The organism is Escherichia sp. E1V33 (assembly GCF_004211955.1).
Taxonomy (GTDB): domain Bacteria; phylum Pseudomonadota; class Gammaproteobacteria; order Enterobacterales; family Enterobacteriaceae; genus Escherichia.
In genome coordinates this window covers 115,344-173,014 of sequence record NZ_RHJI01000001.1, presented here as the reverse complement: position 1 = coordinate 173,014, position 57,671 = coordinate 115,344, and the positions used below count along the sequence as shown (strand labels likewise).

The following is a 57,671-nucleotide window of genomic DNA, read 5'->3' as shown; positions in this document are numbered from 1 at the left end:
TTCGCCCCAGCAGCTGGTGTTGCTGTGGTTTGTGCCGGCGATGCCGTCTGTGTCGGCTCCGTGCTGGCAGTCGCACTTGGCGCTGGCGTTGCCGCTGGCGTAGAAGTCGCAGCCGGTGCCTTCGAGCTCGCCACTGGCGCTGCTGGTTCGGTACGCTTCGGTTGCTGTGCTACCGGCTTCGGTTCAGTTTTCACAGTTGCTTGCGGTTTTTTCGGTTCAATCACTGCCTGCTGACGAACCGGACGCGTGGTGGTCGGACGTTCAGCGGTTTGCGTTTTTGCCGTATCGCGCGATGCATTGCCATTGCGTATTGGAGCAACCGTTGCTGGTTCGGTCGGCAATGTCGAGCTTACCGCCACATTGTTCAGCTGTTGCTGATTTTGCGGCTGGGTCAGCGCATTGTTCAGATCACCCTGCACTTCAACACGCTGTTGACCATCCGTTGCCGTCGGGGTTTGCCCCTGGGTCGGCGTAGAAGAGATTGGCGGCAGAGAAACATCCTGCTGAGTATTTTCCGCAGACGTGGTTCCCGGTGCTGGCTGCACGCCATTCGCCTGATCGGTCGCATTGCCAGCAAGATCAATACTCTTCTCGCCAGACGCAGTTTGATCGCTGGAAGAGGTCGAGGGGGCTTTTAACGCAGAACCGATACCGATGATCAGCAGCAACAGAACCAGAATACCGACGCCCATCATCATATACTGACGAGAAGCGGGTTTACTGGCTGCTTTTTTGCGCTTACGCGGACGACGCTCTACGCGCTCCTCATCCACGGTTTCATCTTCGGATTCGTCATATTCTTGTTCGATTTCCGGTTCCTCATCGCGCTCTTTTTGCGCGCGGGTCGGACGACGATCATCCGTATCATCAAGTTCAATATCATCAAAATTGATCTGCGGTTCGCCACGTTCAGTACGTTCAGAACGCTCAGAAGATTGACGAGAACGACCAGTACGACGATCGCTGGGATCGGGTTTCAGCTCGTCTTCTGGTTTGAATTCATCCATTTAACACCCCACTAAAAGGTTAATGCTTACCACGTTGCAATTAACCTGAAGCTAATAAACCGCTGGATAAGCGGCCTGACCTTTCTTGTTGTTACGCTAACTGACAATCAGCAATGGCGTTAAGAACGATATCGTGCGAAACACCGCCGCGAACTTCGCTCTTACCAATTGCCAGCGGAAGAATTAAGCGCATTTCTCCCGCAAGGACTTTCTTGTCACGCAGCATATGCGGTAAATATGCCTGCGCGGACATTTCGCGCGGCCCATTGACCGGTAACCCAGCCCGCGTGAGCAGGGTAATAATACGCTGCGTTTCAGCAGAACTGAACTGCCCGAGACGTTCCGATGTGCGCGCCGCCATCACCATACCCACAGCAACCGCTTCACCGTGTAGCCAATTACCATAGCCCATTTCAGCTTCAATAGCATGACCAAAGGTATGTCCAAGATTGAGTAAAGCACGTAAGCCAGCTTCACGCTCGTCGGCGGCGACAACTTCTGCTTTCAGCTCACAGCAGCGACGAATACAGTACGCCATTGCAGGGCCATCCAGACGAAGCAGCGCGTCGAGATTCTCTTCCAGCCAGTGGAAAAACTCGCCGTCAAGAATAATGCCGTATTTGATGACTTCCGCTAGCCCCGAAGCTAACTCACGCTGAGGAAGCGTTTTCAGACAATCGAGATCTACCACCACCGATGCAGGTTGGTAAAACGCGCCAATCATGTTTTTACCGAGGGGATGGTTTACCGCGGTTTTGCCGCCAACGGAGGAGTCAACCTGCGACAATAACGTCGTTGGGACTTGAATGAAGCGAACGCCGCGCTGATAGCTCGCCGCCGCGAAACCGGTAAGATCGCCCACTACGCCGCCGCCAAGTGCAACCAGCGTAGTATCGCGGCCATGCGGCTTTTGCAACAACGCTGTAAAGACGGTGTCGAGTACTGCCAGGCTTTTATACTGCTCGCCGTCAGGGAGGATAACGCTATCGACGTTAACACCCGCCTGTTCAAGTACGCCGCGGACCTTATCGAGATACAGAGGAGCCAGGGTTTCGTTGGTGACCAACATCACCTGCTCGCCCGATTTCAGCGGTAAGAATGAAGCTGGTTCGTTAAACAAACCAGATGCGATGGTAATTGGGTAACTACGTTCCCCGAGAGTGACGACTATCCTCTCCATAACGCGACATCCACCTTAATTACTGTACCCGCAGACGAGTGTATTTAAAGCCAGAATTAGTTGCTTTCCAGCATGTTAATAATCTGGTTTGCGACCACTTTAGCGCTTTGATCATCAGTACGAATGGTCACGTCGGCAATCTCTTCATACAGCGGATTGCGTTCATTGGCCAACGCTTCCAGAACTTCACGCGGCGGTGTTTCAACGTGCAGCAACGGGCGTTTTTTATCACGCTGCGTGCGTGCAAGTTGCTTTTCGATGGTCGTTTCAAGATAAACGACAACGCCACGAGCGGAAAGACGGTTACGCGTTTCGCGGGATTTCACAGAGCCGCCGCCAGTAGCCAGCACAATACCCTGCTTCTCGGTCAATTCATTGATGACCTTTTCTTCGCGATCGCGGAAGCCTTCTTCGCCTTCTAAATCGAAAACCCAGCCCACATCAGCTCCGGTTCGTTTCTCAATCTCTTGATCGGAATCGTAAAATTCCATATTGAGTTGTTGAGCTAACTGGCGCCCAATAGTGCTTTTTCCGGCACCCATAGGCCCAACCAGAAAGATATTGCGTTTCTCTGCCATTTTTTCGGTACTACTAAGACTATTCGTTAATGATAAACCCGCTTCGCTCAGAGAGCGCAGCAGGACATGAACTGAAACCTCATAAGATATTGCGAGAGTCAGACTGAAAATTATCTCAATACTCCAGCAGGTTTGGCAACTGAATAAATCGCCCATCCCTCTGCATATCTGGTCGCTGCAAGCATGCTGCCTTGCTATCACCGCTTTGGCGATAAATCACCGGGTAAGATTAGCGTAAAAAAGACAGCAAAATGCCGCCTGAATGATAAATCATCATCATGAAACGCAGGCAGCGAAGAGCACCAACTCTCAAATCGGTACTCCTTGTATGCTAAATACCTGCGCACGTCAAATAGATGAAACGTGTTCAGCATAAAAACATCGCCAGTTTTACGGCTGTTTTACTCACTGGAAACCAGCCGTGGCGTGATAAATACCACTAACTCACGTCGTTCATCTTCTTTTCCGTCATGACGAAATAATTGCCCGAACCAAGGAATGTCGCCCAGCAGCGGTACACTATCCTGACCTGATTTATTCTTACGGGTAAAAATGCCGCCCAGCGCCAGCGTTTCTCCGCTTTTGACCTCGACCTGCGTTTCGATCTCCTGCTTATCAATCGCCAGCACTTCGCCATCGGCCTGCTGTAGTACCTGCCCCGGCACATTCTGGCTAATATGTAATTTCAACCGAATGCGGCCTTTTTGAAGCACGGTGGGCGTGACCTCCATTCCCAGCACCGCCTCTTTAAACTCCACCGATGTTGCACCACTTTCACCACTGGAAACCTGATACGGAATTTCGCTCCCCTGTTTAATGCTGGCAGGCTGGAGATGCGAAGCCAGTAAACGTGGGCTGGCGATAATATCCAGTTGCTGTTTCTGTTCAAGTGCGGAAAGCTCCAGATCCAGCAAACGTCCGTTGATCCGCCCAATGTTAAAACCGATATGTGTCGTCGCCGTCGCTACGGAGAGATCGCTACCGAGCGTAGTCACTTGCCCAACGCTGCCAGCTTGTTGCGCATCGGCCAGCGTCCATTTCACGCCTAACTCGCGCAGACTTTTTTCATTAATGGTGACAATGTGCGCCGACAGTTCAACCTGCCCGACCGGAAGGTCCATTTGCGCTACCCACTGTTCCAGCGCGTTTAACGCCGCTTTGTTATCACGTAGCAAAAGGCGATTGGTGCGTTTATCAACGGTCATACTCCCTTTGGCACTCAGTAGTTTCTCCCCTGCTTTCGCCAGTTCTCCCGCGTCGGCGTATTGCAGGGTTATACTGCGGTTTTCCAGCGGCAGATTTGCCTGCGCCCGTACCTTCTCTGCCTCCTGACGGGCGATATTTTCATTTTGCCAGGCAACGGAATGCACTGAAAGAATGTTGCCTTCCTGACGCGTTATCAGCCCAGCGCTTTTCACTACGGTTTGTAGCGCCTGCTTCCAGGGAACGTCCGTTAAATGTAGCGATACCGTACCGCTGACGTCTGGCGACACCACCAGGTTTAGCTTCTCCTGTTCGGCCAGTGCCTGCAACACCTGAGCAACCGGAACGTCATCCACCATCAGCGTGACTTTTTGCGGCTTTGCCGCCTGCACGATGGGCATCATTATCAACAGTAATACGGCTATCCATTGCTTCATTTGTATCTCCTTGCCGTTGCCACAACCACTGTGGCGGTTCGCAGTTTGTCCCGGTTCCCAGCGTTAGTGTGTCTGGCGTCAGCTGTAAGATCGTCCAGCCGTTTTCCAGCACATCGTTTTGCTGCACCCGTCGCCATTTCTTTTGCCCATCTTTTATTACGCCAATAACGCGCTCGCCTCTTCCTACCATCCCCTGATAGCGCCACTGGGTAAGTTCGCTAATCCGGCATAGATCTTCCGGCGGTTTAAACGGGTCGCGCATACCGGTTAAAAGGCACAATGCAATACCTGCCAACAACCAGCGTTTAACCCTCATGCGGCGTCTCCAGTTGTAATGTGAACAAGAGTTCATCACCTTCCACGCTTAACGAAAAACGACTTACGCTGACGTTGCGCTCTGCCAGTCGTGTAAATGCCGACGGCACCGCTTCCCAGAGAGTTTTCAACGCTAACTCACCTCCCAGGGCGGACGGATGCCAGTAAACCAGTTGCGCGCCAGGCAACTGAAAATCCAGCGGCGAAAAGGGCAACGTCTTTTCTTCGCTGATGGTGGGCGCGTCTACCAGGCGATGCAGTGCCGCCCACTGCTGATGATTACTTGCCCGCAGTCGAGTTAATGCGTCGCTCTCTTTCTGATGGGTCAATGAAAGAACGATGATTGTGCATAACATAAGCAACCAGACTGCCCAGCCAAACTGGCGGATACGAGGAGATGTGGCAAACCACCAGTCAAAGAGCGAGTTCATCGCTAACCTTCCTTGTTAACTGATACTCAAATTGCCAGCGCCCTTGTGCATCCTGCTGCGTGGCCCCTCGCTGGTTGAGCTGAAAATAGACATCCTCACGGAGTGACTTCTCCAACACATTTAGTGCTGTGATGTTCGACGTAAACCCTTTGACTTCCAGCGTTCCCTGCTGCCAGCTCAGCGTAGTCAGCCAGGCTTTTTCTGGTAAAAGCGTCGCCAGCGTTTCCAGCGCGGGTTGCCAGTCGCGGGTAAATTGTCGCTGACGCTGGCGTCGCAAATGCTGTTCGTGTAACTGTTGGCGCTCCAGCAAACGTGGCTTAGTGACCTGTAAGCTACGGGCGAGTTGTTGTTCTGCCTCGAGCAAAATGGCGTCTACGCGTGCTTCGGCGTTATATGCCAGACGCTGCATTAGCGTTATCCCAACGGTCAGCAGCAGAGGGGCAACAAACATCTGCAACCAGAAGCGAAGAAAGGCTACACGGCGTTGCTGTCGCCAGGGCAAAAAATTGATTGGTGGATTCATTAGCGACTCCCCCCAAGCGCCAGCCCCAGCGCAATAGCGAAGTCTCCACCTGGTGGCGGTAGCGGCGGCTGACGAACAGAAACCGCCTCCCAGGGGTCAAATCCGCCTTCGCCACATACCGCGATACTTTCGGGATCCACGGATAACATCGCGGCAAGGTCGTTTGTGCTTGTCATCCCCACCGCCAGCTTGCGCCCCCAGCTATAGCGCGTCGCCCACAACCACTGTTCGTGATCACACCAGGTCAGACATTGTTTGTGAGGGGGTAAAAAAGGCAGAAACCGCTGTAAAGCGCAGGCATCCGGGGTAATCGCGCTAACGTGAACACGCAATCTTTCTGCCAGGGTAAGCAGCGTTGCCAGTTCTTTGCTTTGCGCGGCGGTCACGTTATAGGCGGGGCTTAGTGAATCTTCGCTATAATCGAAGCGCAGGGAGTCCGGTTCCATATCCAGCTCGCGTGCCATTGTTCCGGCCAGCCATGCCGTTTGCTCTCGCTCACCGAGAGACATCGCCGGGCGTGGAAATGCCCTCTGTAACGTTCGACCGGCAGGAAATGCCAGCATAATGTGATGTCGATGCGGCAGTTCACGACTCCACGGTAGCAACGTTTTTGCCAGCCGCTCTGCATCGAGAATGCGCCCATCTTTGATAATGTCTGTCGCCAGCGGCAAACGCCACCAACGTTGCAAAAAGCATTCTTTTGCACCACGCACGATAGCAACCGCCACCGCTTCTTGCTGTTGTAAATGCAACCCAATTTGCCAGTTCTTAAATGCCATTGTGATGATCTCCTTATCACCCGTCACTCTGACGGGTATATCAATGCGTCTGGCTTGCCTTTATACTACCGCGCGTTTGTTTATAAACTGCCCAAATGAAACTAAATGGGAAATTTCCAGTGAAGTTCGTAAAGTATTTTTTGATCCTTGCAGTCTGTTGCATTCTGCTGGGAGCAGGCTCGATTTATGGCCTATACCGCTACATCGAGCCACAACTGCCGGATGTGGCGACATTAAAAGATGTTCGCCTGCAAATTCCGATGCAGATTTACAGCGCCGATGGCGAGCTAATTGCGCAATATGGTGAAAAGCGTCGTATTCCGGTTACGTTGGATCAAATCCCGCCGGAAATGGTGAAAGCCTTTATCGCGACGGAGGACAGCCGCTTTTATGAGCATCACGGCGTTGACCCGGTGGGGATCTTCCGTGCGGCAAGTGTGGCGTTGTTCTCTGGTCACGCGTCACAAGGGGCGAGCACCATTACTCAGCAACTGGCGAGAAACTTCTTCCTGAGTCCGGAACGCACGATGATGCGTAAGATTAAGGAAGTGTTCCTCGCGATTCGTATTGAACAGTTGCTGACTAAAGACGAGATCCTCGAGCTTTATCTGAACAAGATTTACCTCGGTTACCGCGCCTATGGTGTCGGTGCTGCGGCACAAGTCTATTTCGGTAAAACGGTCGACCAACTGACGCTAAACGAAATGGCGGTGATTGCCGGGCTGCCAAAAGCCCCATCCACTTTCAACCCGCTCTACTCAATGGATCGCGCCGTCGCACGGCGTAACGTTGTGCTGTCGCGTATGTTGAGCGAAGGGTATATCACCCAGCAGCAATATGATCAGACGCGTAGTGAGCCGATTAACGCCAACTATCACGCGCCGGAAATTGCGTTCTCGGCACCGTATCTCACCGAAATGGTGCGTCAGGAGATGTATAACCGTTACGGCGAAAGCGCTTATGAAGACGGTTATCGCATTTACACTACCATTACCCGCAAAGTTCAGCAGGCCGCCCAGCAGGCAGTGCGTAACAACGTGCTGGACTACGACATGCGCCACGGCTATCGCGGCCCGGCTAATGTGCTGTGGAAGGTGGGTGAGACGGCGTGGGACACCAAAAAAATAACCAATACGCTAAAAGCGTTGCCGACATACGGTCCGCTGCTGCCTGCCGCAGTTACCAGCGCCAATCCGCAGGAAGCAACAGCGATGCTGGCTGACGGAACGTCCGTAGCGTTGCGTATGGAAGGTGTTCGCTGGGCGCGTCCTTACCGTTCAGACACTCAGCAGGGACCGACGCCGCGTAAAGTGACTGATGTGGTGCAAACGGGTCAGCAAATCTGGGTTCGTCAGGTTGGCGATGCCTGGTGGCTGGCGCAGGTGCCAGAGGTGAACTCTGCGCTGGTGTCGATCAATCCGCAAAACGGTGCCGTTATGGCGCTGGTTGGTGGCTTTGACTTCAACCAGAGCAAGTTTAACCGTGCTACTCAGGCGCTGCGTCAGGTGGGTTCGAATATCAAACCGTTCCTCTACACCGCAGCGATGGATAAAGGTCTGACGCTGGCAAGTATGCTGAACGATGTGCCGATTTCCCGTTGGGACGCCGGTGCTGGTTCTGACTGGCAGCCGAAAAACTCACCGCCGCAATATGCCGGTCCAATCCGTTTACGTCAGGGACTGGGTCAGTCGAAGAACGTGGTGATGGTGCGTGCAATGCGGGCTATGGGCGTCGACTACGCTGCAGAGTATCTGCAACGCTTCGGCTTCCCGGCGCAAAACATTGTTCATACCGAATCACTGGCGCTGGGTTCCGCGTCCTTCACGCCGCTGCAGGTGGCACGCGGCTACGCGGTAATGGCGAACGGTGGCTTCCTGGTGGATCCGTGGTTTATCAGCAAAATTGAAAACGACCAGGGCGGCGTGATTTTCGAAGCGAAACCGAAAGTAGCTTGCCCGGAATGCGATATTCCGGTGATTTACGGCGATACGCAAAAATCGAACGTGCTGGAAAATAACGACGTTGAAGACGTGGCTATCTCACGCGAGCAGCAAAATGTTTCGGTGCCAATGCCGCAACTGGAGCAAGCTAATCAGGCATTAGTTGCGAAGACTGGCGCGCAGGAGTATGCACCGCACGTTATCAGCACTCCGCTGGCATTTCTGATTAAGAGCGCACTGAACACCAATATCTTTGGTGAACCAGGCTGGCAGGGTACTGGCTGGCGCGCAGGTCGTGATTTGCAACGTCATGATATCGGTGGGAAAACCGGGACAACCAATAGCTCGAAAGATGCATGGTTCTCGGGTTACGGTCCAGGCGTAGTAACCTCGGTATGGATTGGCTTTGACGATCACCGTCGTAATCTCGGTCATACCACGGCTTCCGGGGCGATTAAAGATCAGATCTCTGGTTATGAAGGTGGTGCTAAAAGCGCGCAGCCTGCATGGGACGCTTATATGAAAGCCGTTCTGGAAGGTGTGCCGGAACAACCGCTGACGCCGCCGCCAGGTATTGTGACGGTGAATATCGATCGCAGCACTGGGCAACTGGCCAGCGGCGGCAACAGCCGCGAAGAGTACTTCATTGAAGGTACACAGCCTACACAGCAGGCGGTGCGCGAGGTGGGAACGACCATTATCGATAATGGTGAGGCGCAGGAATTGTTCTGATTAAAAAGGCGCTTCGGCGCCTTTTCAGTTCGCTGGCAAAGTGCACGTTGTTCATGCCGGATGCGGCGTGAACGCCTTATCCGGCATGCAATATATTGAAAAATAAATACATTGAAGAAAATGCGTAGGCCTGATAAGGCATAGCGCATCAGGCAAGCTCTACGTATTTACAACCGCCCCTGCCCCTTCAACCACTCACGTACCAGGAACAGTGCGCTGACATTGCGTGCTTCATTGAAGTCAGGATCTTCGAGCAAATCCATCATATGCGCCAGCGGCCAGCGAACTTGCGGCAGAGGTTCTGGCTCATCGCCTTCCAGCGATTCCGGGTAAAGATCCTGCGCCACCACAATATTCATTTTGCTGGAGAAGTAAGACGGGGCCATACTGAGTTTCTTCAAAAAAGTCAGATCGTTCGCACCAAATCCAACTTCTTCTTTAAGCTCGCGGTTCGCAGCTTCATAAACGCTTTCACCGGGATCAATCAGTCCTTTCGAAAAACCTAACTCGTAGGATTCAGTTCCCACCGCGTACTCACGAATCAGGATCAGATGGTCGTCCACAATAGGCACAATCATCACCGCTTCCCTGTTGGTTGGACGCATTCGTTCATAAACACGCCGCACGCCATTGCTGAACTCCAGATCCACGCTTTCGACGGTAAACAGTCGGGAACGGGCTACAGTTTCAACATTCAGAATGGTGGGTTTTTGTAATGATTTTCTCATTGTGGAATCTTTGCAGTGAAATCAGTATTTATTGTGCGATATCGGAGACCGTTTCGGCAATGTGAATTGCATGTTATTTACATTTATGCAACCTGATAAATAATCGTTCTCAAATCAAATTAAAAGTCAATAGGTTGAAATAACTCCAGGAATTTGCTGATATTCCGCCCTCAGAGGGTTTGCTATGATCAGCGGTTACTGGGATGCGCTTAATGATGCTCAAGTTCAACTCCACGCTTGCCGATAGCCAACCGCAGAATCCTATATTGTGTCCAGGGTGCGAATAATCACGCCTGACAAATTAAGTAAGATGGGGAAAGCATGAGCACCATTGTGATTTTTTTAGCTGCTTTGCTGGCCTGCTCACTACTTGCGGGATGGCTGATAAAAGCACGCACCAGGCGGCGACAATTGCCCTGGGCTAACGCCTTCGCTGATGCGCAAACGCGCAAACTCACTCCAGAAGAACGTAGCGCTGTTGAAAATTATCTCGAGAGCCTGACGCAGATTTTGCAGGTTCCCGGTCCGACGGGTGCCAGCACGGCGCCTGTCTCTCTGACGCTGAACGCCGAAAGCAATAACGTGATGATGTTGACGCACGCTATCACACGTTATGGCATCTCTACCGACGATCCCAATAAATGGCGCTACTATCTTGACTCGGTAGAAGTCCACCTGCCGCCTTTCTGGGAGCAGTACATCAACGACGAAAACACCGTTGAACTGATTTATACCGACTCGCTCCCATTAGTCATTTCACTCAACGGCCATACGCTGCAAGAGTATATGCAGGAGACTCGCGGTTACGCGTTACAACCTATTCCATCAACGCAGGCGTCGATTCGCGGTGAAGAGAGCGAACAAATTGAGTTGCTCAACATTCGCCAGGAAACGCACGAAGAGTATGCACTTAGCCGCCCACGAGGATTGCGGGAAGCGCTGCTAATTGTCGCCTCATTCCTGATGTTCTATTTCTGCCTGGTGACCCCAGATGTATTTGTCCCATGGTTGGTTGGCGGCGCGCTACTGCTGCTGGGTGCGGGTCTGTGGGGATTATATGCGCCACCTGCAAAATCTTCCCTACGGGAGATCCACTGCCTGCGCGGGACACCGCGTCGCTGGGGGCTATTTGGCGAAAACTCTCAGGAACAGATCAACAATATTTCGCTTGGTATTATCGACCTGGTCTATCCCGCACACTGGCAGCCATACATTGCTCAGGATCTCGGTCAACAAACCGATATCGATATCTACCTCGACCGCCACGTCGTGCGCCAGGGGCGCTATCTTTCGCTGCATGACGAAGTAAAAAACTTCCCGTTGCAGCACTGGCTACGCAGCACAGTTATCGCTGCCGGTTCGCTGTTAGTCTTGTTTATGCTGCTGTTCTGGATCCCACTGGATATGCCGTTGAAATTCACGCTCTCGTGGATGAAAGGCGCGCAGACTATTGAGGCCACCAGTGTCAAACAACTTGCGGACGCTGGCGTACGCGTGGGCGATACCTTACGTCTAAGCGGTACAGGCATGTGTAATATCCGCACTTCCGGCACCTGGAGCGCGAAAACCAATTCACCGTTTTTGCCGTTTGACTGCTCACAGATTATCTGGAATGACGCCCGTTCATTGCCATTACCGGAATCGGAACTGGTTAACAAAGCTACGGCGTTGACCGAAGCAGTAAACCGTCAACTGCACCCTAAACCGGAAGATGAATCACGTGTCAGTGCCTCATTACGTTCTGCGATTCAGAAATCCGGCATGGTTTTGCTTGATGACTTTGGCAACATCGTACTGAAGACCGCAGATCTCTGTGCTGCCAAAGATGATTGTGTGCGCTTAAAAAACGCACTGGTGAATCTCGGCAACAGTAAGGACTGGGACGCACTGGTGAAACGCGCCAACGCAGGAAAACTTGATGGTGTAAATGTATTACTTCGCCCGGTGAGCGCAGAATCGCTGGATAATCTGGTGGCGACTTCCACCGCACCGTTTATCACTCATGAAACGGCGCGAGCGGCGCAATCACTGAATAGCCCAGCGCCTGGCGGCTTCCTGATTGTCAGCGACGAAGGCAGCGATTTTGTCGATCAACCGTGGCCAGCAGCCTCGCTTTATGACTACCCGGCGCAAGAACAATGGAACGCTTTCCAGAAGCTGGCGCAAATGTTGATGCATACACCGTTTAACGCCGAAGGGATCGTCACCAATACCTTCACCGATGCCAACGGCACGCAGCATATCGGCTTGCACCCTATTCCAGACCGTTCTGGCCTGTGGCGCTATCTCGGCACCACATTACTGCTACTGACGATGTTCGGCTGTGCCATCTATAATGGCGTGCAGGCCTGGCGTCGTTACCAACGTCATCGCACCCGCATGATGGAGATTCAGGAATATTACGAAAGCTGCCTGAATCCGACGCTGCTCACGTCTTCAGAAAGCCTCATCGAATAACACGTTTGCGCGGCAGGTTATGCTACCCTGTCGCGCAAGTTGCTTCACTCTGGAGATTTCCCTCATGCATATCAACATTGCCTGGCAGGACGTAGATACCGTTCTGCTGGATATGGACGGCACGTTGCTCGACCTCGCCTTCGATAACTATTTCTGGCAAAAGCTAGTGCCTGAAACCTGGGGCGCGCAAAACGGTGTTACGCCACAGGAAGCAATGGAATATATGCGCCAGCAATATCACGACGTGCAGCATACGCTAAACTGGTACTGTCTTGATTACTGGAGCGAGCAACTGGGTCTGGATATCTGTGCGATGACCACCGAGATGGGGCCGCGTGCCGTGTTGCGCGAAGATACTATTCCGTTTCTCGAAGCCCTGAAAGCCAGCGGCAAGCGGCGAATTTTGCTCACTAACGCCCATCCACATAACCTGGCCGTTAAACTTGAGCATACGGGTCTGGACGCGCACCTTGATTTATTACTTTCCACCCACACATTTGGTTATCCGAAAGAGGATCAGCGGTTATGGCATGCGGTGGCCGAAGCTACGGGTCTGAAAGCTGAAAGAACGCTGTTTATTGATGACAGCGAAGCCATTCTCGATGCTGCCGCGCAATTTGGTATTCGTTACTGTCTCGGCGTCACCAACCCTGACTCTGGAATAGCCGAAAAACAGTATGAACGCCATCCGTCACTGAATGACTACCGCCGCCTGATCCCCTCGCTAATGTGAAGGAGACGCCATGAAAGAAAAACCGGCTGTTGAGGTTCGACTGGATAAATGGCTATGGGCCGCCCGTTTTTATAAAACCCGCGCGCTGGCCCGCGAAATGATTGAAGGCGGTAAGGTGCATTACAACGGGCAGCGCAGCAAGCCGAGCAAAATCGTCGAGCTGAATGCCACGCTCACACTGCGCCAGGGAAATGACGAACGAACGGTAATTGTAAAGGCGATTACTGAACAGCGTCGCCCCGCCAGCGAGGCGGTCTTGCTGTATGAAGAGACTGCGGAAAGTGTAGAGAAACGCGAAAAAATGGCGCTGGCACGTAAACTGAATGCCTTAACCATGCCGCACCCGGACCGGCGCCCGGACAAAAAAGAGCGCCGTGACCTGTTACGATTTAAACACGGCGACAGTGAATAACTGTCACCTGCAAGAGAGATGATTATGCCGCAACATGACCAATTACATCGCTATCTGTTTGAAAACTTTGCCGTGCGCGGCGAACTGGTAACCGTTTCGGAAACCCTGCAACAGATCCTTGAGAATCACGATTATCCGCAGCCGGTGAAAAACGTGCTGGCTGAACTGCTGGTCGCGACCAGCCTGTTGACCGCTACGCTGAAGTTTGATGGTGATATCACCGTACAGCTGCAAGGCGACGGCCCGATGAGTCTGGCGGTCATCAACGGAAACAACAAACAGCAGATGCGCGGTGTTGCGCGTGTGCAGGGTGAAATTCCGGAAAATGCCGATCTGAAAACGCTGGTCGGCAATGGTTACGTGGTGATCACAATTACCCCGAGCGAAGGCGAACGCTATCAGGGCGTAGTTGGCCTGGAAGGTGACACCCTGGCGGCTTGCCTGGAAGATTACTTTATGCGTTCTGAACAGCTGCCGACGCGCCTGTTTATTCGCACCGGCGACGTAGACGGCAAACCGGCTGCGGGCGGTATGTTGTTGCAGGTAATGCCTGCGCAAAATGCCCAGCAGGACGACTTCGACCATCTGGCGACGCTAACCGAAACCATCAAAACTGAAGAGCTACTGACGTTACCGGCAAACGAAGTGTTGTGGCGTTTGTATCACGAAGAAGAGGTGACGGTTTACGATCCGCAGGATGTTGAATTCAAATGCACCTGCTCGCGTGAACGTTGCGCCGACGCGCTGAAAACGCTGCCGGATGAAGAAGTTGATAGCATCCTCGCGGAAGAAGGCGAAATTGACATGCATTGTGATTACTGTGGTAACCACTATCTGTTCAATGCAATGGATATTGCCGAGATCCGCAACAATGCGTCTCCGGCAGACCCGCAAGTTCATTAATCACCATGTCCGGCAGAGATGAATCTGCCGGATATCATGACTACATTGCCTGATGCGCCGCATCCAATAAAAAATCAGATGCGCACTGTCATTCATTCAGATTCAAATCCAGCGTTTCACTATCCACCGTAAGAGAGCGCCACACTTTAGGCTTCGTCCCCAGTTTTCCATCTTTCGCCGCTGTGAGTAATTTCTCTTTCGTTATTACACGCGGGAGTGAACTCATCGTAATCTCTTTCCATTCTTTCCCGGCAGGATCAATACCATAGACAATGACTCTTTCATCATTAAAGGCAAACAGGATCCGCTCTGCCCTACCATCACTATTCAGATCTTGCTCTACCAGCACGCAGGCATCTTTTTCAATGCATATCATTGCGTTATAGCGATTTTTCATCACTGCCGACCAGAAGGCCGCATCCGGTTTGCCAGAACCCGGGGCAATAAATACATTATCAGCTAATGCTTTTTCCGATATCTTCTGCTGAAGACGTTGCACTCCATCAAAAGCCATCAGCAGGCCCCGTCTGCGTTTCGGGTCTTTCATATACTCGACATCGCTTTTCAGCGACTCAAGCGCCGCACGTCCATAACGACCGCTATGTTCGAGCATATAGATACTTACCTGGTCTGGCGTGTTCTTGCCGCTCTGATAACGCGCCATATGGCTGTTCACGCTAATGCGCATACTGTCCAGCACCGGCGAATTAAGAAGCACCAGTATTGCCAGTACCAGCAACGAAACTGTGAGGTTCACTTTACCCTGAAGAACAAGGGGATTTTGCCCTTTACGCCAGACAATACTGACGAAATACCCCAGCGACCAAACCAGTAACACCACCACCGCCAATGCGCCGTGCAAGCGTTCGGCAGTCCAGCCGTATTGAGCGACCCGCATCCATATAGCCCAGGCAGCGATCAGTACATAGAGCGGAGCCACCAGCAGAGACGTGTTTATCAGGCAACGCAACGGGCCAGTCCAGGGAAGCGATGTTTTTTGCGGATCGCGGACAATGGCCATTAAGAGCAATTGCAATAAGGCCAGAGTTAAAAGCAACCCAGCGGCGGAGATGTGGCGTGAAATCGCATTCAAACCAGCAAAGGGCAAAGTGATAATAAACAGCAGCGTCAGCAGTGAAACCAGAGGTAGTAAACCCGTAGCGATTAACGTGAAGAGCTTTTGTATAGAGGCGATTAACCGCGATTGTGTCCGCGCAAGAATGACTGCCAGCGCGGTAACCAGGCCCAGCGTAAGATAAATAAACCAGTCGGTTGAAAAAAAGAGGGTACTGAAAAACGTGATACCAACAAGTTTAAATAACTCGCTCCACAGTAAAAGCACCAGCCAGGTCAGACCATTAGTGATAAAAATCACCATCAATATTAGAACGTTATGCCACGCTGACTGGTAAAAAAAGCTATAGTTCGTTCGCTCTTTTCTGTCGTGTAAATTCAGTTGTATCCAGGGCAATAACAACATCGCCATTAACAGCAGATAACAACCAAATTCCCAGAGTTCCTGGTCTGCTCGCCAGGGACTCATGCCATCAATTTGCCACTTCAGCCAGCCGCTCATCGCCAGGGTGGCAATAAATACCAGCGCCAGCCACCCCCACAAACGCTTCTGTTTGAAGGATTCCACGGTGAATAACAAAACTGATGAAAGTGCCACGGTCGCAGGGATGCCGTAAACAATCCAGTTGTTATTGTCCACAGCCAGCCAGGTTATCAAAAAATAGCAAACCAGCCCCTGGATTAGCCCAGTGGCGACCATTCCCCACCGTGTTGCAGGTGAAAGTTCAACGTTATCCATGTTCGTGATCCGGAATCAAAAGGAAGGTTAATTATTGCATTCAGGCAGTACTAATATTTATTTTCAGAAAAATTTACAAAAAATTTTGCGGTGGTGAATCGATACTTTACTGATTTATTTTGCATAAATTTCAATCAGGAATGAGATTTAACTCACATTATAATGGTCAATTAAACTAACATTTAACCTTTTAGGAACATTTTCCACACCTGGAATGCTATTTCTGCGATAATAGCAACCGTTTCGTGACAGGAATCACGGAGTTTTTTGTCAAATATGAATTTCTCCAGATGCGTAAATCTATGAGCCTTGTCGCGGTTAACCCCCCCAAAAAGACTTTACTATTCAGGCAATACATATTGGCTAAGGAGCAGTGAAATGCGCGTTAACAATGGTTTGACCCCGCAAGAACTCGAGGCTTATGGTATCAGTGACGTTCATGATATCGTTTACAACCCAAGCTACGACCTGCTGTATCAGGAAGAGCTCGATCCGAGCCTGACAGGTTATGAGCGCGGGGTGTTAACTAATCTGGGTGCCGTTGCCGTGGATACCGGGATCTTCACCGGGCGTTCACCAAAAGATAAGTATATCGTGCGTGACGATACGACTCGCGATACCTTCTGGTGGGCTGACAAAGGCAAAGGTAAGAACGACAACAAACCGCTCACCCCGGAAACCTGGCAACATCTGAAAGGCCTGGTGACCAAACAGCTTTCCGGCAAACGCCTGTTCGTGGTTGATGCTTTCTGTGGCGCTAACCCGGATACTCGCCTTTCCGTACGTTTCATTACCGAAGTGGCCTGGCAGGCGCATTTCGTCAAGAACATGTTTATTCGCCCGAGTGATGAAGAGCTGGAAGGTTTCAAACCTGACTTTATCGTCATGAACGGCGCGAAGTGCACCAACCCGCAGTGGAAAGAGCAGGGTCTGAACTCTGAAAACTTCGTGGCGTTTAACCTGACCGAGCGCATGCAGCTGATTGGCGGCACCTGGTACGGCGGCGAAATGAAGAAAGGGATGTTCTCGATGATGAACTACCTGCTGCCGCTGAAGGGCATTGCCTCCATGCACTGTTCCGCCAACGTTGGCGAGAAAGGTGATGTTGCGGTGTTCTTCGGTCTTTCTGGCACCGGTAAAACCACCCTTTCCACCGACCCGAAACGTCGCCTGATTGGCGATGACGAGCACGGCTGGGATGATGACGGCGTGTTTAACTTCGAAGGCGGCTGCTACGCGAAAACCATTAAACTGTCGAAAGAAGCGGAACCGGAAATCTACAACGCTATCCGCCGCGATGCGCTGCTGGAAAACGTCACCGTACGTGAAGATGGCACTATCGATTTTGACGATGGTTCAAAAACTGAGAACACCCGCGTTTCTTACCCGATCTATCACATCGAAAACATCGTTAAGCCAGTTTCCAAAGCGGGCCACGCGACTAAGGTTATCTTCCTGACCGCAGATGCCTTTGGCGTACTGCCACCAGTTTCTCGCCTGACTGCCGATCAAACTCAGTACCACTTCCTCTCTGGCTTCACCGCCAAACTGGCGGGTACTGAGCGTGGCATCACCGAACCGACGCCAACCTTCTCCGCCTGCTTCGGCGCGGCATTCCTGTCGCTGCACCCAACTCAGTACGCAGAAGTGCTGGTGAAACGTATGCAAGCGGCAGGTGCTCAGGCATATCTGGTTAACACTGGCTGGAACGGCACCGGCAAACGTATCTCCATTAAAGATACCCGCGCCATTATCGACGCTATCCTCAACGGTTCGCTGGATAACGCAGAAACCTTCACTCTGCCGATGTTTAACCTGGCGATCCCGACCGAACTGCCGGGCGTAGACACGAAGATCCTCGATCCGCGTAACACCTACGCTTCTCCTGAACAGTGGCAGGAAAAAGCCGAAACCCTGGCGAAACTGTTTATCGACAACTTCGATAAATACACCGACACCCCTGCGGGTGCCGCGCTGGTAGCGGCTGGTCCGAAACTGTAATGATTTGAAGCTGGAGAATATCTATCCAGTATCTTATAGAAAGCAAAACGGGAGGCACCTTCGCCTCCCGTTTTTTTACCCTTCTTTTGTCGTGCCCTGCGTCCGCGTTACCGGCACAGGCAGCCAGGCGCGAATGGAAAGCCCGCCCCGCTCGCTGGTGCCAAGTTCCAGCATGCCGTTATGGTTATCCACGATACGCTGCACAATTGCCAGGCCTAGCCCCGTGCCGCTAATGGTGCGCGCACTGTCGCCGCGGACAAACGGCTGGAACAGGTGCTTACGCTGTTCCGGCGCAATACCCGGACCGTCATCTTCTACCTGGAACCAGGCACGATTCGGCTCCGTGCCGCTGCTGACTTTGATCCAGCCATTACCGTAACGGGCGGCGTTGACCACCATATTCGCCACCGCACGTTTGATTGACAGCGGATGCATTTTCACTTCTATGCAGCCAGGATAAAGCGCGGTATCAATTTCACGCTCATAGCCACTTTCGGCAGCAATAACCTCACCGAGTACTGCGTTGAGATCCGCCATTTCCATAGGCATCTCCTGCCCGGTGCGCAGGTAATCGATAAACTGCTCAATGATGGCGTTACACTCTTCGATATCTTTATTGATCGATTCTGCCAGGTAGCCATCCTGCTCGCTCATCATCTCAGTCGCCAGCCGAATACGCGTCAGCGGCGTGCGTAAGTCATGACTTACCCCCGCCATCAGCAACGTACGGTCATCCGCCAGCTGCTTGACGCCTGCCGCCATATGGTTGAAGGCGCGGGTAACGGAACGCACCTCCGAAGCGCCATATTCACGCAGCGGCGGCGGAATAATCCCTTTACCGACCTGCAAGGCCGCGTGTTCGAGATCGACTAACGGTCGGTTCTGGATACGAATAAACAGCCACGCCCCGCCTATCGCCATCAGCATAATCGCCAACGTATAGCGGAACAGCGGAGAGAAATCGCCCTGATGAATTTCGGTCAGTGGCACGCGCACCCAGATATTGGGCGACAGCCAGGTTTTCAGCCAGACAACAGGCGAGCTTTTGTTAACCTCGACGCGAACTTCCGTCGGGCCGCCAAGTTGCTGCGCCATCTGATGGCTTAAGAATTCATAGTGTTGCGCCCAACGCAGCCCGGCCTCTTCGGCAGCTTCGTTGGAATAAAGAGAGATCCCCAGCTCACGGTAGATCTCCCGACGAAAAGCGGGAGGCACAACCAGCTGCGTGCCGTCCTCCAGTTGCAGTTTATCGGTCATCAACATACGCACTTCGTACGCGAGGACTTTATTAAACTGCTGGAGGCTCGGCAAAATCGCGAAATTCAGCACCACCAGATAAGTCGTCACCAGGCTGACGAACAGCAAGGTGACGATGAGCAATAACGTGCGGGCAAATGAACTTCGTGGCGAGAAGCGCAATCGCCTCATGCTTTAGAACCGTCCGGCACGAAAACGTAGCCCAGACCCCAAACGGTCTGAATGTAACGCGGATGCGCCGGATCTTCTTCCACCATGCGGCGCAGGCGCGAAATCTGCACGTCGATGGAGCGTTCCATTGCGGAATATTCACGGCCACGGGCAAGGTTCATCAGCTTATCGCGGGAGAGCGGCTCACGCGGATGGCTGACCAATGCCTTCAGTACCGCAAACTCACCGCTGGTCAGCGGCATCGGCTCATCTTCGCGGAACATTTCGCGCGTACCGAGGTTAAGTTTGAACTTACCGAAAGCAATTACCGCCTCTTCCTGTGACGGCGCGCCCGGCAATTCGTTCGCCTGACGACGCAGCACCGCACGGATACGGGCCAGCAGTTCACGCGGGTTAAACGGTTTTGGAATGTAGTCGTCAGCGCCAATTTCCAGGCCCACGATACGATCCACTTCTTCCCCTTTCGCCGTTACCATAATGATCGGCATCGGGTTACTCTGGCTACGAAGACGTCGGCAAATCGACAAGCCATCTTCACCAGGTAACATCAAATCCAGTACCATAAGATGGAAAGATTCACGAGTCAGCAGGCGATCCATCTGTTCTGCATTAGCGACGCTTCGAACCTGGAAGCCTTGTTCGGTGAGATAACGCTCCAGCAGCGCACGCAGGCGCATGTCGTCATCGACCACCAGAATCTTGTAGTTCTCTTGCATTGTTTGTACTCCCAAAGGTCCGCAACAATTTGTAAGCGTGTATTCTTAAAAAAGCTCACGTTCGCCACCAGCTAAATCTGGTATGAATTTCAGCCTAAATTGTTACAAAGCATATTAAACAGCGGCTTAAGTATACAATTTATTCAGCGAAACATTATTGATTCTGTTGATATGATCACGTTATACCCAATGTGCGCATTATCAAACAGACAAAGGGAATCAACGAGATGAAAACGCCCCTGGTTACCCGGGAAGGGTATGAAAAACTCAAACAAGAGCTAAATTATCTCTGGCGTGAAGAGCGCCCGGAAGTCACAAAGAAGGTGACCTGGGCCGCGAGTCTGGGCGACCGCAGCGAAAATGCTGACTATCAGTATAATAAAAAGCGCCTGCGTGAAATCGACCGTCGTGTGCGCTATCTCACTAAATGTATGGAAAATCTCAAAATCGTCGATTACTCGCCCCAGCAGGAAGGCAAAGTTTTCTTTGGTGCGTGGGTAGAGATTGAAAACGACGATGGCGTGACTCACCGTTTCCGTATCGTCGGCTACGATGAAATCTTTGGCCGTAAAGATTACATCTCTATCGATTCCCCGATGGCTCGCGCATTGCTGAAAAAAGAAGTGGGCGATCTGGCGGTGGTGAATACCCCTGCCGGGGAAGCGAGCTGGTATGTTAACGCCATCGAATACGTGAAACCGTAAGGAAGAGTCTTAACCTCCTGCCAATGGCTGGCATTTTGGCCAGCCAATCCGTATAACTATCCCCTGATTTTTGATCCGAAAAGATGAACTCAAACCATGATGAATGATTCGTTCTGCCGCATTATTGCGGGTGAAATTCAGGCGCGCCCGGAACAGGTTGACGCTGCCGTTCGCCTGCTTGACGAAGGGAATACCGTGCCGTTTATCGCACGTTATCGTAAGGAAATCACCGGCGGTCTGGATGACACGCAGTTGCGTAATCTGGAAACGCGTCTGGGATACCTGCGCGAGCTGGAAGAGAGACGTCAGGCGATCCTCAAGTCCATTTCCGAGCAAGGCAAACTCACCGATGATCTGGCGAATGCCATCAACGCCACCCTAAGCAAAACCGAACTCGAAGACCTCTACCTGCCCTACAAACCTAAACGCCGCACCCGCGGGCAAATCGCCATTGAAGCAGGGCTTGAGCCGTTGGCTGACCTGCTGTGGAGCGATCCGTCACACACGCCAGAAGTCGCCGCTGCACAATATGTTGATGCCGATAAAGGCGTGGCAGATACCAAAGCCGCGCTGGACGGCGCGCGCTATATCCTGATGGAACGGTTTGCCGAAGATGCCGCGCTGCTGGCGAAAGTGCGTGATTATCTGTGGAAGAACGCGCATTTGGTTTCTACGGTAGTGAGCGGTAAAGAAGAGGAAGGGGCGAAATTCCGCGACTATTTCGATCATCACGAACCGCTGTCAACGGTGCCTTCTCACCGCGCGCTGGCGATGTTCCGTGGGCGTAACGAAGGCGTACTCCAGCTTTCGCTGAATGCCGATCCGCAGTTCGATGAGCCGCCAAAAGAGAGCTATTGCGAGCAAATCATCATGGATCATCTCGGCCTGCGCCTGAACAATGCCCCGGCAGATAGCTGGCGCAAAGGCGTGGTGAGCTGGACCTGGCGCATCAAGGTGCTGATGCACCTGGAAACCGAACTGATGGGCACCGTGCGCGAACGCGCGGAAGATGAAGCAATCAACGTCTTTGCCCGTAACCTGCACGATCTGCTGATGGCGGCCCCCGCCGGACTGCGTGCAACGATGGGCCTCGATCCGGGCCTGCGTACCGGGGTAAAAGTGGCGGTGGTCGATGCAACGGGCAAACTGGTGGCGACCGATACTATTTATCCGCATACCGGGCAGGCTGCAAAAGCGGCTATGACCGTTGCTGCCCTGTGTGAAAAGCATAACGTTGAACTGGTGGCGATCGGTAACGGTACGGCTTCCCGCGAAACCGAGCGTTTCTATCTCGACGTTCAGAAGCAGTTCCCGAAAGTGACTGCGCAGAAAGTGATCGTCAGCGAAGCTGGCGCGTCGGTTTACTCGGCTTCCGAGCTGGCAGCACAGGAGTTCCCGGATCTCGACGTTTCGCTGCGTGGCGCGGTGTCTATCGCCCGTCGTTTGCAGGATCCGCTGGCGGAGCTGGTGAAAATCGATCCGAAATCTATCGGTGTGGGTCAGTATCAGCATGACGTCAGCCAGACGCAGCTGGCCCGCAAACTGGATGCAGTAGTAGAAGACTGCGTAAATGCCGTTGGCGTTGATTTGAATACCGCTTCTGTTCCGCTGTTAACTCGCGTGGCGGGCCTGACGCGCATGATGGCGCAAAACATTGTTGCCTGGCGCGATGAGAACGGCCAATTCCAGAACCGCCAGCAACTGCTGAAAGTGAGCCGCCTGGGGCCAAAAGCCTTCGAACAGTGCGCGGGCTTCCTGCGTATTAACCACGGCGATAACCCGCTGGACGCCTCTACCGTTCACCCGGAAGCCTATCCGGTGGTGGAACGCATTCTGGCGGCAACGCAGCAGGCACTGAAAGATCTGATGGGTAACAGCAGCGAGCTGCGTAACCTGAAAGCATCTGACTTTACCGATGAAAAATTCGGTGTGCCGACGGTAACCGACATCATCAAAGAGCTGGAAAAACCGGGTCGCGACCCGCGTCCGGAATTTAAAACCGCTCAGTTTGCCGATGGCGTCGAGACAATGAACGACCTGCAACCGGGTATGATCCTCGAAGGCGCGGTGACCAACGTCACCAACTTTGGCGCGTTTGTCGATATCGGCGTGCATCAGGACGGCCTGGTTCACATCTCTTCATTGTCGAACAAGTTTGTGGAAGATCCGCATACCGTGGTGAAAGCGGGCGACATTGTGAAGGTAAAAGTGCTGGAAGTGGATCTTCAGCGTAAACGTATCGCCCTGACCATGCGTCTGGACGAGCAGCCTGGTGAAACCAATGCCCGTCGCAGCGGTGGTAACGATCGCCCGCAAAACAACCGCCCGGCAGCCAAACCGCGCGGTCGTGAAGCGCAGCCTGCCGGTAATAGCGCAATGATGGATGCGCTGGCAGCGGCAATGGGGAAAAAGCGTTAAATGCCCTGATTGGCCTACGGTTCGAATTTGCACGAAATCGTAGGTCAGATAAGGCGTTCACGCCGCATCTGGCAACGAACGCCTTGCCTGACATAAAAATGCCGGAAAATATCTCCGGCTCAGACTGATGACAAAGTCTAAAAATGTGCCCGGACAGTCCCCTCGCCCCTCCGGGGAGAGGGTTAGGGTTAGGGTGAGGGGAACAGACCAGCACTGGCACGGTTATTTACCCTCACCCCGGCCCTCTCCCTAAAAGGGCGAGGGGGAAAACCGTGCCCCTTTTGGACTTTTAAGCCAGTTTGTCAGCAATCTCTGCCGGAGAATATCTCCGGCATATTTATTCCACAGCCAAACTCACAATATATTCCGTTAATATTTATCACTTCATTAACAACTGAAACCTTAATTAAACATTAGCCTGTGCTGGTAATTCGCTATTCGAATTATATTTTCGCTGCGATATAACCTTGAGCCACATCAACATTGAGTCAGATTATTATCTAAACCAACATTCGCACACATTTTAAGTATTGCTGATAGAAACCATTCTCATTATCATTGTGCTGTTGATTATTTAATCTCTCCTTCGTTGGCAAATCATCTGGTCCCATGTCGCTGTCAAACGCCCCATGAGGTAGTTATCCAGTTAATGAGAAACAAGTAGGCACCTATGCAATACACTCCAGATACTGCGTGGAAAATCACTGGCTTTTCCCGTGAAATCAGCCCGGCATATCGTCAGAAGCTGCTTTCTCTTGGCATGTTACCTGGCTCCTCTTTTAATGTGGTGCGCGTCGCTCCACTCGGTGACCCCATTCATATCGAAACCCGTCGTGTGAGCCTGGTATTACGGAAAAAAGATCTGGCCTTATTAGAAGTGGAAGCGGTTTCCTGTTAATACGGTGAGAATAACAATGAAAAAATTAACCATTGGCTTAATTGGTAATCCAAATTCTGGCAAGACAACCTTATTTAACCAGCTCACCGGCGCGCGTCAGCGTGTAGGAAACTGGGCTGGCGTTACCGTCGAACGTAAAGAAGGGCAATTCTCCACCACCGATCATCAGGTCACGCTGGTGGACCTGCCCGGCACCTATTCTCTGACCACCATTTCATCTCAGACGTCGTTGGACGAGCAAATCGCCTGCCACTACATTTTGAGTGGTGATGCCGACCTGCTAATTAACGTGGTGGATGCGTCTAACCTTGAGCGTAACCTGTACCTGACGCTGCAACTGCTGGAACTCGGCATTCCCTGCATCGTGGCGCTGAACATGCTCGACATTGCCGAGAAGCAAAATATTCGCATTGAAATTGATGCGCTGTCGGCGCGTCTTGGCTGCCCGGTGATCCCGCTGGTTTCAACCCGTGGTCGCGGTATTGAAGCGCTCAAGCTGGCGATTGATCGCTATAAATCTAACGATAATGTGGAACTGGTGCATTACGCGCAGCCGCTGCTCAACGAAGCAGATTCACTGGCAAAAGTGATGCCTTCCGACATCCCGCTGAAACAACGTCGCTGGCTGGGCCTGCAAATGCTGGAAGGCGATATCTACAGCCGCGCCTACGCCGGTGAAGCGTCGCAGCATCTGGATGCCGCCCTCGCCCGTCTGCGTAATGAGATGGACGATCCGGCGCTGCATATTGCCGATGCGCGTTACCAGTGCATTGCTGCCATCTGTGATGTAGTAAGCAACACCCTGACGGCAGAACCCAGCCGTTTCACCACTGCGGTAGATAAAATCGTGCTCAACCGTTTCCTCGGTCTGCCGATTTTCCTCTTTGTGATGTACCTGATGTTCCTGCTGGCTATCAACATCGGCGGAGCGTTACAGCCGCTGTTTGACGTCGGTTCCGTGGCGCTGTTTGTGCATGGTATTCAGTGGATTGGCTACACGCTCCACTTCCCGGACTGGTTGACAATCTTCCTTGCCCAGGGCCTGGGCGGTGGTATTAACACCGTGCTGCCACTGGTGCCGCAGATCGGCATGATGTACCTGTTCCTCTCCTTCCTCGAGGACTCCGGGTATATGGCGCGTGCGGCGTTTGTGATGGACCGTCTGATGCAGGCGCTGGGCTTGCCGGGGAAATCCTTTGTACCGCTGATCGTCGGTTTCGGTTGTAACGTACCGTCGGTAATGGGTGCGCGTACGCTTGATGCGCCGCGTGAACGTCTGATGACCATCATGATGGCACCGTTTATGTCCTGCGGCGCGCGTCTGGCTATCTTCGCGGTCTTTGCGGCTGCCTTCTTCGGGCAGAACGGCGCGCTGGCGGTCTTCTCGCTGTATATGCTGGGTATTGTGATGGCGGTGCTGACTGGCCTGATGCTCAAGTACACCATCATGCGCGGTGAAGCGACGCCGTTTGTCATGGAGTTGCCGGTCTATCACGTGCCACACGTTAAAAGCCTGATTATCCAGACCTGGCAGCGTCTGAAAGGCTTCGTGATGCGCGCAGGTAAAGTGATCATCATCGTCAGCATTTTCCTGAGCGCATTCAACAGCTTCTCATTGAGCGGGAAAATCGTCGATAACATCAACGACTCGGCGCTGGCTTCCGTTAGCCGTGTGATCACCCCGGTCTTCAAACCGATTGGCGTGCATGAGGATAACTGGCAGGCAACGGTTGGCCTGTTCACGGGCGCCATGGCGAAAGAGGTGGTAGTGGGTACGCTCAACACTCTCTACACCGCAGAAAATATTCAGGACGAAGAGTTCAATCCGGCAGAATTTAATCTCGGTGAAGAGCTGTTCAGCGCGGTTGATGAAACCTGGCAGAGCCTGAAAGACACCTTCAGCCTTAGCGTACTGATGAACCCCATTGAAGCTAGTAAAGGCGACGGCGAAATGGGTACCGGGGCGATGGGCGTGATGGATCAGAAATTCGGCAGTGCGGCAGCCGCTTACAGCTATCTGATTTTCGTCCTGCTGTATGTACCGTGCATCTCGGTGATGGGTGCAATTGCTCGTGAATCAAGCCGTGGCTGGATGGGCTTCTCCATCCTGTGGGGGCTGAATATCGCTTACTCGCTGGCAACATTGTTCTATCAGGTCGCCAGCTACAGCCAGCACCCAACTTACAGCCTGGTGTGCATTCTGGCGGTTATCCTGTTTAACATCGTGGTTATCGGTTTGCTGCGCCGCGCGCGTAGCCGGGTGGATATCGAACTGCTGGCAACACGCAAATCGGTAAGCAGTTGCTGTGCAGCCAGCACCACTGGCGATTGCCACTAAGGGTGCAGCAATGGCTTCGCTCATTCAGGTGCGTGATTTGCTGGCGTTACGGGGCCGTATGGAAGCGGCTCAGATAAGCCAGACATTGAACACCCCGCAGCCAATGATTAACGCCATGCTGCAACAGCTGGAAAGTATGGGCAAAGCGGTGCGGATTCAGGAAGAACCTGACGGCTGCCTCTCCGGCAGTTGTAAAAGCTGCCCGGAAGGAAAAGCCTGTCTGCGCGAGTGGTGGGCGCTGCGTTAACCATACTCCATCGCCTGTTTTGAAAAGCCCGGTATGCGTTTGCATCCGGGCTTTTTTGCGTGCGGCTTTCCATAAAAATGCAATTCTTGCAGCGCGACGTAAGTTCCTCTGAAAGCGTCTCGCAGGGATGAAAACTCGCTAATGCACAGGTGTGGAGTGGCGCGTAGAGTCGCGGCATTCAAACACCAGGTGAAGAAGCGCCATGAGCAAAAAGCAGAGTTCCACCCCACACGATGCGCTGTTCAAACTCTTTTTACGCCAACCGGACACGGCACGCGATTTTCTTGCGTTTCATTTACCGGCACCCATTCACGCGCTCTGTGATATGAAAACCCTCAAGCTGGAGTCGAGCAGCTTTATTGATGACGATCTGCGTGAAAGCTATTCCGACGTGCTGTGGTCGGTGAAAACGGAACAAGGACCAGGATACATCTATTGTCTGATTGAACATCAAAGCACCTCAAACAAACTGATCGCATTCCGCATGATGCGTTACGCCATTGCCGCAATGCAAAACCACCTGGATGCCGGATACAAAACGTTGCCGATGGTGGTGCCATTGTTGTTTTATCACGGTATTGAAAGCCCCTATCCCTATTCGCTGTGTTGGCTGGATTGTTTCGCCGATCCCAACCTGGCAAGGCAGCTTTATGCCTCTGCATTTCCGCTGATTGATATCACCGTCATGCCTGATGATGAAATCATGCAGCACCGACGCATGGCGCTGCTGGAGTTAATTCAAAAACATATACGCCAACGTGACCTGATGGGGCTGGTAGAGCAAATGGCCTGCTTATTAAGTAGTGGATACGCTAATGACAGACAAATCAAAGGGCTGTTTAATTACATACTGCAAACCGGCGATGCGGTACGTTTTAACGATTTTATCGACGGTGTGGCCGAACGTTCACCAAAACACAAGGAGAGTTTAATGACTATTGCGGAAAGATTGCGGCAGGAGGGGGAACAATCCAAAGCCCTGCATATAGCCAAAATAATGCTTGAATCCGGAGTCCCTCTTGCAGACATCATGCGCTTTACCGGGCTGTCAGAAGAAGAGTTGGCTGCGGCGAGTCAGTAAAGTTCTGTCTCGCCATTTCAAAAGCTGTCTACACCCTCTGCTTCAACGCCACCAGCAGTTGACAAAACTCGTCCGGATGCGAAATAAACGGTGCATGGGCCGCTTTGGCGAAAATGTACGACTCGCTGTGCGGCCAGACTTCATCCAGCTTCGGCACCACTTTGCGCGGCACCAGACCGTCGAGATAACCATACAATCGCAAAAACGGCATGGGTACGTGTTGCAGAGGTTGGCGGAGATCGACCGTTTTCAGAATTTCCAGCCCACCATTGAGCACGTCAACCTCCGGCATCGGCAACGCCAGAACGGTTTTCTTCAGCGCTCGCGCATCCTGGCGTGCCGTTTCTGTACCCATGGTTTGTAACGCAAGGAACCGTTCCACAGTACGCTGAAAATCTTCACTGAGTTGCTGCTGGAAACCTGCCAGCACGTCCGGTTTTATCCCCGGCCAGCCGTCACGAGCACTGAAACACGGCGACGATGCCACGGTGACCAACGCCTGAACACGCTCGGGATGGGTTAACGCAATTTGGCTTGCCACCAGCCCGCCCAGACTCCAGCCCAGCCAAATAGCCTTATCCGGTGCCTGCTGTAGCACGACTTCCGCCATATCAGCAAGCGACATCGCACTAAATCCCTGGCTGCGCCCGAAGCCAGGTAGATCAACAAGATGCAACGTAAAATGCGAGCTAAGTTCCTCGTCAATGCAACGCCACACTTCGGCATTCAGTCCCCATCCGTGCAACAGCACAAGATGAACATTCCCCTGACCTTTGGTCTGCCACCAGATGTTATTCATCCGCTATTGTTCTCTTTTGACTCACAAGGATGAACATATGCTAACAGTACCAGGATTATGCTGGCTATGCCGAATGCCTTTGGCGTTAGGTCATTGGGGGATTTGTTCGGTCTGCTCTCACGCCGCCCGTACAGATAAAATGTTATGCCCGCAATGTGGATTACCGGCAACATACTCACATCTTCCCTGCGGTCGCTGCCTGCAAAAACCACCACCGTGGCAAAGACTGGTCACCGTTGCCGACTATGCGCCGCCTCTAAGTTCGCTTATCCACCAGCTTAAGTTTTCCCGTCGCAGCGAAATCGCCAGCTCCCTGTCACGTCTGTTACTATTGGAGGTCTTACGCGCCCACCGCACCACGGGGTTACAACTGCCGGATCGCATCGTCAGCGTACCGTTATGGCAGCGCCGTCACTGGCGTCGGGGTTTTAATCAGAGTGATTTGCTGTGTAAGCCATTATCACGCTGGTTGCACTGCCAATGGGATAGCGAAGCCGTCACGCGTACACGGGCCACCGCGACCCAGCATTTTCTCAGCGCCCGGCTGCGCAAGCACAACCTGAAAAATGCCTTTCGCCTTGAATTGCCTGTGCAAGGTCGCCATATGGTGATTGTGGATGATGTCGTCACCACCGGAAGTACCGTCGCAGAGATTGCGCAGTTGCTTTTACGCAATGGTGCGGCGACTGTCCAGGTCTGGTGCCTTTGTCGAACCTTGTAGAGCCTCGATGATGGGCGTATTATAACCAACTAAAATAGTCAACTATTAGGCCATTACTATGATCCGTATTTCCGATGCTGCACAAGCGCACTTTGCCAAACTGCTGGCAAACCAGGAAGAAGGGACACAAATCCGCGTATTTGTGATTAACCCTGGCACGCCTAACGCTGAATGTGGCGTTTCTTATTGTCCGCCGGACGCTGTGGAAGCCACCGATACCGCCCTGAAATTTGACCTGCTGACTGCGTATGTTGATGAGTTGAGCGCACCATACCTGGAAGATGCAGAGATCGACTTTGTAACCGACCAGCTGGGTTCTCAGCTGACGCTGAAAGCCCCGAACGCCAAAATGCGTAAAGTGGCTGACGATGCGCCTCTGATGGAGCGTGTGGAGTATATGCTGCAATCGCAGATCAACCCGCAACTTGCCGGTCACGGTGGTCGCGTTTCGCTGATGGAAATCACCGAAGACGGTTACGCCATTCTGCAATTTGGCGGCGGCTGTAACGGTTGTTCAATGGTCGATGTGACGCTGAAAGAAGGGATCGAAAAGCAGTTGCTGAACGAATTCCCGGAACTGAAAGGTGTCCGCGATCTCACCGAACACCAGCGCGGCGAACACTCTTACTACTGAGTTATCCTCTCTTTTGTAGATTGCCCGATGCGACGCTAAAGCGTCTTATCGGGCCGTCTGCCAGGCATTGGCGCTACATTGCCTCGGCAAATCCAATCCCTACTTTTCCCCGCGATAATATGACCAACCTCTCATAATTTAAATTTACCCCGCTCTGGTGATTCTCAAGCACACAATGTTACCCGTATCATTTGCATGGGCACCAAACACACTCATAACATCTGACTACACTAATTAGTTTTAGAAGTCGTCAGCCATGGTGCTGTTATATCTCTGTTCCCAGTTGGGACGATCAGAATTTATCGTCAGAAGCCTGACGTTACCCATAACAAATGAAAGGCCAGGTAAATCATGCCATTAGTCATTGTTGCTATCGGTGTAATCTTGTTATTACTCCTGATGATCCGCTTCAAAATGAACGGTTTCATCGCTCTCGTCCTGGTGGCGCTTGCTGTTGGATTAATGCAAGGTATGCCACTGGATAAAGTTATCGGCTCTATCAAAGCCGGTGTCGGCGGTACGCTCGGCAGCCTTGCCCTGATCATGGGTTTTGGCGCGATGCTGGGCAAAATGCTGGCAGACTGCGGTGGTGCACAACGTATCGCCACCACGCTGATTGCCAAATTCGGTAAAAAGCACATCCAGTGGGCTGTGGTACTGACCGGTTTCACCGTTGGTTTTGCCCTGTTCTATGAAGTGGGTTTCGTACTGATGCTGCCTCTGGTATTCACTATCGCTGCAGCGGCGAATATTCCACTGCTTTACGTTGGTGTACCGATGGCAGCTGCGCTGTCTGTTACTCACGGCTTCCTGCCGCCGCATCCGGGTCCAACCGCGATTGCCACCATCTTCCAGGCTGATATGGGTAAAACCCTGCTGTACGGCACCATTCTGGCAATCCCGACTGTTATTCTTGCTGGTCCGGTTTACGCTCGCGTGCTGAAAGGTATCGATAAGCCAATTCCGGAAGGTCTGTACAGCGCGAAAACCTTCAGTGAAGAAGAGATGCCGAGCTTTGGTGTCAGCGTCTGGACTTCTCTGGTGCCGGTTGTACTGATGGCGATGCGTGCGATTGCCGAAATGATCCTGCCGAAAGGTCACGCTTTCCTGCCTGTGGCGGAGTTCCTCGGCGACCCGGTAATGGCTACGCTGATTGCCGTACTGATCGCGATGTTCACCTTTGGTCTGAACCGTGGTCGTTCAATGGATCAGATTAACGACACGCTGGTTTCTTCAATCAAAATCATCGCGATGATGCTGTTGATCATCGGTGGTGGCGGTGCGTTCAAGCAGGTGCTGGTAGACAGCGGCGTGGACAAATACATTGCTTCCATGATGCACGAAACCAACATTTCTCCGCTGCTGATGGCCTGGTCGATTGCTGCCGTACTGCGTATCGCACTGGGTTCCGCAACCGTTGCGGCAATCACTGCGGGTGGTATCGCTGCACCGCTGATTGCAACGACGGGTGTTAGCCCGGAGCTGATGGTTATCGCAGTGGGTTCCGGTAGTGTGATTTTCTCTCACGTGAACGATCCGGGCTTCTGGCTGTTCAAAGAGTACTTTAACCTGACTATCGGCGAGACCATCAAGTCCTGGTCGATGCTGGAAACCATTATCTCAGTGTGCGGTCTGGTAGGCTGTCTGCTGCTGAATATGGTGATTTGATAACACTGACTGCCGGATGCATCGCATCCGGCATCAACCGCACTCTATTTCTTCTTCGCTGCCGCCCTGCGCCGCTTGTCCAGATCTTTAATCAACTTGTTCACCCCATCATCGGCAAACATCGTCTCAAGCGTTGCGGAAAGCTTGCGTCGCCAGTTTTTATACTGGTAACTGGTGCCAGGAATATTCACCGGTTCGGCCATATCCAGCCAGTCTTCCGGCTGTAGTCCTAATAGAGCACTGTTACTGTCGGCAATGTAGCGCTGCAAACCACGATTAAGCGTCGGCGTCATCGCCATCAGCGACGCTTTATGCCCGGCGCGTTTAGGCAGACAACCGTATTTATGCAGCGCATCCAGCAGCCCTTGCTTCGCCAGTTCGCGATCCTGATATAAACCACGCAGCACATCTTCATCCGGGTATAGCCCCAGCGTTTTGCCCAGCGTTAAATCTCCGCTTTCCCAGTAACCACGCAGCGTTGGCAGGTCGTGTGTCGCCGCAACCGCCATCGACTGCTCAGGATACACTTTCGGCGCACGGAACGTCTTCTCGTGGTCGTTTTCGAAATAGAGCACTTTATAGGAATACACACCGCTGCTGCGCAGCTTACCGACAATCTCTACCGGTACAGTGCCGAGATCTTCACCAATCACCATGCAGCGATGGCGTTTACTTTCAAGTGCCAGAATCGAGAGCAGATCATCCACCGGATAGTGAACATATGCCCCTTGATCCGCCGTCTCGCCATACGGTATCCACCACAAACGCAGCATCGACATCACATGGTCAATTCGCAACGCGCCGCAGTTTTGCATATTGGCACGCAGCAGCTCGATAAACGGTTCATAGGCGCGCGCGGTGATGATATGCGGGTCCATCGGCGGCAATCCCCAGTTCTGCCCCAACGGGCCGAGGATATCCGGCGGCGCGCCAACCGACGCTTTCAGGCAATACAACTCGCGGTCACACCAGGTTTCTGCTCCACCTTCTGCTACGCCAACGGCCAGGTCACGATACAAGCCAATCGGCATTTCATGGCCCTGGCTTATCTCCCAGCAGGCGGCAAACTGGCTGTAAGCCAGCCACTGCAGCCAGAGATAAAAATCAACGTCATCGCGATGTTCTTCGCAGAACTGGTGCACTTCTGGCGAATCCACGTTCTGATACATCTCCGGCCATGCTGGCCAGCCCCAGCGCATTTCGTCTTCTTTCACTTGCTGGGCATGTAGCGCGTCAAACGCCGCCTGCCAGAACAGGCTATCGCCCTGCTCAGCAACAAACTGGCGAAACGCTGCCATTTGTTCATCATCACGTTGTGAAAAACTTTTCCACGCCATCCGCAGCGCTGTCATTTTTAGTGCGGTCACGGTGGAGTAATCAACCCAGTCGGCATCCCGCGCCTGTTGCAGCGTCTGCTGCGTGGTCGGCATCTGCCACCAGGTTTGTGCCTCTTCGCTAAGCTGGAAATCTTCAACGGCGTTAACGTCGATATAAATCACGTTCAGCCAGCGGCGAGAAGACGGGCTATACGGACTGGCGCTTTCCGGGTTTGCCGGGTACAGCGCATGAATCGGGTTCAGACCAATGAACGACCCGCCACGTTTTGCCACATCCACCAGCATCGCTTTGAGATCGCCAAAATCCCCAATACCCCAGTTTTTTTCCGATCGCAGCGTATAAAGCTGGACGCAGGCACCCCACAGTTTTTGCTTGTTGAGCAATGCCTGCGGTTCGTAGCAGCGTTTCGGAGCGACAATCACCCGACAATGAGCACGCTGTTCATCCTGAGTAAGCGTCAGCGTGTGATAACCTTCCGGCAGTTTTGCCGGCAGATTGAACGCGTTACCACCGCTCACGTGGCCTTTGTACTGCGTACCTTCTTCGGTGGTCAGTAGCCAGCTATATTCGCCGCTTCCCTCTACCGCCATTGCCATTTTTTTCCCGGCGGTATACACCATGACATTTGGCACTGGTGTTACCGCCACTTTCGTGGCGGCACTTTGATGCATCGCATCAAGCAAACGCCGTTTGGTTTCGGCGCTAATCGACTGCGGTTTTCCGTGGGCATTGATGTAATTGGGGCTGATCCCCGCCGCCAACGCGGCTTTGTCCAGACGTTTGCTTTCCATCGCGCTTCCTTAGCGTTTTGCCTGCCAGATACGAGCCTGATAATCACGGATTGAGCGATCTGAGCTGAACATACCGCAGCGGGCAGTATTGAGGATCGCCGCGCGAGTCCAGGCCTCCTGGTCGCGGTACAGCACATCCACGCGTTTTTGCGCTTCGACATAAGCCGCAAAGTCCGCCATTACCAGATACGGATCGCCGCCCTGCTTACCGAGGCTATGCAGCATCTGGTCAAAGGCGTGTTTATCGCCATTGCTGTATTTGCCGCTTTCCAGCTCTTTTAATACCGCATCCAGGACCTTATCTTTCTTCCGCCATTTTACCGGGTCGTAGCCCTTCGCTTTCAGCGCTTTAACCTGCTCGACGGTATGACCGAAGATAAAGATGTTTTCTTCACCAACTTTCTCGGCGATCTCCACGTTTGCGCCATCCAGCGTGCCGACAGTGAGCGCACCGTTAAGCGCCAGTTTCATATTGCCAGTACCAGAAGCTTCTTTACCTGCGGTGGAGATCTGTTCAGAGATATCCGCCGCCGGGATCAGCATTTCCGCTGCAGATACACAATAATCTGGCAGGAACACGACCTTCAGCTTGTCGCCCACCTGCGGATCGTTGTTGATCGCTTCCGCTACTTTGTTGATCGCAAAGATAATGTTCTTCGCCAGGTAGTAGCCCGGCGCGGCCTTGGCTCCAAACAGGAACACACGTGGAACACGGTCGGCTTGTGGGTTCTCGCGAATCTCTTTGTACAGCGCCAGAATATGCAGCAGGTTCAGGTGTTGGCGTTTGTACTCGTGCAGGCGTTTGATCTGAATATCGAAAATCGCCTGAGGATTGATTTCAATACCGGTACGAACTTTCACAAACTCCGCCAGACGAACTTTATTCGCCTGTTTGATCTCGCGATATTGCTGGCGGAATTTCGCGTCATCAGCGAACTTTTCCAGATTAATCAGTTGATCAAGATCGTTAGCCCACTCTTTTTTCAGTGTCTTATCCAACAATGCTGCCAATTCCGGATTGCACTGCTTGATCCAGCGGCGCGGAGTAATACCGTTGGTAACGTTATGGAATTTGTTCGGCCACAGCTGGTGATATTCCGGGAACAGATCTTTAACCACCAGATCCGAGTGCAGCGCGGCCACGCCGTTCACCGCAAAACCGCTGACCACGCACATGTTCGCCATACGAACCTGCTTGTCATGTACGACTGCCAGTTTCGCCCAAACCGCTTTGTCGCCAGGCCAGTTTTTTTCCACCAGCGTCTTAAAGCGGTTGTTGATTTCGTTGATGATCTGCATATGGCGTGGCAGCAGGGCTTTTACCAGTTTCTCATCCCAGCACTCAAGTGCTTCTGGCATCAGGGTATGGTTGGTATAAGCAAAGGTATTGCTGGTGATCGCCCAGGCTTCATCCCAGCTCATCTGATGATCATCAATCAGTACGCGCAGCAGTTCTGGAATAGCGATAGTTGGGTGGGTATCGTTCAGTTGAATAACTTCGTAATCTGCCAACTCATGCAGTTTACGGCCTGCCAGATGATGACGACGCAGAATATCCGCTACCGAACAGGCGCACTGGAAATATTGCTGCATCAGACGCAGTTTTTTACCCGCAGTGTGGTTGTCGTTTGGATAGAGAACTTTGGTGAGTTTTTCAGCGTCGATGCCCTGTTGTTCAGCACGCAGGAAATCGCCGTCGTTGAATTTCGTGAGGTTAAACGGATGCGCATGTGTCGCCTGCCATAAACGCAGCGGCTGCGCCACGCCGTTACGGTAGCCCAGCACAGGTAAATCCCACGCCTGGCCGGTAATGGTAAATGCAGGCTCCCAACATCCGTCTTTAGTAGCCTTGCCACCAATCCCAACCTGCACATCAAGTGCTTCATTATGGCTGAACCACGGATAGTTACCGCGATGCCAATCATCTGGCGCTTCCATTTGTTGACCGTCAACAAATGACTGACGGAACAAACCATATTGATAGTTCAGACCATAGCCTGTTGCGGATTGTCCGACGGTCGCCATTGAGTCGAGGAAACATGCCGCCAGACGCCCCAGACCGCCGTTGCCCAGCGCCGGGTCTGTCTCTTCTTCCAGCAGATCTGTCAGGTTGATGTCATAGGGTTTCAGCGAATCCTGAACAGCCTGATACCAACCGAGATTTAACAGGTTGTTGCCCGTCAGACGACCAATCAAAAACTCCATTGAGATGTAGTTAACATGGCGCTGATTTGCCGTCGGTTTGGCAAAAGGCTGGGCACGCAACATCTCCGCCAGAGCTTCACTCACGGCCTGCCACCACTGACAAGGGGTCATCTCAGCTGCAGATGTTAAACCATAACGCTGCCATTGACGTGACAGGGCTTCCTGAAATTGCTTTTCATTAAAAATGGGTTGTGACATAGGAGTTCCAGTTTTCTTAGACATTAAACACAACGTTATCGTTAGTTTGCCAGGCTCCATGTTGACCTTCCTCATCCTACGGGGGATTAGGCGGGGAGGAGTGACGGGGATGAGCAAGAAAATGTGATCGCGAACACTTAAAGGTAGTGCAATCAACAGCAAAAGCATCGGCCCAGCGCCAAAGAGCGCAAAAAACTGACTATTAACAGTAAGAAAGGGCCGTTGCTTATTATCAAAAAGCGGAAAGTCACTCTATAAATCAAGTAAAGCAGCGAAATTGTTTCAGTAATGAAATACCAATCGTGATTCATCTCATTCTTAATAGATTTATTAAGATCATCTTTTTAGACAGACCTTTCATCATGAATTAAGGAAGCATCATTGCTTTAATAACGCTTTTGAATCACGAGAAAACACAATAAGATCCAGTATCTACGCTGTATCAGCGTAGTTTTTAGGTGAACCATTAATAAAGGTTTTGAATTGTGACAGAGTGCAAATTCAGACACATAAAAAACCGTCATCGCTTGCATTGCACAGATTTCTGGCCGACCTTATAACCATTAATTACGAAGCGCAAAAAAAATAATATTTCCTCAATTTCCACAGTGAAGTGATTAACTATGCTGATTCCGTCAAAATTAAGTCGCCCGGTTCGACTCGACCATACCGTGGTTCGTGAACGCCTGCTGGCTAAACTTTCCGGCGCGAACAACTTCAGGCTGGTGCTGATCACAAGTCCTGCGGGCTACGGAAAGACAACGCTCATATCCCAATGGGCGGCAGGCAAAAACGATTTGGGCTGGTACTCGCTGGATGACGGCGATAACCAGCAAGAACGGTTCGCCAGCTACCTGATTGCCGCAATTCAACAGGCCACCAACGGGCATTGCCCCGCCAGTGAAGTGATGGCGCAAAAGCGGCAATATGCCAGTCTATCCTCACTTTTTGCCCAACTGTTTATCGAACTGGCAGAGTGGCACCAGCCGCTCTACCTGGTTATTGACGATTATCATCTGATCACTAACCCAGTGATTCACGAGTCAATGCGCTTCTTTATTCGTCATCAACCGGAAAATCTGACCCTGGTGGTTTTGTCGCGCAATCTTCCGCAACTGGGTATTGCTAATTTGCGTGTACGTGACCAACTGCTGGAAATTGGCAGCCAGCAACTGGCGTTTACCCATCAGGAAGCCAAGCAGTTTTTTGATTGCCGTCTGTCTTCACCCATTGAAGCCGCTGAAAGTAGCCGGATTTGCGATGACGTTTCTGGTTGGGCAACGGCTTTACAATTAATCGCCCTCTCCGTCCGACAGAATACCCATTCTGCGCACAAATCCGCACGTCGCCTGGCGGGCATTAATGCCAGCCATCTTTCTGATTATCTGGTCGATGAAGTGTTGGATAACGTGGATCTGGCGACGCGCCATTTTCTGCTGAAAAGTGCCATTTTACGCTCGATGAACGATGCGCTAATCACCCGTGTTACCGGCGAAGAAAACGGGCAAATGCGCCTTGAAGAGATTGAGCGTCAGGGGCTGTTTTTGCAACGGATGGATGATACCGGCGAGTGGTTCTGCTATCACCCTTTGTTTGGCAACTTCCTGCGCCAGCGCTGCCAGTGGGAACTGGCGGCGGAACTGCCCGAAATCCACCGTGCCGCCGCAGAAAGCTGGATGACCCAGGGCTTCCCAAGCGAAGCCATCCATCATGCGCTGGCGGCGGGCGACGCGCTGATGCTGCGCGATATTCTGCTTAATCACGCCTGGAGCCTGTTCAACCACAGTGAACTTTCGCTGCTGGAAGAGTCACTCAAAGCCCTGCCGTGGGACAGTCTGCTGGAAAATCCGCAACTGGTGTTGTTGCAAGCCTGGCTAATGCAAAGCCAGCATCGCTACGGCGAAGTGAACACCCTGCTGGCGCGCGCCGAACATGAGCTCAAGGATATCAGGGAAGGCACCATGCATGCAGAATTTAACGCTCTGCGCGCTCAGGTGGCCATTAACGATGGCAATCCTGAAGAAGCCGAGCGGCTGGCAAAACTGGCGCTGGAAGAACTGCCTCCGGGCTGGTTCTACAGCCGAATTGTCGCGACCTCTGTGCTTGGCGAAGTGTTGCACTGCAAAGGTGAACTTACCCGCTCGCTGGCGCTGATGCAGCAAACCGAGCAAATGGCGCGTCAGCACGATGTCTGGCACTACGCCTTGTGGAGTTTAATCCAGCAAAGTGAAATTCTGTTTGCTCAGGGGTTCCTGCAAACCGCGTGGGAAACGCAGGAAAAAGCGTTCCAGTTGATTAACGAACAACATCTGGAACAGTTGCCGATGCATGAGTTTCTGGTGCGCATCCGTGCACAACTGCTATGGGCCTGGGCGCGGCTGGATGAAGCCGAAGCGTCGGCGCGTAGCGGGATTGAAGTCTTGTCGTCTTATCAGCCGCAGCAACAACTCCAGTGTCTGGCCATGTTAATTCAATGCTCGCTGGCCCGTGGCGATTTAGATAATGCCCGTAGCCAGCTTAACCGCCTGGAAAACCTGCTGGGGAATGGCAAATATCACAGCGACTGGATCTCTAACGCCAACAAAGTTCGCGTGATTTACTGGCAGATGACTGGCGACAAAGCCGCCGCTGCCAACTGGTTGCGTCATACGGCCAAACCAGAGTTTGCGAACAACCACTTCCTGCAAGGTCAATGGCGCAACATTGCCCGTGCACAAATCTTGCTGGGAGAGTTTGAACCTGCGGAAATAGTCCTCGAAGAACTGAACGAAAACGCCCGCAGCCTGCGGTTAATGAGCGACCTCAACCGTAACCTGCTTTTACTCAATCAGTTGTACTGGCAAGCCGGGCGTAAAAGCGACGCCCAGCGTGTGTTGTTGGATGCATTGAAACTGGCGAATCGCACCGGATTTATCAGTCATTTTGTTATTGAAGGCGAAGCGATGGCGCAACAACTGCGCCAGCTGATTCAGCTCAATACACTGCCAGAACTGGAACAACACCGCGCGCAGCGTATTCTGCGGGAAATCAATCAACATCATCGGCATAAATTTGCCCATTTCGATGAAAGTTTCGTTGAACGTCTGCTAAATCATCCGGAAGTACCAGAACTGATCCGTACCAGTCCGCTGACCCAGCGCGAATGGCAGGTACTGGGGCTGATTTACTCCGGTTACAGCAACGAGCAAATTGCGGGCGAGCTGGAAGTGGCGGCGACCACCATCAAGACGCATATCCGTAATCTGTACCAAAAACTCGGCGTCGCCCACCGCCAGGCTGCGGTACAACACGCGCAGAAACTGCTGAAGATGATGGGGTATGGAGTGTGAATTTAGCCGGATAACGCGCCAGCTCCGGCTTACATCTCTGCATCATTCAACGCTCACTCGCGTTACGCCGCCTGTTTCTGTCAGACTGAACCGCACGGGCAAGAAACGCTCCACCACGGCAATATTGGTCAGCAGATGGCATGAGGGATGGGCCACCGTAAATTCTCCCGCCCCCGCCAGCGCCATCGGTAGCACCAGCTGGTCAGCGAGATATTCCCCCACCGCCGCCGGGCTCGCCAGGTAGCGTTTCACCTCCTTCACTAACTGTGCCGCGACCACCTCGGCACTGACGCGCTTTTCACCGACGACAAAAAAGCGTTCGGTGATATTTTCACTTTCGACTTCAAGCGAGACGGTATTACCCGGCCCCTGATCGCGCGGCAGGTTATGAATATTCTGCTCATGCAGGGAAAAACTACCCGCCAGCGTAGCGATTTCACGCTCTGCGACATGCCGCGGCACGCCAGCTAATAACACCTCACCACGCATCCGCACAATGTTTCCGCGCTCGCCAAGTTGCAAGGTGTTAAACGATGCCACGGGCGAGACATCCGTTGCCACTACTCCGCCTCCGGCAGGATAAAAACCGTGGCGTAACAATGTGGTCTGCTGATGAATTCCTATTTTCGCCAGCAGCGGCTCCAGCACCCAGCGGATAAAATCCGCAGGCGGGGCCGACGGGTTATCGGTACCGCCGCTCACTTCAACACGCGAAGGTCCATCAGCAAACCACAGCGCAGGCAGCACCGTTTGCAGCACCAGCGTACAACTTCCGGCGCTACCGATAGCAAAGCGGTAATCGCCGCCACGCACGGTGCCGGGCCGGAAGACCAGACGCTGCGACCCCAGCTCCGCGCCTTCCACCGTTGCCCTACAAATTTCCGCAGCCGCTTTTACCGCGGTCAGATGCTGGCGCAACAGCCCCGGTTTCGCCCGCCCGGCACGAATACCGGTGATGGTAAATGGCTTGCCGGTTATCATCGACAGGCTCAGCGCCGAGCGCAGGATCTGCCCGCCGCCTTCGCCCTGTGCGCCATCCAGCGCAATCATCCTTTTCATCATTTATCCTTTTACGCACACCACCTGACGCAGGGTGTAGATAACTTCCACCAGATCGCTTTGTGCCGCCATCACCGCATCGATATCTTTATACGCCATCGGGATTTCGTCGATCACTTCGGCATCTTTACGGCATTCCACATGCGCGGTGGCACGAATTTGATCTTCCACGCTGAACAGTTTTTTCGCTTTAGTACGGCTCATTACCCGCCCGGCACCGTGGCTGCACGAACAGAATGACTCTTCATTTCCCAGCCCACGGACGATAAAGCTTTTCGCTCCCATCGAACCGGGAATAATTCCATATTGACCAGCACGCGCAGACACCGCGCCTTTACGCGTCACGTAGATCTCTTCGCCAAAGTGCTGTTCTTTTTGCACATAGTTGTGGTGACAGTTGATCTCTTCCATCGCCAGCGTTTGTGGCTGTCTTACCGTTTTCTGCGTAATGCTCTGCAACGCCGTTACCACGTTTTCCATCATCGCATCGCGGTTAAGGCTGGCAAAAAGTTGCGCCCAGGCCACGGCTTTCAGGTAATCATCAAAGTATTCCGTACCTTCCATAAAGTACGCCAGATCACGCGACGGCAACGTTTCAAGCTGGTCCTGCATCTCTTTTTGCGCCAGATCGATAAAATAAGTTCCGATGGCGTTACCAATTCCGCGTGAACCGGAGTGCAGCATAATCCACACCTGATCCGACTCATCAAGGCAGATTTCAATAAAGTGGTTACCCGTTCCCAGCGTTCCCAGGTGTTTATAGTTGTTAGTGTTAAGGAAACGGGGATATTTTTGCGTTAACCACTGATAACCGGCTTCCAGCTCGGCCCATTTCGCATCGACGTTAACAGGCGGATTTTCCCATGCGCCTTTATCACGTTTACAACGGCCAGTGGTACGCCCGTGCGGCACGGCAGTTTCGATCGCCTGACGCAGCTGTGCCAGGTTTTCAGGCAGGTCTGCCGCCGTTAACGCGGTACGCAGTGCGTTCATTCCACAACCGATATCCACGCCCACCGCCGCCGGGATAATCGCCCCTTTGGTCGGGATCACGCTACCAATGGTGGAACCTTTACCCAGGTGCACATCAGGCATTACCGCAATATGTTTGAAAATAAACGGCATCTTCGCCGTATTAATAAGTTGCTGACGCGCATCGGCTTCTACCGGCACGCCTTTGGTCCACATTTTTACCGGGGCATTTTCAGTGGTCAGTAATTCGTAATTCATTTTGCTTTTCTCTTTTCGTTGGTATGTCCTGATAATTGCAACCGTCGTGCCAGAAAATTAAATAAGCAGCTTGATTTTTTAATGCATTGTTTTTAAAAGATTATATTTTTACGTCCGTAAACGGAGATTTTCCGCAAAGCCAATTTACCGATAATGAAATATCGTCTTTTATAAGGATATCTAAGATGCGTAAAACAGTGGCTTTTGGCTTTGTCGGAACGGTGCTGGATTATGCCGGGCGCGGCAGTCAGCGTTGGTCGAAATGGCGTCCGACGCTTTGTTTATGCCAGCAAGAATCGTTGGTCATCGATCGACTGGAATTATTGCACGACGCCCGCTCGCGCTCGCTGTTTGAAACGCTTAAACGCGATATCGCCAGCGTTTCGCCAGAAACAGAAGTGGTAGGCGTTGAGACTGAACTGCATAACCCGTGGGATTTCGAAGAAGTTTACGCCTGCCTGCATGATTTCGCCCGTGGTTACGCGTTCCAACCTGATAAAGAAGACTACTTAATTCACATCACCACCGGCACCCACGTCGCGCAGATTTGCTGGTTTCTGCTGGCAGAAGCGCGTTACCTGCCCGCCCGGCTGATACAATCTTCACCTCCGCGCAAAAAAGAACAACCGCGCGGCCCAGGTGAAGTGACGATTATCGATCTCGATTTAAGCCGTTATAACGCCATCGCCAGCCGCTTTGCCGAGGAACGCCAGCAAACGCTTGATTTTCTTAAGTCCGGCATTGCCACACGTAACCCCCACTTCAACCGCATGATTGAGCAGATCGAAAAAGTGGCGATTAAATCCCGCGCACCGATCCTGCTTAACGGTCCGACCGGCGCGGGTAAGTCGTTTCTGGCACGACGCATCTTTGAATTGAAACAGGCGCGGCATCAGTTTAGCGGTGCGTTTGTTGAGGTGAACTGCGCCACCCTGCGCGGCGATACCGCCATGTCGACGCTGTTTGGTCATGTGAAAGGCGCGTTTACCGGGGCGCGGGAATCGCGGGAAGGCTTATTACGCAGTGCCAACGGCGGGATGTTATTTCTTGATGAGATTGGCGAACTGGGCGCAGACGAACAGGCAATGCTGCTGAAAGCCATTGAAGAAAAAACCTTTTACCCGTTTGGTAGCGATCGCCAGGTGAGCAGTGATTTTCAGCTTATCGCCGGAACGGTGCGCGATTTGCGCCAGTTGGTTGCCGAAGGCAAATTTCGCGAAGACCTGTACGCGCGGATCAATCTCTGGACCTTCACCCTGCCGGGGCTACGCCAGCGCCAGGAAGATATTGAACCGAACCTGGATTATGAAGTGGAGCGCCACGCCGCGCTTACCGGCGACAGCGTGCGTTTTAACACCGAAGCGCGGCGCGCCTGGCTGGCCTTTGCGACCTCTCCCCAGGCAACATGGCGCGGTAACTTTCGCGAACTTTCCGCCAGCGTCACGCGGATGGCAACCTTTGCCAATAACGGACGCATCACTCGGGAAGTGGTGGAGGATGAGATAACCCGTCTGCGCTATAACTGGCAGGAGAGCCGTCCTTCCGTGCTTACGCAACTACTGGGTGCGGAGGCAGAAAATATCGACCTTTTTGACAGGCTGCAACTGGAACACGTGATAGCTATCTGCCGCCAGGCAAAGTCGCTTTCCGCTGCCGGACGACAGCTTTTTGACGTTTCGCGCCAGGGCAAAGCCAGCGTCAATGACGCGGATCGGCTACGCAAATACCTGGCACGTTTTGGTCTGTCGTGGGAGTCGGTGCAGGATCAGCACAGCTCCAGTTGAATATGGTGGTCCGTCAGCACCTGCATCACGCCCGCAGGCGGCGGGGCGTCGGTGTAGACGGCATCAACCATACTGATACTGCCCATATTGACCATCGCGTTACGGCCAAATTTCGAGTGATCGACCACCAGCATAACGTGGCGCGAATTCTCAATAATAGCGCGTTTGGTGCGAACTTCGTGGTAATCGAACTCCAGCAGCGAGCCGTCGCTATCGATACCGCTTATCCCCAGAATGCCAAAGTCCAGACGGAACTGGGAAATAAAATCGAGCGTCGCTTCGCCGATGATCCCGCCATCGCGGCTGCGTAATTCGCCACCGGCGAGGATAATGCGAAAATCATCTTTTACCATCAGCGTGTTAGCGACGTTGAGGTTGTTGGTCACAATGCGCAAATTACTGTGATTAAGCAGCGCGTGCGCCACCGCTTCTGGCGTGGTGCCGATATCGATAAACAGCGTTGAGCCATTGGGGATTTGCTCCGCCACTTTGCGGGCAATCCGCTCTTTTTCTTCGGTCTGGGTGGCTTTACGATCGTGCCACGGCGTGTTAACCGAACTGGAAGGCAGTGCCGCACCGCCATGATGGCGCAGAATCAGGTTTTGCTCCGCCAGCTCATTGAGATCGCGGCGAATAGTCTGCGGGCTGACGGAGAAGTGCTCCACCAGCTCCTCGGTACTGACATAACCCTGCTGTTTAACCAGTTCGATAATACCGTTGTGACGTTGTGTTTGTTTCATTTCTAAATCCCTGGAATTATTTTCGTTTTCGCGCATTGAGCGAATCAACAAAAGCCATCGCTAAACCCACGGCTAACCCGGCGATGTGTGCTCCGTTCGCCATCGACATCCCAAACAAATCAAACCATCCGGCGACAATCCAGATCAGCGCAAAGATAATTAACCCACGTTGCAGGTAAATGCCACTTTGCGGATCGCGTTCGCCACGTAGCCAGACGTAGCCCATCAGCGCATACACCACGCCAGAAAGCCCGCCAAACCACGGCCCGCTGAATTTTTGCTGCACATAGCCGCTTAACAGGGCGCTGATAAGCGTAATGACAATTAGCTTACCGCTACCGAGGCGTTTTTCCACCGCACCGCCGAGATACCACCACCAGAGCAGGTTAAAGAGGATATGCATCAGCGAGAAGTGCATTAACGCGTGGGTGAAGTAACGCCAGAACTCAAATTTCAGTGCTGGATCGAATGGCCAGGCCAGCCATAACATCACTTCCTGATCGCCGAGAATTTGCATGGTAATAAACACCACCACGCAGGCGATCATCATCACCCAGGTTACCGGACCTGCGCGTTCACGCAAGGCGGCAAAGAAAGGATAACGGCGATAATGCAGGCCACTGCCGGTATGGCCTGCCTGCCAGCTCGCCGCCAGATAACGCGGATCTGCCGGGTTTTCGAGAAAACGCGCCAGCTCCGCCCGTACGCGCTCGGCCTGGGACTCATCCGCCAGCCAGACATCGCTTTGGTTATGTTGTTGAATCGTGAGGATAACACCCTGCGTCGCCATGTAATCAACAAACGCCTGCGCCACGCGGGGGTTAGCAAAAGAGGTAATCATCAACATCGTTGCTGTCGCTTATTCCACACAAAAGGGGACAGTATAAAGCGTTACGCGCCGTACGCCACCTCTGCAGGAAACTGACGTTGCCAGGCTTCAAAGCCGCCATCAATGCTATAGACCACATCGTAGCCCTGTTGCAGCAGATACTGCGCCGCGCCTTTGCTGCTATTACCGTGGTAACACATCACCATCACCGGTGTGTCAAAGTCGTTATCACGCATAAACGCGCCCAGTGTGTCGTTGGTTAAATGGAAAGCCTGCACCGCATGCCCCATTGCGAAACTCTGTGGATCGCGAATATCGACCAGCACCGCCTCTTTTTCCTGCAACTTCTGGTGCGCGTCGGCAACGTTAATACATTCGAACTGATCCATGCGTCTCTCTTTCTTTACAAACAAGTGGGCAAATTTACCGCACAGTTTACGTCGAAGCGGCAGATAAACGCCATAATGTTATACATATCACTCTAAAATGTTTTTTCAATGTTACCTAAAGCGCGATTCTTTGCTAATATGTTCGATAACGAACATTTATGAGCTTTAACGAAAGTGAATGAGGGCAGCATGGAAACCAAAGATCTGATTGTGATAGGTGGCGGCATCAATGGTGCTGGTATCGCGGCAGACGCCGCTGGACGCGGTTTATCCGTGCTGATGCTGGAGGCGCAGGATCTCGCATGTGCGACCTCCTCCGCCAGTTCAAAACTCATTCACGGTGGCCTGCGCTACCTTGAGCACTATGAATTCCGCCTGGTCAGCGAGGCGCTGGCTGAACGTGAAGTGCTACTGAAAATGGCCCCGCATATCGCCTTCCCGATGCGTTTTCGCCTGCCGCATCGTCCGCATCTGCGCCCGGCGTGGATGATTCGGATTGGTCTGTTTATGTACGATCATCTGGGTAAACGCACCAGCCTACCGGGATCAACCGGTTTGCGTTTTAGCGCAAACTCAGTGTTAAAACCGGAAATTAAGCGCGGATTCGAATATTCTGACTGTTGGGTAGACGACGCCCGTCTGGTACTCGCCAACGCCCAGATGGTGGTGCGTAAAGGCGGCGAAGTGCTTACTCGTACTCGTGCTACTTCTGCTCGCCGCGAAAACGGCCTGTGGATTGTGGAAGCGGAAGATATCGATACCGGCAAAAAATACACCTGGCAGGCGCGCGGCCTGGTTAATGCTACCGGCCCGTGGGTGAAACAGTTCTTCGACGACGGGATGCATCTGCCTTCGCCTTATGGCATTCGCCTGATCAAAGGCAGCCATATTGTGGTGCCGCGCGTGCATACCCAAAAGCAGGCCTACATTCTGCAAAACGAAGATAAACGTATTGTGTTCGTGATCCCGTGGATGGACGAGTTTTCCATCATCGGCACCACCGATGTGGAATACAAAGGCGATCCGAAAGCGGTGAAGATTGAAGAGAGTGAAATCAATTACCTGCTGAATGTGTATAACGCGCACTTTAAAAAGCAGTTAAGCCGTGACGATATTGTCTGGACCTACTCCGGCGTGCGACCACTATGTGATGATGAGTCCGACTCGCCGCAGGCTATTACCCGTGATTACACCCTTGATATTCATGATGAAAATGGCAAAGCACCGCTGCTGTCGGTATTCGGCGGTAAGCTGACCACCTATCGCAAACTGGCGGAGCACGCGCTGGAAAAACTAACGCCGTATTATCAGGGCATTGGCCCGGCATGGACAAAAGAGAGCGTGTTACCGGGTGGTGCCATCGAGGGCGACCGCGACGATTATGCCGCTCGCTTACGCCGCCGTTATCCGTTCCTGACCGAATCGCTGGCACGTCATTACGCGCGTACTTATGGCAGCAACAGCGAGTTGCTGCTCGGCAATGCGGGAGCGGTAAGCGATCTTGGGGAAGATTTCGGTCATGAGTTCTACGAAGCGGAGCTGAAATATTTGGTCGACCACGAGTGGGTCCGCCGCGCCGACGATGCCCTGTGGCGTCGCACAAAACAAGGTATGTGGCTGAGTGCGGAACAACAATCTCGTGTGAGTCAGTGGTTGGTGGAGTATACGCAGCAGAAGCTGTCGCTGGCGTCGTAAATTAACGTAAGGTGATCAGGTCAGATTTCAATCTGGCCTGAGAGTGATGACAAACACAAAATTGCCTGATGCGCTACGCTTATCAGGCCTACGTGGTTTATGCAATATATTGAATTTGCATGATTTTGTAGGCCTGATAAGGCGTTCACGCCGCATCAGGCATGAACAAAGCGCCACTTTGTCAACAATCTGACCTACTTTTTGATTCAGGGAATTACCGCAAAGCCCACGCCATCATACCCAACGTAACAAAACTTAAGCACGTTACCCACTCCCCCCACTTCTGCCTCTGGCTTCTATTTTTGCTGCACCACTGGCAGTAATATCCCAACGCAAACCCAAGCTGTGCGCTTATCGGACCGATAAAATCCGTCCACGGCTGAGGCCAAAATGGCGAAAAATTCAGGGGTAGCCAGACAACAAGCAGAAAGAAATTGCGGATATTTTCCAGCAGCGCAATTTTCGCTGGCGCGATGTAATAAATGATATTCCAGAGGATCAACCATAAATAGATCGGTGCGAATACCAACCAACAATGGAGCCTGCTTTTCAATTTAGATTGAGTTCTGCGAGCAAATTGCCAACCGACACAACATATTACACAGAAAAAAAGCGCATATTCAGCCGATAACCAAAGTTGTAATTGCAGAAGTGAAATACGCCTGATCATGAGCGGGATTGAGAACAGCATTTCCCCCAGAAAACTCAGCGTGATAATACAAGCAGCCAGCGCAACCACCATCGGCCACACCAACAACGGCACAATAACAAAGCCGAGAAATAACGGATAAATATAAAGTCTGATTATATTCATCATTATTGTCCTGATGATTCGGGGGATGCTTCATACAGCGGCACATACCCCACATCCTCTACCAACTGTTGCCCCTGCTGACTTATAAACCAGTCAACAAATTTCTGCGTTTCCGGCGTGGGATTTTCACGCGTCACCATATAGGCATCCACAATGTATGGATAAGTGCCGTTGCGGATATTTTCCTCGGTAGGCGCAACGCCATTTATAGCCAAAAGTTTAATCTGCTTGCGCATTTTGAGCATATTGTCATTCATACGAGTGACGTAATAGTGGAAGGTGTACCCAATGGAAGATGGCGTGTTTTGATAGTCGGCAACTTCAGTAATTAAACCGCCCATAAGATCAATCACAGTGGATTTTTTAGCTGGCAGCATTGGGGTGTCTTGCATAACCAGCCCCTTCATAATCGTTTGGCTTCCAGAATCTTCAGGGCGCTGCCAGACTTTTATATGTTCGTCACTACCACCTACTTTATTCCAGCGGCTAGTTTTGCCGCTAAAAATAGCTTTAACCTGGTGCTCAGAGAGAGAATTTACCGGGTTATTAATATCAACGATAAAGACAAAGGCTTCGCGGGCGAAAGCGGTATATTTCAGTTTAACACCCGCTTCTTCTGCACGTTTTTTCTGTCCTTCCGACGGTTGTGCAACAAAAATAACCGTCGCGGAACCTTTAATCAGACTATCGTAGGCTTCAGCTGTTCGGGTTTGCTGCAAACCATACGCCTGCCAGGCCAGCGAGGTTCGATCCTTATCTTTTGGCTCGGGTACTAATTTATAATACGCGGAGGCATACAGCGGGTATAAGGCTGTAGCGCCGTACACTCTCGGCCATCTTGACCAATCATCGCTGTAACGTAATGCAGGTTGCCCCCGCAGAGACGTCAGTCCATGGCTCTCTTCTTCCCTGACGCTGTTATAGTACCCTTCCCGGTCGACACATCCCGCCAGTAACGCCGTGCCTAATAGTAAAACACCGGTGAATTTATTCATCTCGCTGATTCCTTTCTCTCGAGCGTTATTCCATTGTTGGATACAGCGGCACATATCCCACATCTTCTACCAGACTCTGCCCCTGCGGCGTTAAAAACCATTCGACCAGTTTTTGTGTTTCTGACGTTGTATTTTCTCTCGTCACCATAAATGCATCGACGATGTACGCATATTTGCCGTTGCGAATGTTTTCCGCCGTCGGTGTAATACCGTTAATCGCTAGCAATTTTATATTTTTATCAGCATTCATTTGCGTCGCGTAATAGCGGAAGGTATAGCCTATTGCGTTGTTTGTATTACGGTATTCGGCAACGACTTTAATCATTCCCTCCATCACGCTTGCCACTTCCGTTTCCTGCGGCGAGATCATGCGGACATTTTTCATGACCTGTGATTGCATCACTGTCTGGCTGCCAGAGTCTTCCGGGCGCTGCCAGGTCTGGATCTCCTGATCGTTACCGCCAACAGTACGCCAATTGGTAATTGCGCCACTAAAAATGTCTCGCACTTGTTGTTCAGTCAGGGAATTAACTGGATTATCAGCATTAACGATAAAAACAAATGCTTCACGGGCAAAGGGGGTGTACAGCAAAGTGACACCAGATTCCTTTGCACGTTTTTTTTGCCCACCGGAAGGTTGCGCCACGAAAATAATATCAGCATCGCCCTTAACGATTTTGTTATATGCTTCTGGCGTACGAGAGTTTTCCAGATAATCCCAAACGTGAAAATCCTCTGGTATTACACTTAATGCATAAAATGCAGAAGCATAAATTGGGTACGCAGCCGTGGCGCCATCGATTCGCGGCCAGTTTTGCCTAAACTGAATTTGCGGTTTGCCACGCAGCGGCGTCAGTCGATTATTGAGTTTATCGGGTCGCCAGGCCCAGATATCAATATTTTCGCGTACACCGACACCAGGATTTTGCTGCTTATATAAATGGGCCTGATACCCGGCGACAATACCAAGTAAGAGAAGTAGAAACAGGAGTAAGTTACGGCAACGTAGTCCGGACGTGCCGGATAAAGGATATCTGGTCGGCCAGGCGTATCCCAGCGAAAAACTGATATGCGCCCCAACGGGAATAATGACCATCCACCAGTACTCACCACCCACTAATGAGACTAAAAAAACGCCCAGCCAGGGAAGCATAAGGTTTGCCAACCAACCTGCTCCCATCTGGCGAAATTGATAATCTGCCAGATGTAGCGTGATTATCCAGCCAACCAGGGTTAATAGCGCGGGTAAGAGAAAAAAGCATTGCCGCCAGACGGCTATTTCTCTGTTTTCTGGTGCGCTATCACCGGCCCACACGCGACCAGAGAAAAATATTATTATCGCCCCCAGCGTCAGCATAAAGACGTTGAGTAGAAGATAAATTGTTGGCGTGATAAGGATATTACAAACTTCAATAATACCGGTAAGCCCGACACCCAGCATGGCAACAACCGCTGCCAAAAATTGCGCCAGTATGGGGATGCCGAAAAAAGTCATTATCAGCGAGGTCAAAATCCATTTTCTATTTGGCATCATTCTGTCCATTCTTCCTGAATGACGGAATTATACTCCCCGAGAACCCTCGCCCCCTCTGGACACTTTTCCGAAATAAAGGCGAAAAAAACGGGACCTTTTGGCCCCGTTCTGTTTTTTAGCGAACTTACAATCTCACTGGATCAATATGCCAGATATGATCGGCGTACTCTTTGATCGTACGGTCTGAAGAGAAGTAACCCATATTTGCGATGTTCAGCATCGCTTTTGCAGTCCACTCTTCCTGACGTTCATAGAGTTCATCAACTTTATCCTGACAATCTACATAGCTGCGATAATCCGCCAGCACCTGATAGTGGTCGCCAAAGTTGATCAGCGAATCAACCAGATCGCGGTAACGGCCCGGGTCTTCAGGGCTGAACACGCCACTGCCGATTTGCGTCAGCACCTGATGCAGCTCTTCATCTTTCTCGTAGTATTCACGCGGTTTGTAACCCTGACGACGCAGTTCTTCCACTTCTTCCGCAGTGTTACCAAAGATAAAGATATTGTCATCACCGACATGATCCAGCATCTCGACGTTCGCGCCGTCCAGCGTACCGATAGTCAGCGCGCCGTTAAGCGCAAACTTCATGTTACTGGTGCCGGAGGCTTCCGTCCCCGCCAGCGAAATCTGTTCAGACAGATCGGCCGCCGGAATGATCAACTGCGCCAGACTAACGCTGTAGTTCGGGATAAACACCACTTTCAACTTGTCGCCAATCTGTGGATCGTTGTTGATCACTTTAGCGACATCGTTGATCAAATGGATAATGTGCTTCGCCATGTAATAAGCCGAAGCGGCTTTGCCGCCAAAAATATTCACGCGCGGCACCCAATTAGCATCCGGATCGGCCTTGATACGGTTATAACGAGTGATAACGTGCAACACATTCATCAATTGACGTTTGTATTCGTGAATACGTTTGATCTGCACATCGAACAGCGCTTTCGGATTCACCACCACATTCAACTGCTGGGCGATGTACTCGGCCAGACGTTTTTTGTTATCCAGCTTCGCCTGATGCACCGCATGGTTGACCATCGGGAAATCACAGTGCTGTTGCAACTCGCTCAACTGGCTAAGGTCGGTACGCCAGTTACGGCCCAGGTGTTCATCCAGCACGGCTGAAAGCGATGGGTTTGCTACCGCCAGCCAGCGACGCGGCGTCACACCGTTGGTAACGTTGGTGAAACGACCCGGGAAGATTTTCGCAAAATCAGCAAACAACGACTGCACCATCAGGTTAGAGTGCAACTCCGAAACACCGTTGACTTTATGACTCACGACAACCGCCAGCCAGGCCATCCGCACACGACGCCCGTTGGATTCATCAATGATTGACGCCCGTCCCAGCAGGTCAGTGTCGTTTGGATACTGCTCTTGCAAGGTTTTCAGGAAATAGTCATTGATTTCAAAGATTATCTGCAAGTGACGCGGCAGAATTTTACCCAGCATATCGACCGGCCAGGTTTCCAGCGCCTCGCTCATCAGCGTGTGGTTGGTGTAAGAGAAGACCTCGCAACACACTTCAAAAGCGTCATCCCAGCTGAATTTATGCTCGTCAATCAGCAGACGCATCAGCTCAGGAATCGACAGCACCGGATGGGTGTCATTGAGATGAATCGCTATTTTATCTGCCAGATTATCGTAGGTTTTATGCAGTTGATAATGGCGGCTTAAAATGTCCTGAATGGTCGAGGAAACCAGGAAGTATTCCTGACGCAGACGCAGTTCACGCCCGGAATAAGTGGAGTCGTCCGGGTACAGTACGCGGGATACGTTCTCGGAGTGGTTTTTGTCTTCCACCGCCGCGAAGTAGTCACCCTGGTTGAATTTACCCAGGTTAATTTCGCTACTGGCCTGTGCGCTCCACAAACGCAGGGTATTCGTTGCGTCAGTGTCATAGCCGGGGATTATCTGGTCATAAGCAACGGCCAGGATTTCTTCAGTTTCAATCCAGCGGGTTTTCTTGCCTTCTTGCTGAATACGTCCGCCAAAACGCACTTTGTAGCGCGTATTGTGTCGTTTAAATTCCCACGGGTTGCCGTACTCCAGCCAGTAGTCCGGTGACTCTTTCTGGCTGCCGTTAACGATGTTCTGCTTGAACATACCGTAGTCATAACGAATACCGTAGCCGCGACCTGGCAACCCTAAAGTCGCCAGTGAATCCAGGAAGCAAGCTGCCAGACGTCCCAGACCACCGTTACCGAGGCCTGGGTCATTTTCTTCATCAATTAACTCTTCGAGATTTAACCCCATCGACTCCAGCGCACCCTGAACATCGTCATAAATACCTAACGACAACATGGCGTTGGAGAGAGTACGGCCAATCAAAAACTCCATCGACAGGTAGTAAACCTGACGAGTTTCTTGCGACAGTTGGGCACGGTTCGAGCGCAACCAACGCTCCACGAGACGATCGCGCACAGCAAATAACGTTGCGTTCAGCCACTCATGTTTATTGGCGACGACAGGATCCTTTCCAATCGTAAACATCAGCTTATAAGCGATAGAGTGCTTAAGCGCTTCTACGCTAAGGGTGGGCGATGAATATGTAAACGGAGCATTCATATAGGCGTTTCCTGAAAACTATTTCAAGCGATAGTAAAGCTCACGGTACGACTTCGCCGCGACCTGCCAGCTAAAATCCATTGCCATAGCCTGACGTTGCACAAACCGCCAAAGTGAAGGACGGGACCAAAGTACAAAAGCACGTCGAATAGCCCGTAACAGCGACCAGGCATTACTATCTTCAAAGACAAACCCGCTGGCGACGCCATCTGCGAGGTTCTCAAGAGAACTGTCAGAGACTGTATCAGCAAGCCCACCGGTACGCCGCACCAAAGGCAGCGTGCCGTACTTCAATCCATAAAGTTGTGTTAAACCGCACGGTTCAAAACGACTGGGCACCAGAATGACGTCCGCGCCGCCCATAATGCGATGCGAAAATGCTTCGTGATAACCAATCTGTACACCAACCTGACCGGGGTGTTCCGCTGCTGCAGCAAGGAAACCTTCCTGCAATACCGGATCGCCCGCGCCGAGCAGCGCCAGTTGTCCGCCTTGTTCCAGAAGGCCCGGTAAGGCTTCTAACACCAGATCCAGGCCTTTCTGGCTGGTCAGACGGCTCACCACTGCAAAAAGCGGTACTTTATCGTCAACCTTAAGCCCCATTGCAATTTGCAACTGGCGCTTATTCTCCGCTTTATCCTCCAATGAATCGCGGGTGTAACGCGAGGCTAAAAGTAAGTCCGTCTCTGGACTCCAGATTTTCTCGTCCACGCCGTTCAGTACGCCGGAAAGTCGCCCTTCACGATGACGCTGCTGAAGTAAACCTTCCATACCGTAGGCAAACTGTGGTTCAGTAATCTCGCGAGCGTAGGTCGGACTAACCGCTGTAATATGGTCAGCGTAATACAGTCCGGCTTTCAGGAAAGAGATTTGCCCGTTGAACTCCAGCCCGTGAACATTAAAGAATGACCATGGCAATTGGATGTCATTCATGTGATGTGCATAAAACATGCCTTGATAGGCCAGATTGTGCACAGTAAACACTGACTTCGCCGGACGCCCACGTGCCGCCAGATACGCAGGCGCAAGGCCTGCATGCCAGTCGTGCGCGTGCACTACATCAGGGCGCCAGAATGGGTCCAGCCCACTGGCCATTTCTGCCCCGACCCACCCCAACAGCGCAAAACGCAACACGTTGTCGGTGTAGGCAAATAAGTTGGTATCGTGATATGGGCTTCCGGGACGATCGTAGAGATGCGGCGCGTCAATCAGGTAAATACCAACCCCGTTATAATGTCCGAACAGCAGCGTGATATTCCCGGCAAAGGTATCACGACGAGATACCACCTGCGCATCGGTCACGCCACGGCGAATATCGGGAAATGCAGGCAACAGTACGCGAGCGTCAACGCCGTCTGCGATTTGTGCTGCGGGTAATGCCCCAATAACATCAGCCAGACCGCCGGTTTTAAGCAGCGGGAACATCTCTGAACATACATGTAAAACCTGCATTATCGCTCCTGTTTATACCCTAACTTCCGTAGCATTTCGCGCGTAACCAGCACGATGCCTTCTTCTGAACGATAGAAACGACGTGCATCTTCCTCTGCGTCCTCACCAATCACCATGCCTTCCGGAATGACACAAGCGCGGTCAATGACACAGCGGCGCAGACGGCACGAGCGACCTACCCATACTTCCGGTAACAATACGGCGGAATCAATGTTGCAGAATGAATTAACACGAACGCGCGAGAACAGAACGGACTGCACCACCACTGAACCAGAGATTACACAACCGCCGGAAACCAGTGAGTTAAGGGTCATCCCATGGCTACCGGAGCGATCCTGAACAAATTTCGCTGGTGGTAATGATTCATTGTAGGTGCGAATTGGCCAGTTGCGATCGTACATATCCAGTTCCGGCACCACAGAGGCCAGATCAAGGTTCGCTTTCCAGTAAGCTTCCAGCGTACCCACGTCGCGCCAGTACGGCTCGGCGTCTGGGTCAGACTGTACGCAAGAGAGAGGGAATGGATGCGCATAAGCCAGGCCTGCTTCGGTGATTTTTGGAATCAAATCTTTACCAAAGTCGTGGCTGGAATTTTCATCGCGATCGTCTTCTTCCAGCAATTCATACAGATAGTTGGCGTCAAAGACGTAGATACCCATACTCGCCAGAGATTTGCTCGGATCGTTTGGCATTGAAGGCGGGTTAGCCGGTTTTTCAACAAATTCGATAATTTTATCGTTTTCATCGACTGCCATAACGCCAAATGCAGAGGCTTCTTCAATCGGTACTGGCATACAAGCAACGGTACAACGAGCACCTTTTTCGACGTGGTCGATAAGCATTCGCGAATAGTCTTGCTTGTAGATGTGGTCACCTGCCAGGATCACCACATACTCCGCTTTATAGCGGCGGATAATATCGAGGTTTTGCGTGACCGCATCTGCGGTACCGCGATACCAGTTTTCCCCTTTCATTCTCTGCTGCGCGGGCAACAGGTCGACAAACTCGTTCATTTCTTCATTGAAGAACGACCAGCCGCGCTGAATATGCTGCACCAGGGTGTGAGACTGGTACTGGGTGATCACGCCCATACGACGGATCCCAGAGTTGATGCAGTTGGACAGCGCAAAGTCGATGATGCGGAACTTACCGCCGAAGTGTACGGCAGGCTTTGCTCTCTTATTGGTTAAATCCTTCAGGCGGGTACCACGTCCTCCCGCCAGTATCAGGGCAACAGATTTCAATGGCAGCTGGCGCGCCAACATTAAGTGATCGTTCTTCTCTAAACTAACCATGACTAACTCCTTTTTTATCATCTCTGGAACACACACAATCCGTGTGCAGGTCCCGGCCAGACAGCCGTAATCACTGGGTTATCCTCTCCAGCGAATGGGGGAATGGCGTGCCACTCCCCAGCAGGTAAAACAATCTCTGTTACCTCAAGCGTGGCGTTTATTGCGATCAAAAAACGATCCGAAAGCAAAATTTGCAGCTGCTTTGGCCCGTATTGCCACTCATCCGAGCTTAAAGGTTGAGCATATCGATTCAGCCAACGGACATTGCCATCGCCTTCTTCCCACCAGCGATCCTCTACCAAAGCAGGAATGCGCTTGCGCAGATGGATTAACGCGGCGGTAAACGCCGTTAACCCACTGTTTGCCTGCGACCAGTCCAACCACGTTAGTTGGTTATCCTGGCAGTAGGCATTGTTATTGCCATGCTGGCTGTGACCATGTTCATCACCTGCCAGTAACATCGGCGTACCCTGGGAGAGCAACAACGTCGTTAACAGGGCGTGAATGCTGTCGCGCCGCCGTTCAATCAAATCAAGAGTACCGCCTAACCCTTCTTTACCATGATTGTTACTGTAATTGTTGTTGGTCCCGTCGCGATTTTCTTCTCCATTTGCTTCATTGTGTTTATGGTTGAAACAAACGCAGTCGCGAAGCGTAAAACCGTCATGCGCAGTGACGAGATTAATCGCAGCGCTCGGCAGACGGCCATTACGTTTAAAAACATCGCTGGAGGCGGCAAAACGCCCGGCAAACTCACCCAGCGACAGGTTATAGTGCAGCCAGAAACGGCGTGCGGCGTCGCGGAAATGGTCATTCCACTCGGCAAACAGCGGTGGGAAATTGCCCACCTGATAGCCGCCGGGCGCGATATCCCACGGTTCGGCAATTAACTTCACTTGCGAAAGCACTGGGCAATTCTGGATAGCCGTAAACAGCGGCGCATCCTGACGAAACTCAGGTGTTCGCCCCATAACTGCTGCGAGATCGAAGCGGAAACCATCAACGTGGCAGGTTTCCACCCAGTAACGTAGACAGGCGCTGGCGTACTCCACTACCGCCGGATGGCTTAAATTGAGCGTATTACCACAGCCAGTCCAGTTGTGATAATCGCCGTCGTCTCTTATCCAATAATAGCTACGGTTGTCGATCCCGCGCAGTGAGAATACCGGGCCGTCCAGGTCCAGTTCCGCACTGTGGTTGAGTACGATGTCGAGAATGACTTCAATACCCGCCTTGTGCAGGGCTTTCACTGCGTCGCGGAACTCGTCCAACGCCGTTTCGGGCGAGCTGGCATATGCCGGATGCAGCGCAAACAGCGCCACCGGATTGTAGCCCCAGTAGTTACTTAGCCCCATACGTTGCAGGCGCGGTTCACTGGCAAACTGCGCCACCGGCAACAGTTCCAGCGCGGTAATGCCCAACTGTTTTAAATAGTTGATCATCACCGGATGGCCGAGCGCTTTATAGGTGCCGCGTATCTCAACCGGGATCTCCGGATGCAGGTAGGTTAAGCCTTTGACATGGGCTTCATAAATGATAGTGCTGCCCCACGGCGTGCGCGGCGGGGCATCATCCTCCCAATCATAGTGATCGACCAC

At 52.2% G+C, this 57,671-nt stretch carries 45 protein-coding genes (2 of these 45 cut by a window edge); 18 read left to right on the top strand and 27 right to left on the bottom strand.

The window, feature by feature from the left end:
• From damX to hofM, 8 genes are all read right to left on the bottom strand, one after another.
• Window positions 1–1,007: the 5' portion of a cell division protein DamX gene (gene damX / locus D9742_RS00750; protein WP_130235675.1), read on the bottom strand. 292 nt of this gene lie to the left of the window's left edge; the window shows 1,007 of its 1,299 coding nt (coding positions 1–1,007); its start codon is at window positions 1,005–1,007; its stop codon lies off the left edge, out of view.
• Window positions 1,008–1,098: 91 nt separating this feature from the next.
• Window positions 1,099–2,187 (bottom strand): 3-dehydroquinate synthase, encoded by a 1,089-nt coding sequence (gene aroB / locus D9742_RS00745; protein WP_130235674.1) that lies wholly within the window; start codon window positions 2,185–2,187, stop codon window positions 1,099–1,101.
• A gap of 56 nt (window positions 2,188–2,243) precedes the next feature.
• Window positions 2,244–2,765 carry a shikimate kinase AroK gene (gene aroK, locus D9742_RS00740; protein WP_001507994.1) on the bottom strand — a complete coding sequence of 174 codons (522 nt, stop codon included), beginning with the start codon at window positions 2,763–2,765 and terminating at the stop codon, window positions 2,244–2,246.
• 401 nt (window positions 2,766–3,166) lie between these two features.
• The gene (gene hofQ / locus D9742_RS00735; protein ID WP_130235673.1) at window positions 3,167–4,405 is read right to left on the bottom strand and encodes a DNA uptake porin HofQ; all 1,239 of its coding nucleotides are present in this window, start codon (window positions 4,403–4,405) and stop codon (window positions 3,167–3,169) included.
• Window positions 4,317–4,721 (bottom strand): DUF2531 family protein, encoded by a 405-nt coding sequence (locus D9742_RS00730; protein ID WP_130235672.1) that lies wholly within the window; start codon window positions 4,719–4,721, stop codon window positions 4,317–4,319. The genes hofQ and D9742_RS00730 overlap by 89 nt, the downstream gene beginning before the upstream one ends.
• On the bottom strand, window positions 4,711–5,151 hold the full coding sequence (locus D9742_RS00725; protein ID WP_130235671.1) for a DNA utilization protein HofO: 441 nt from the start codon (window positions 5,149–5,151) through the stop codon (window positions 4,711–4,713). Before D9742_RS00725 ends, D9742_RS00730 begins: the two co-directional genes overlap by 11 nt.
• Window positions 5,135–5,674, bottom strand: coding sequence for a PilN domain-containing protein (locus D9742_RS00720; protein ID WP_130235670.1), 540 nt, complete (start codon window positions 5,672–5,674; stop codon window positions 5,135–5,137). Before D9742_RS00720 ends, D9742_RS00725 begins: the two co-directional genes overlap by 17 nt.
• On the bottom strand, window positions 5,674–6,453 hold the full coding sequence (gene hofM / locus D9742_RS00715; RefSeq protein WP_130235669.1) for a DNA utilization protein HofM: 780 nt from the start codon (window positions 6,451–6,453) through the stop codon (window positions 5,674–5,676). Before hofM ends, D9742_RS00720 begins: the two co-directional genes overlap by 1 nt.
• 119 nt (window positions 6,454–6,572) lie before the next feature.
• On the opposite strand from hofM, the gene mrcA reads away from it, so the two are divergent.
• Window positions 6,573–9,125, top strand: a complete 2,553-nt coding sequence (mrcA, locus tag D9742_RS00710) for a peptidoglycan glycosyltransferase/peptidoglycan DD-transpeptidase MrcA (protein WP_130235668.1) — start codon at window positions 6,573–6,575, stop codon at window positions 9,123–9,125.
• 167 nt (window positions 9,126–9,292) lie between these two features.
• Here the strand turns inward: mrcA and nudE are convergent, their stop codons facing one another.
• Complete coding sequence (gene nudE / locus D9742_RS00705) at window positions 9,293–9,853, bottom strand: ADP compounds hydrolase NudE (protein ID WP_126511443.1); 561 nt, start codon at window positions 9,851–9,853, stop codon at window positions 9,293–9,295.
• Window positions 9,854–10,174: 321 nt separating this feature from the next.
• Here nudE and igaA point away from each other — a divergent pair, with 321 nt between their 5' ends.
• The 4 genes from igaA (at window position 10,175) to hslO (ending at window position 14,358) form a co-directional block, all read left to right on the top strand.
• Window positions 10,175–12,310: an intracellular growth attenuator protein IgaA gene (gene igaA, locus D9742_RS00700; protein WP_130235667.1), complete on the top strand. Its 2,136-nt coding sequence runs from the start codon at window positions 10,175–10,177 to the stop codon at window positions 12,308–12,310.
• Between the two features lie 64 nt (window positions 12,311–12,374).
• A complete protein-coding gene (yrfG, locus tag D9742_RS00695; protein ID WP_000547898.1) occupies window positions 12,375–13,043 on the top strand; it encodes a GMP/IMP nucleotidase in 669 nt (222 codons plus the stop codon).
• 10 nt (window positions 13,044–13,053) lie between these two features.
• The gene (gene hslR, locus D9742_RS00690; protein WP_000660487.1) at window positions 13,054–13,455 is read left to right on the top strand and encodes a ribosome-associated heat shock protein Hsp15; all 402 of its coding nucleotides are present in this window, start codon (window positions 13,054–13,056) and stop codon (window positions 13,453–13,455) included.
• Between the two features lie 24 nt (window positions 13,456–13,479).
• Window positions 13,480–14,358 (top strand): Hsp33 family molecular chaperone HslO, encoded by an 879-nt coding sequence (gene hslO / locus D9742_RS00685; RefSeq protein WP_024218688.1) that lies wholly within the window; start codon window positions 13,480–13,482, stop codon window positions 14,356–14,358.
• Window positions 14,359–14,446: 88 nt separating this feature from the next.
• Here the strand turns inward: hslO and D9742_RS00680 are convergent, their stop codons facing one another.
• Window positions 14,447–16,171 carry a DUF4153 domain-containing protein gene (locus D9742_RS00680; RefSeq protein ID WP_130235666.1) on the bottom strand — a complete coding sequence of 575 codons (1,725 nt, stop codon included), beginning with the start codon at window positions 16,169–16,171 and terminating at the stop codon, window positions 14,447–14,449.
• A gap of 378 nt (window positions 16,172–16,549) precedes the next feature.
• Between D9742_RS00680 and pckA the strand changes: the two genes are divergently transcribed.
• Window positions 16,550–18,172 (top strand): phosphoenolpyruvate carboxykinase (ATP), encoded by a 1,623-nt coding sequence (gene pckA / locus D9742_RS00675; protein WP_130235665.1) that lies wholly within the window; start codon window positions 16,550–16,552, stop codon window positions 18,170–18,172.
• Window positions 18,173–18,247: 75 nt separating this feature from the next.
• On the opposite strand, the gene envZ is transcribed toward pckA, so the two are convergent.
• On the bottom strand, window positions 18,248–19,600 hold the full coding sequence (gene envZ, locus D9742_RS00670; RefSeq protein ID WP_130235664.1) for a two-component system sensor histidine kinase EnvZ: 1,353 nt from the start codon (window positions 19,598–19,600) through the stop codon (window positions 18,248–18,250).
• The gene (gene ompR, locus D9742_RS00665; protein WP_001157751.1) at window positions 19,597–20,316 is read right to left on the bottom strand and encodes a two-component system response regulator OmpR; all 720 of its coding nucleotides are present in this window, start codon (window positions 20,314–20,316) and stop codon (window positions 19,597–19,599) included. Before ompR ends, envZ begins: the two co-directional genes overlap by 4 nt.
• 227 nt (window positions 20,317–20,543) lie before the next feature.
• Between ompR and greB the strand changes: the two genes are divergently transcribed.
• The 6 genes from greB (at window position 20,544) to rpnA (ending at window position 28,002) form a co-directional block, all read left to right on the top strand.
• Window positions 20,544–21,020, top strand: coding sequence for a transcription elongation factor GreB (gene greB, locus D9742_RS00660; protein WP_000856744.1), 477 nt, complete (start codon window positions 20,544–20,546; stop codon window positions 21,018–21,020).
• 96 nt (window positions 21,021–21,116) lie between these two features.
• A complete protein-coding gene (locus D9742_RS00655) occupies window positions 21,117–23,438 on the top strand; it encodes a Tex family protein (protein WP_130235663.1) in 2,322 nt (773 codons plus the stop codon).
• A 670-nt stretch (window positions 23,439–24,108) separates the two neighbouring features.
• Window positions 24,109–24,336 (top strand): ferrous iron transporter A, encoded by a 228-nt coding sequence (feoA, locus tag D9742_RS00650; RefSeq protein ID WP_001200455.1) that lies wholly within the window; start codon window positions 24,109–24,111, stop codon window positions 24,334–24,336.
• Between the two features lie 16 nt (window positions 24,337–24,352).
• On the top strand, window positions 24,353–26,674 hold the full coding sequence (gene feoB, locus D9742_RS00645) for a Fe(2+) transporter permease subunit FeoB (RefSeq protein WP_130235662.1): 2,322 nt from the start codon (window positions 24,353–24,355) through the stop codon (window positions 26,672–26,674).
• Between the two features lie 10 nt (window positions 26,675–26,684).
• The gene (gene feoC / locus D9742_RS00640; protein WP_000157586.1) at window positions 26,685–26,921 is read left to right on the top strand and encodes a [Fe-S]-dependent transcriptional repressor FeoC; all 237 of its coding nucleotides are present in this window, start codon (window positions 26,685–26,687) and stop codon (window positions 26,919–26,921) included.
• Between the two features lie 202 nt (window positions 26,922–27,123).
• Complete coding sequence (rpnA, locus tag D9742_RS00635; RefSeq protein WP_130235661.1) at window positions 27,124–28,002, top strand: recombination-promoting nuclease RpnA; 879 nt, start codon at window positions 27,124–27,126, stop codon at window positions 28,000–28,002.
• Between the two features lie 28 nt (window positions 28,003–28,030).
• Here the strand turns inward: rpnA and bioH are convergent, their stop codons facing one another.
• Window positions 28,031–28,801 carry a pimeloyl-ACP methyl ester esterase BioH gene (bioH, locus tag D9742_RS00630; RefSeq protein WP_130235660.1) on the bottom strand — a complete coding sequence of 257 codons (771 nt, stop codon included), beginning with the start codon at window positions 28,799–28,801 and terminating at the stop codon, window positions 28,031–28,033.
• Between the two features lie 37 nt (window positions 28,802–28,838).
• Here bioH and gntX point away from each other — a divergent pair, with 37 nt between their 5' ends.
• The 3 genes from gntX to gntT all read left to right on the top strand — a co-directional run bounded on the left by gntX (window position 28,839) and on the right by gntT (window position 31,824).
• A complete protein-coding gene (gene gntX / locus D9742_RS00625) occupies window positions 28,839–29,522 on the top strand; it encodes a DNA utilization protein GntX (protein WP_130235659.1) in 684 nt (227 codons plus the stop codon).
• A 58-nt stretch (window positions 29,523–29,580) separates the two neighbouring features.
• Entirely contained in the window at window positions 29,581–30,156 is a 576-nt protein-coding gene (nfuA, locus tag D9742_RS00620; RefSeq protein ID WP_000619389.1) for a Fe-S biogenesis protein NfuA, read from the top strand.
• 351 nt (window positions 30,157–30,507) lie between these two features.
• Window positions 30,508–31,824: a gluconate transporter gene (gene gntT, locus D9742_RS00615; protein ID WP_001131744.1), complete on the top strand. Its 1,317-nt coding sequence runs from the start codon at window positions 30,508–30,510 to the stop codon at window positions 31,822–31,824.
• 44 nt (window positions 31,825–31,868) lie between these two features.
• Here gntT and malQ read toward each other — a convergent pair whose 3' ends face one another.
• Both malQ and malP read right to left on the bottom strand, forming a co-directional pair.
• The gene (malQ, locus tag D9742_RS00610) at window positions 31,869–33,953 is read right to left on the bottom strand and encodes a 4-alpha-glucanotransferase (RefSeq protein ID WP_130235658.1); all 2,085 of its coding nucleotides are present in this window, start codon (window positions 33,951–33,953) and stop codon (window positions 31,869–31,871) included.
• A 9-nt stretch (window positions 33,954–33,962) separates the two neighbouring features.
• Window positions 33,963–36,356, bottom strand: coding sequence for a maltodextrin phosphorylase (gene malP, locus D9742_RS00605; protein WP_130235657.1), 2,394 nt, complete (start codon window positions 36,354–36,356; stop codon window positions 33,963–33,965).
• 623 nt (window positions 36,357–36,979) lie between these two features.
• On the opposite strand from malP, the gene malT reads away from it, so the two are divergent.
• Window positions 36,980–39,685: an HTH-type transcriptional regulator MalT gene (gene malT / locus D9742_RS00600; RefSeq protein WP_130235656.1), complete on the top strand. Its 2,706-nt coding sequence runs from the start codon at window positions 36,980–36,982 to the stop codon at window positions 39,683–39,685.
• A gap of 42 nt (window positions 39,686–39,727) precedes the next feature.
• Here the strand turns inward: malT and rtcA are convergent, their stop codons facing one another.
• Both rtcA and rtcB read right to left on the bottom strand, forming a co-directional pair.
• Window positions 39,728–40,744 carry an RNA 3'-terminal phosphate cyclase gene (rtcA, locus tag D9742_RS00595; RefSeq protein WP_130235655.1) on the bottom strand — a complete coding sequence of 339 codons (1,017 nt, stop codon included), beginning with the start codon at window positions 40,742–40,744 and terminating at the stop codon, window positions 39,728–39,730.
• Window positions 40,745–40,747: 3 nt separating this feature from the next.
• Window positions 40,748–41,974: an RNA-splicing ligase RtcB gene (gene rtcB / locus D9742_RS00590; RefSeq protein ID WP_130235654.1), complete on the bottom strand. Its 1,227-nt coding sequence runs from the start codon at window positions 41,972–41,974 to the stop codon at window positions 40,748–40,750.
• A gap of 185 nt (window positions 41,975–42,159) precedes the next feature.
• On the opposite strand from rtcB, the gene rtcR reads away from it, so the two are divergent.
• Window positions 42,160–43,758: a DNA-binding transcriptional regulator RtcR gene (gene rtcR, locus D9742_RS00585; RefSeq protein WP_130235653.1), complete on the top strand. Its 1,599-nt coding sequence runs from the start codon at window positions 42,160–42,162 to the stop codon at window positions 43,756–43,758.
• On the opposite strand, the gene D9742_RS00580 is transcribed toward rtcR, so the two are convergent.
• From D9742_RS00580 to glpE, 3 genes are read right to left on the bottom strand one after another with little or no spacing between them, the layout of a single operon-like run.
• Window positions 43,740–44,498 (bottom strand): DeoR/GlpR family transcriptional regulator, encoded by a 759-nt coding sequence (locus tag D9742_RS00580; protein ID WP_021550071.1) that lies wholly within the window; start codon window positions 44,496–44,498, stop codon window positions 43,740–43,742. The two genes, rtcR and D9742_RS00580, sit on opposite strands and share 19 nt — an antisense overlap.
• Window positions 44,499–44,514: 16 nt before the next feature.
• On the bottom strand, window positions 44,515–45,345 hold the full coding sequence (gene glpG, locus D9742_RS00575) for a rhomboid family intramembrane serine protease GlpG (RefSeq protein ID WP_130235652.1): 831 nt from the start codon (window positions 45,343–45,345) through the stop codon (window positions 44,515–44,517).
• A gap of 44 nt (window positions 45,346–45,389) precedes the next feature.
• Window positions 45,390–45,716, bottom strand: coding sequence for a thiosulfate sulfurtransferase GlpE (gene glpE / locus D9742_RS00570; RefSeq protein WP_000371928.1), 327 nt, complete (start codon window positions 45,714–45,716; stop codon window positions 45,390–45,392).
• 189 nt (window positions 45,717–45,905) lie between these two features.
• Between glpE and glpD the strand changes: the two genes are divergently transcribed.
• On the top strand, window positions 45,906–47,411 hold the full coding sequence (gene glpD, locus D9742_RS00565; protein ID WP_130235651.1) for a glycerol-3-phosphate dehydrogenase: 1,506 nt from the start codon (window positions 45,906–45,908) through the stop codon (window positions 47,409–47,411).
• 214 nt (window positions 47,412–47,625) lie between these two features.
• On the opposite strand, the gene D9742_RS00560 is transcribed toward glpD, so the two are convergent.
• The 7 genes from D9742_RS00560 to glgX form a co-directional block, all read right to left on the bottom strand.
• Window positions 47,626–48,228 carry a hypothetical protein gene (locus D9742_RS00560; RefSeq protein WP_130235650.1) on the bottom strand — a complete coding sequence of 201 codons (603 nt, stop codon included), beginning with the start codon at window positions 48,226–48,228 and terminating at the stop codon, window positions 47,626–47,628.
• Window positions 48,228–49,220, bottom strand: a complete 993-nt coding sequence (locus D9742_RS00555) for a PstS family phosphate ABC transporter substrate-binding protein (protein ID WP_130235649.1) — start codon at window positions 49,218–49,220, stop codon at window positions 48,228–48,230. The genes D9742_RS00560 and D9742_RS00555 overlap by 1 nt, the downstream gene beginning before the upstream one ends.
• A gap of 25 nt (window positions 49,221–49,245) precedes the next feature.
• The gene (locus D9742_RS00550; RefSeq protein WP_021557276.1) at window positions 49,246–50,754 is read right to left on the bottom strand and encodes a PstS family phosphate ABC transporter substrate-binding protein; all 1,509 of its coding nucleotides are present in this window, start codon (window positions 50,752–50,754) and stop codon (window positions 49,246–49,248) included.
• Window positions 50,755–50,878: 124 nt separating this feature from the next.
• A complete protein-coding gene (gene glgP / locus D9742_RS00545) occupies window positions 50,879–53,326 on the bottom strand; it encodes a glycogen phosphorylase (protein WP_130209035.1) in 2,448 nt (815 codons plus the stop codon).
• An 18-nt stretch (window positions 53,327–53,344) separates the two neighbouring features.
• Entirely contained in the window at window positions 53,345–54,778 is a 1,434-nt protein-coding gene (glgA, locus tag D9742_RS00540; protein ID WP_130235648.1) for a glycogen synthase GlgA, read from the bottom strand.
• A complete protein-coding gene (gene glgC / locus D9742_RS00535; protein WP_130235647.1) occupies window positions 54,778–56,073 on the bottom strand; it encodes a glucose-1-phosphate adenylyltransferase in 1,296 nt (431 codons plus the stop codon). Before glgC ends, glgA begins: the two co-directional genes overlap by 1 nt.
• 17 nt (window positions 56,074–56,090) lie before the next feature.
• Window positions 56,091–57,671: the 3' portion of a glycogen debranching protein GlgX gene (gene glgX, locus D9742_RS00530; RefSeq protein ID WP_130235646.1), read on the bottom strand. It continues 393 nt past the right edge of the window; 1,581 of the gene's 1,974 nt are visible here — the last part of the coding sequence; its start codon lies off the right edge, out of view; it ends in the stop codon at window positions 56,091–56,093.

Coding starts and splice junctions, on each gene's coding strand:
- hofM (WP_130235669.1), bottom strand. CDS start 6,453: ATGGCATTTAAGAACTGGCAAATTGGGTTGCATTTACAACAGCAAGAA.
- feoA (WP_001200455.1), top strand. CDS start 24,109: ATGCAATACACTCCAGATACTGCGTGGAAAATCACTGGCTTTTCCCGT.
- rtcB (WP_130235654.1), bottom strand. CDS start 41,974: ATGAATTACGAATTACTGACCACTGAAAATGCCCCGGTAAAAATGTGG.
- D9742_RS00680 (WP_130235666.1), bottom strand. CDS start 16,171: ATGGATAACGTTGAACTTTCACCTGCAACACGGTGGGGAATGGTCGCC.
- greB (WP_000856744.1), top strand. CDS start 20,544: ATGAAAACGCCCCTGGTTACCCGGGAAGGGTATGAAAAACTCAAACAA.
- malP (WP_130235657.1), bottom strand. CDS start 36,356: ATGTCACAACCCATTTTTAATGAAAAGCAATTTCAGGAAGCCCTGTCA.
- yrfG (WP_000547898.1), top strand. CDS start 12,375: ATGCATATCAACATTGCCTGGCAGGACGTAGATACCGTTCTGCTGGAT.
- pckA (WP_130235665.1), top strand. CDS start 16,550: ATGCGCGTTAACAATGGTTTGACCCCGCAAGAACTCGAGGCTTATGGT.
- glpE (WP_000371928.1), bottom strand. CDS start 45,716: ATGGATCAGTTCGAATGTATTAACGTTGCCGACGCGCACCAGAAGTTG.
- D9742_RS00725 (WP_130235671.1), bottom strand. CDS start 5,151: ATGAACTCGCTCTTTGACTGGTGGTTTGCCACATCTCCTCGTATCCGC.
- aroK (WP_001507994.1), bottom strand. CDS start 2,765: ATGGCAGAGAAACGCAATATCTTTCTGGTTGGGCCTATGGGTGCCGGA.
- D9742_RS00580 (WP_021550071.1), bottom strand. CDS start 44,498: ATGAAACAAACACAACGTCACAACGGTATTATCGAACTGGTTAAACAG.
- D9742_RS00655 (WP_130235663.1), top strand. CDS start 21,117: ATGATGAATGATTCGTTCTGCCGCATTATTGCGGGTGAAATTCAGGCG.
- D9742_RS00550 (WP_021557276.1), bottom strand. CDS start 50,754: ATGATGCCAAATAGAAAATGGATTTTGACCTCGCTGATAATGACTTTT.
- rtcA (WP_130235655.1), bottom strand. CDS start 40,744: ATGAAAAGGATGATTGCGCTGGATGGCGCACAGGGCGAAGGCGGCGGG.
- nfuA (WP_000619389.1), top strand. CDS start 29,581: ATGATCCGTATTTCCGATGCTGCACAAGCGCACTTTGCCAAACTGCTG.
- D9742_RS00730 (WP_130235672.1), bottom strand. CDS start 4,721: ATGAGGGTTAAACGCTGGTTGTTGGCAGGTATTGCATTGTGCCTTTTA.
- glgP (WP_130209035.1), bottom strand. CDS start 53,326: ATGAATGCTCCGTTTACATATTCATCGCCCACCCTTAGCGTAGAAGCG.
- bioH (WP_130235660.1), bottom strand. CDS start 28,801: ATGAATAACATCTGGTGGCAGACCAAAGGTCAGGGGAATGTTCATCTT.
- hofQ (WP_130235673.1), bottom strand. CDS start 4,405: ATGAAGCAATGGATAGCCGTATTACTGTTGATAATGATGCCCATCGTG.
- envZ (WP_130235664.1), bottom strand. CDS start 19,600: ATGAGGCGATTGCGCTTCTCGCCACGAAGTTCATTTGCCCGCACGTTA.
- glgA (WP_130235648.1), bottom strand. CDS start 54,778: ATGCAGGTTTTACATGTATGTTCAGAGATGTTCCCGCTGCTTAAAACC.
- rtcR (WP_130235653.1), top strand. CDS start 42,160: ATGCGTAAAACAGTGGCTTTTGGCTTTGTCGGAACGGTGCTGGATTAT.
- malT (WP_130235656.1), top strand. CDS start 36,980: ATGCTGATTCCGTCAAAATTAAGTCGCCCGGTTCGACTCGACCATACC.
- glpG (WP_130235652.1), bottom strand. CDS start 45,345: ATGTTGATGATTACCTCTTTTGCTAACCCCCGCGTGGCGCAGGCGTTT.
- hslR (WP_000660487.1), top strand. CDS start 13,054: ATGAAAGAAAAACCGGCTGTTGAGGTTCGACTGGATAAATGGCTATGG.
- malQ (WP_130235658.1), bottom strand. CDS start 33,953: ATGGAAAGCAAACGTCTGGACAAAGCCGCGTTGGCGGCGGGGATCAGC.
- feoC (WP_000157586.1), top strand. CDS start 26,685: ATGGCTTCGCTCATTCAGGTGCGTGATTTGCTGGCGTTACGGGGCCGT.
- gntT (WP_001131744.1), top strand. CDS start 30,508: ATGCCATTAGTCATTGTTGCTATCGGTGTAATCTTGTTATTACTCCTG.
- igaA (WP_130235667.1), top strand. CDS start 10,175: ATGAGCACCATTGTGATTTTTTTAGCTGCTTTGCTGGCCTGCTCACTA.
- D9742_RS00560 (WP_130235650.1), bottom strand. CDS start 48,228: ATGATGAATATAATCAGACTTTATATTTATCCGTTATTTCTCGGCTTT.
- gntX (WP_130235659.1), top strand. CDS start 28,839: ATGCTAACAGTACCAGGATTATGCTGGCTATGCCGAATGCCTTTGGCG.
- glgC (WP_130235647.1), bottom strand. CDS start 56,073: ATGGTTAGTTTAGAGAAGAACGATCACTTAATGTTGGCGCGCCAGCTG.
- ompR (WP_001157751.1), bottom strand. CDS start 20,316: ATGCAAGAGAACTACAAGATTCTGGTGGTCGATGACGACATGCGCCTG.
- hslO (WP_024218688.1), top strand. CDS start 13,480: ATGCCGCAACATGACCAATTACATCGCTATCTGTTTGAAAACTTTGCC.
- D9742_RS00720 (WP_130235670.1), bottom strand. CDS start 5,674: ATGAATCCACCAATCAATTTTTTGCCCTGGCGACAGCAACGCCGTGTA.
- nudE (WP_126511443.1), bottom strand. CDS start 9,853: ATGAGAAAATCATTACAAAAACCCACCATTCTGAATGTTGAAACTGTA.
- feoB (WP_130235662.1), top strand. CDS start 24,353: ATGAAAAAATTAACCATTGGCTTAATTGGTAATCCAAATTCTGGCAAG.
- D9742_RS00555 (WP_130235649.1), bottom strand. CDS start 49,220: ATGAATAAATTCACCGGTGTTTTACTATTAGGCACGGCGTTACTGGCG.
- aroB (WP_130235674.1), bottom strand. CDS start 2,187: ATGGAGAGGATAGTCGTCACTCTCGGGGAACGTAGTTACCCAATTACC.
- glpD (WP_130235651.1), top strand. CDS start 45,906: ATGGAAACCAAAGATCTGATTGTGATAGGTGGCGGCATCAATGGTGCT.
- rpnA (WP_130235661.1), top strand. CDS start 27,124: ATGAGCAAAAAGCAGAGTTCCACCCCACACGATGCGCTGTTCAAACTC.